Origin of the sequence: Nocardia speluncae NBRC 108251, assembly GCF_001613245.1 — a bacterium.
Lineage (GTDB): Bacteria > Actinomycetota > Actinomycetes > Mycobacteriales > Mycobacteriaceae > Nocardia > Nocardia speluncae.
On record NZ_BDBZ01000002.1, the window covers coordinates 634,388 to 692,058 of the forward strand.

Genomic DNA, 57,671 nt, shown 5'->3' on the forward strand with positions numbered 1-57,671 from the left:
ACACCAGGACTGCCTCGGGCATCACTTGCCGGATCGAACGCGCACCCTCGAGGTCGACCTCGATCAGCACCGGCAGCCCTTCGGAAAGGGCGGCCCGCACCGGCACGGCCGGGGTCCCCGATCGCTGTAACCCACCGTGGATATCCGCCCATTCGAGCAGATCGCCGGCGGCGATCATCGCATCGAACTCGGCCCGGCTGACGAACCGGTAATCGCGGCCGTCGACCTCGCCGGGACGCGGGTCCCGAGTGGTCGCCGACACGCTGAAAACCAGTTCCGGCAGCCGTTCGCGGACACAGCGCACCACGGTGGACTTGCCCACGGCCGAGGGGCCGACCAGTACAACCAGCCGACCCTTCGTCATGTTCTCGATCACCGAGGCTGTCAGGCGCCGAGGTCGAATTTGGCGAGCAGCGCTTTGCGCTGCCGATCGCCGAGACCACGCAACCGTCGGGTCGGAGCGATCTCGAGCTCGTTCATGATCTCCTCTGCCTTGACCTTGCCGACCTTGGGCAGGGCTTCCAACAGTGCGCGCACCTTCATCTTACCGATGATCTCATCGGTCTCGGCCTGGCCGAGGACCTCTTTCAAGTCGGTGCCGCCGCGCTTCAGGCGATCCTTGAGCTCCGCCCGAGCACGGCGAGCGGCAGCCGCCTTCTCCAGAGCAGCGGCGCGCTGCTCATCAGTCAGCTGGGGAAGGGCCACGGTTCCTCCGTCTCATCGTTCTGCATCAAAACCTGCCGAACTACCCGGCAGTCTCAGCGACCGTACCCACGACGCTCTCGGATTGCGAACCCACCCCCCAGGTCAGGGCATGAATCGGACCCCGTAACACGCCCTTGCCCCCGGTCCCGCATCCCCGCTTGCCCATACCCGTACGACCATCGCGCCTACCACGAAATACCTTTTCAGCAGGGCATTTTGGCGCCGCGCGCCGGGTTGCGGCGCGATAGCCACCGGACTTATCCACAGCCTGGCTACCTCCCAGCCGCCCTACCAGGAATTTTCTGGATTTTTTTGCGGCAGCTGCGCCGCCGGAGCATTCGCCCCCCTCCGCGCGGTACTTCAGCGCCCTCCGGCCACCCCTTGGGCACCTCGCGAAGGGCGCCGCCGGCGAACTATCGAGAGCCGCGCCGCCGGAGGCCGGTGACCGCAGTGCAGAACCCGTCAGTGAAAGATTACGGGAGCGAGCCGGCGCGAGGGAAGATGTGCCGAACGCACAGAGCCGGATGCGGGCGCATGTACCTGTCCCGGCGGAGCGCCGCAACTGTCCGGCCGCGAACGGACCGCATCCGTTCGTCCACAGCCGGCCGCCCCCTGCACTTCAATGCGTGCAGGCCGCCGGCGGCGGGGCAACGCCGACGACAGCACCTCGTAGACAGGTCCACACACGACGTCGACGGCCTGCTACCCCCGCACACTCGGGCCGATAGCCCTGAAGTGATTTCCGCCCGCAGAGCGCCGATCAACGCAGGAAGGCGAACTCCTCCTGGAAAGCCGCCAGCCGGTCACGCAGCGCCGGCACCGAAGGCCCTGCGCCGAGCACATCTCGCGAGACATTCGGAACCGCCGCCGGCCACACCGGTTCCGGGAGCAGTGCGCGAACCGCCGCCGCGGTGCCGCCCTGGGCGCCGACCCCGGGCAGGAGAACAGGCCCGTTCAATGCGCTGAGGTCGGGGATCTCGGTGAGCGTGGCGCCCACCACCACCCCGACCGAACCCGGTTCTGTCCCCCGGTTGGTTTCCGCGGCGGCGTCGACAACGGTCTGGGCGAGGGTGCGCCCGTCCACCACGGCCCGCTGCACCTCGGCCGCCTCCGGATTCGAGGTGGCGGCCAGGACGAAAACACCACGCCCGTTGGCACGGGCCAGGTCCAGCGCGGGTTGCAGGGCACCGAATCCGAGATAGGGCGAAACCGTCACCGCATCCGCGCCCAACCGCCCGTCACCGAGCCAGGTGCGGGCGTAGGCGGCCATGGTGGAGCCGATATCGCCGCGTTTGGCGTCGGCGAGAACCAGGGTGCCGGAGCCGCGCAGCACCTCGATGGTGCGTTCGAGCACCGCGATTCCCGCCGAGCCGTAGGCCTCGAAAAACGCGACCTGTGGTTTGACCACTGCCGCCATCCCGTCGAAGGCTTCCACGCAGATCTCGGCGAAGGTTTCCAGGCCGTTCGCATCGTCCGGCAGGCCCCAGGCGTCGAGCAGTGCGGGATGCGGGTCGATCCCGACGCAGATCGGCCCGTGCGTGCGCTTGGCCGCGGCCAGGCGCACGCCGAAGGTGGTTGTCATCGCCGCGTCCTCAGCCACGCAACGCCGAATGCAGTTCCTGCAGGGAGCGCACGCCGAGGCCGCCGGCAATACTGGCCTCGATACCCTGGACCGCCGCCGCGGCACCCTGCACGGTGGTGATGCAGGGGATACTCACACCCACTGCGGCGCTGCGGATCTCGTAGCCGTCCACGCGGGGCCCGGAATTGCCGTAGGGCGTATTGATCACCATATCGACTTCGCCGTCGCGGATCTGCTCCACGATGGACGCCGCGGGCACCTGGTCGTTATCGGCCGTGGGTACCGGATCGGAATGCTTGCGAACTTCTTCACAGGGGATACCGTTGCGGCGCAGCATTTCGGCGGTTCCCGCGGTCGCCAGAATCCGGAAGCCGAGGTCGTGGAGCCGTTTCACCGGGAACACCATGGCGCGTTTGTCGCGGTTGGCGACCGAGACGAAAACGGTCCCCTCGGTCGGCAGCGAACCGTAAGCGGCGGACTGGCTCTTGGCGAACGCGGTCCCGAAATCGGTGTCGATACCCATGACCTCGCCGGTGGATTTCATCTCCGGTGAGAGCAGCGAATCGACCTGGCTGCCGTCCGGGCCACGGAACCGATGGAACTGCAGCACCGCCTCTTTCACCGCGACCGGTGCGTCCAGCGGAACGTGCCCGCCGTCGCCGGCAGGCAGCATGCCCTCGGCCCGCAGTTCGGCGATGGTGGCACCCAGCATGATCCGGGCCGCCGCCTTGGCCAGCGGTACCGCGGTGGCCTTGGAGACGAACGGGACGGTGCGGCTGGCGCGCGGATTGGCCTCGAGCACATAGAGGACATCGTCCTTGAGCGCGTACTGCACGTTCAGCAGTCCTTTGACGCCGATCCCTTCGGCCAGCGCGATGGTGGAGCGGCGTACCGCTTCGATATCGCTGCGGCCCAGCGTGATCGGTGGGAGCGCGCAGGCGGAATCACCGGAATGGATACCGGCTTCTTCGATATGTTCCATGACCCCGCCGAGGAACACTTCCTCGCCGTCACAGAGCGCGTCGACGTCGATCTCGATGGCGTCTTCCAGGAAACGGTCCACCAGCACCGGATGTTGCGGGCTGAGTTCGGTGGCGCGGGAGATATAGCCTTCGAGCGAATCCTCGTCGTAGACGATCTCCATACCGCGGCCGCCGAGCACATAGGACGGCCGCACCAACACCGGATAGCCGATATCGGCGGCGATCTTGCGAGCATGCTCGAAGGTGGTGGCGGTGCCGTACTTGGGAGCGGGTAGCCCGGCCGCGACCAGGACGTCACCGAATTCCCCGCGGTCCTCGGCGAGGTCGATGGCGGCGGCGCTGGTGCCGACCACCGGCACCCCCGCGGTGGTGAGCTGCTCCGCCAGACCCAGCGGGGTCTGTCCGCCGAGCTGCACGATCACGCCCGCGACCGTGCCCGATTCGGATTCCGCGTGGTACACCTCGAGCACATCTTCGAACGTGAGCGGTTCGAAGTAGAGCCGGTCGGCGGTGTCGTAGTCGGTGGAGACGGTCTCCGGGTTGCAGTTGACCATCACCGTCTCGTATCCGGCGGCCGACAGCGTCTGCGCGGCGTGCACGCAGGAGTAATCGAATTCGATCCCCTGTCCGATCCGGTTCGGGCCGGAGCCGAGGATGATCACCTTCTCGCGATCCGGCTGCGGGGCGACCTCGGATTCGGCTTCCGGGTCGAGTTCGTAGGCCGAGTAGTGGTACGGCGTCTTGGCCTCGAATTCGGCGGCGCAGGTGTCCACGGTTTTGAACACCGGCCGTACCCCGAGCCGGTGCCGCAGCGCCCGTACCCCGCCCTCCCCGGCCAGTTCCGGCCGCAGGGCGGCGACCTGCCGGTCGGACAGGCCGTAGTACTTGGCCCGGCGCAGCAGTGACTCGTCGAGCACCGCGGTGTCGAGCAGTTCACGACGCAAATCCACCAGCCCGGCGATCTCGGCGACGAACCACGGGTCGATACCGGAGGCCGCGGCGACCGCTTCGACACCCGCACCGAACCGCAGGGCCCGCTCCACCTGGTAGATACGGCCTTCGGTGGGGGTCCGCAGATCCGTCAGGATCGCCTCGATCGCGGCATCGATATCCGCCTGGTCCGTGGACGCCGGCGCCCATTTCCCGTCTTCGGCGGTCCAGAAACCGGTCGCCTTGGTTTCCAGCGAGCGCAGCACTTTACCGAGGGCTTCGGTGAAGTTGCGACCCAGCGACATCGCCTCGCCCACCGATTTCATGGTGGTGGTGAGAGTCGGGTCGGCGCCCGGGAACTTCTCGAACGCGAATCGTGGCGCCTTCACCACGACGTAGTCGAGGGTCGGTTCGAAGCTGGCGGGGGTTTCCTTGGTGATGTCGTTGACGATCTCGTCCAGCGTGTAACCGATGGCGAGTTTCGCCGCGATCTTCGCGATCGGGAACCCGGTGGCCTTGGACGCCAGCGCCGAGGACCGCGAAACGCGTGGGTTCATCTCGATGACAATGAGCCGGCCGTCTGCGGGATCCACTGCGAACTGGATATTGCAGCCGCCGGTGTCGACCCCGACCTCGCGCAGGATGGCGATACCGAGATCGCGCATCTTCTGGTATTCACGGTCGGTGAGGGTCAGCGCAGGGGCCACCGTCATCGAATCGCCGGTGTGCACGCCCATCGGGTCCACGTTCTCGATAGAGCAGACGATCACGACATTGTCGCGGCCGTCGCGCATCAGCTCGAGCTCGTATTCTTTCCAGCCCAGGATGGATTCCTCGATGAGGACGTTCGCGGTGGGTGAGGCGGCCAGTCCGCCGCCCGCGATCCGGTCGAGGTCCTCGTCGTTGTAGGCCAACCCGGAGCCGAGCCCACCCATGGTGAACGACGGCCGCACGACCACCGGGAAACCCAGCTCGGCGACAGTTTCCCGGACGTCGTCCATGGTGTAGCAGACCCTGGAACGCGCGCTTTCACCGCCGACGCTCGCCACGATGTCCTTGAACTTCTGCCGGTCCTCACCACGCTGGATGGCATCGAAATCGGCGCCGATCAGCTCCACCCCGTACTTCTCCAGCACGCCGCGCTCGTGCAGCGCAACGGCGGTGTTCAGCGCGGTCTGCCCGCCCAGCGTGGCCAGCAGGGCATCGGGACGTTCCTTCTCGATGACCTTTTCGACGAATTCCGGCGTGATCGGCTCGACGTAGGTGGCATCGGCGAATTCCGGGTCGGTCATGATGGTCGCCGGGTTGGAGTTCACCAGCGAAACCCGCAAGCCCTCCGAACGCAGTACCCGGCAGGCCTGGGTGCCCGAGTAGTCGAACTCGCATGCCTGGCCGATGACGATCGGACCCGATCCGATGACCAGAATATGTTCGAGATCGGTACGGCGAGGCATCAGGCTCCCTTCATCAGACCGGCGAACCGGTCGAACAAGTACGCGGCGTCATGGGGACCGGCGGCCGCTTCCGGGTGGTATTGCACGGAGAAGGCGCGACCGTCCACCAGCCGCACCCCTTCCACCGTGCCGTCGTTGGCGCAGACATGGCTCACCTCGGCCTTGCCGAACGGAGTGTCGAACTGTTCGCCGCGTTCACCTTCCAGCGCGAACCCGTGGTTCTGCGCGGTGATCGAGACGCGGCCGGTCTCGTGCTCGACGACCGGGATATTGATCCCCCGGTGCCCGAACTTCATCTTGTAGGTACCGCGGCCGAGCGCACGGCCCAGGATCTGGTTACCGAAGCAGATACCGAACAGCGGTAGCCCTTTGTCCAGCAGCCCCTGGGTGAGGGCGACGGCGGTATCGGCGGTCGCCGGGTCGCCGGGGCCGTTGGACAGGAACGTGCCGTCCGGTTTCAGCTCCACAATTTTGTCCAGGCTCGTCGAGGACGGCACCACATGCACCCGCATCCCGCGCTGGGCGAACATGCGCGGGGTGTTGGATTTGATGCCGAGGTCCACCGCGACCACCGTGAACCGGGGCTCACCTTCGGGTTCGACGGTGTAGATCTCGTCGGTGCTGACCTCACCGGCCAGGTCGGCGCCGATCATCGACGGCTGCCCGGTGACCCGGGCCAGCAGTTCCGCGGGTTCGGCCAGCGCGGCACCGGAGAAGATCCCCGCCTTCATCGACCCGCGGCTGCGCAGATGCCGCACGACCGCGCGGGTGTCGATCCCGGCGATACCGACGACGCTCTGCTGTTCCAGCTGCTCGGGCAGGCTCCCGGTGGCGCGCCAGTTGGAGTGCCGGCGAGCAGGGTCGCGCACGGCGTAGCCCGCAACCCAGATCTGTTGCGATTCGTCGTCCTCGTCGTTCCAGCCGGTGTTCCCGATCTGCGGGGCCGTGGCCACCACGATCTGCCGGTGGTAGCTGGGGTCGGTGAGGGTTTCCTGGTAGCCGGTCATGGCGGTGCAGAACACCGCTTCACCGAGGGTCTGCCCGACCGCGCCGTAGGCGGTGCCACGGAAAATCCGCCCGTCCTCGAGGACCAGGGCCGCGGCTGCTGTCGTAGTCGTCATTCGTCATCTCCCGTCGTTGCCCGCGCCCAGGCCGGATACACCGATTTGTCGTCGCCCCGGAACCCGGTGTCGATTTCGGATCCGGTCGGCAGGGTCCAGCGGATCACCAGGACGCCGCCTTCGGTCATCACCTTGCCCGCGTGCCCGCGTTCGGTCCGGATGGCGGTGATGGATTGCTCCGGGATCCAGATCGTGGCGGCGCCCTCGCGTTCCAGCAGGATTCCGTGCTCATAGCGGGTCAGTACCGCGGTTGCGCGGTAGCCCAGATCACCGACCGCTATCCGGTCCTGCCAGCTCGGCGCCATGGTGCTTCCGAGATAGAGACCGGTGGTGGGTTCCAGCACCTGTGCCCCGGTTTCGGCAGGCACCGGCGGTAGTTCACCGATCCGGTCCTGCTGCCGGGCGGCCCGATTGCGCCAGCCCCGATACATCAGGTACACGGCCAGTATCCACAGTAGGACGCAGAGGATGACCCATAGTGCCCGTTCCATCAGCGGCCTCCTCCCGGTACACCCGGCGAGGCGGCGACACCATCGCGGGCGGTGATCCGGCCGCGCAGCAGTGTGCCGATGACCCGGCCGGGCAGGGTCATCGATTGATAGGGCGTATTGCTCGCGATACTGGCGAGGTGTTGGCCCTCGACCGTCCAGGTCGCGTCCGGATCCACCAGGACGAGATTGGCCGGTTCGCCCACCTCGATCGGCCGCCCCTGATCGTCGAGTCCGACGATTTCGGCGGGACGTTCGCTCATCACGCGCGCCACCCCGCGCCAGTCCAGCAGTCCGGGCCGCACCATGGTCTCCACCACGATCGACAGCGCGGTCTGCAACCCGAGCATCCCGGGCCGGGCCGCCGCGAATTCGCAGCATTTGTCCTGTTCGGCATGAGGCGCGTGATCGGTGGCGACACAATCGACGATCCCCGCGGCCAGCGCCTGCCGCAAGGACTCGGTATCCGACCCCTCGCGCAGCGGCGGGTTCACTTTGTTCACCGCGTCATAGGTTTCCAGCCGGGCGTCGGTGAGCAGCAGATGATGCGGCGTCACTTCGGCGGTGATCGCGATCCCCTGGTCCTTGGCCCATTTCACCAACTCGACCGTGCCCGCCGTCGACGCATGGCAGATATGGACCCGCGCTCCGGCGTCCCGGGCCAGTAGCGCATCCCGGGCCACGATGGATTCTTCGGCGGCCCGCGGCCAACCGGCCAGACCCAGCCGCGCCGCCGTCGGCCCCTCGTGGGCAACTGCACCCCGGGTCAGGCGCGGTTCCTCGGCGTGCTGAGCGATCAGCACATCCAGCGACCGCGCGTATTCGAGGGCCCGGCGCATGATCAGCGGGTCGTGGACACAGTGTCCGTCGTCGGAGAACATCCGGACCGCGCCGACGCCGGTGGCCATGGTGCCCATTTCGGCGAGCTGCTCACCCGCGAGCCCGACCGTGACCGCACCTACCGGATACACATCGACGAGCCCGGTCTCCTGGCCACGCCGCCACACATGGTCGGTGATCACCTGGGAATCGGCGACCGGCGAGGTGTTGGCCATGGCGAAAACCGCCGTGTACCCGCCGAGCGCCGCGGCGGCCGAGCCGGATTCGATGGTCTCGGTGTCTTCCCGGCCCGGTTCGCGCAGATGCGTATGCAAATCCACGAACCCGGGCAGCAGCACCCGGCCCTCGCCGGCGAATATTTCGGCGGCGTCCGCGCGCAGCCCGGTCCCGATCTCCCGGATCACCCCGCCGGCGATCAGCACATCGACCGGATCGCCTTCACCGTAGATCCGCACCCCGGTGATCAGAACGGTGCCGGACCCAGTACTGGCGGGCCCTCCGTGGTTACGCTGCGCTGCCTCCTCCGGGCCTGACGCACTCACGCTGTGCCCATCGGGCGTGAGCGCGGGCCCTCCGTGGTTACGCTGCACTGCCTCCTCCGGGCCTGACGCACTCACGCCGCGGCCTCCTGCACTCCGACCAGCAGGCGGAACAGCACCGCCATACGCATATGGACTCCATTCGTCACCTGTTGCAATACGGCGGCGCGCGGCGAATCCGCCACCGACGACGCGATCTCCATACCGCGCAGCATCGGCCCGGGATGCAGCAGCACGGCATGCTCGTCGAGCAGCGCGACCCGCCGTTCGGACAGTCCGTAGCGCACCGCGTACTCCCGCGCCGAGGGGAAGAACCCGCCGTTCATCCGTTCCGCCTGGACCCGCAGCATGAGCACCGCATCGGCGCCGGGCAATTCGGAATCCAGATCCACCGAGACCCGCACCGGCCAGTCCTCGACCCCCACCGGCAGCAGTGTGCGCGGCGCCACCAGCACCACTTCCGCCCCCAGAGTGGACAGCAGGAAAGCGTTGGACCGTGCCACCCGGCTGTGCAGGATATCGCCGACGATCACCACTCGCCGGCCGGCGATATCACCGAGCCGCTGCCGCAGGGTCAGCGCGTCGAGCAGGGCTTGCGTGGGATGTTCGTGCGTACCGTCACCGGCGTTGATCACCGCCGGCACCGCACTGCCCGACCGCCGTGACCAGTCCTCGAACCAGTGCGCGATCTGATGCGCCGCACCGGAGGCGGGATGCCGCACGATCAGCGCGTCCGCTCCGGCAGCGTGCAGGGTGAGCGCGGTATCGCGCAGCGATTCCCCCTTGGCGACCGAGGAACTGCTCGCACTGACATTGATCACGTCGGCGCTCATCCATTTCCCGGCGACCTCGAACGATACGCGGGTCCGGGTCGAGTTCTCGAAGAAGACCGTCATCACCGTGCGGCCGCGCAGGGTGGGCAGTTTGTGTACTTCCCGGCCCAGCAGTGCCTGTTCGAAACGTTCCGCCTCGTCGAGCAACGCGTCGGCGGCCGCGCGGTCCAGATCGGCCACCGTCAGCAGGTGTCTCACTGTCCCTCCCCCTGATGCAGGAAGACGCCGTCGCGGCCGTCGTGTTCACTCAGCAGTACCGAAACGTCCTCGGCGCGCGCGGTGGGCACGTTCTTACCGACGAAATCAGCGCGTATCGGCAGTTCCCGATGTCCCCGATCGACGAGGACGGCCAGTTGGACGGCCCGCGGCCGGCCCAGATCGCGGAGCGCGTCGAGCGCGGACCGCACGGTGCGCCCGGAGAAGAGCACATCGTCGACCAGAACCACCAGCGCGTCCTCGACCCCGCCCTCCGGCACCGACGTCCGCTCCAGCGGGCGGTGCGGTTTGGTGCGCAGGTCGTCGCGGTAGAGCGTGATATCGAGAGAACCGAGGGCCGGGCGCACACCGGAGAATTCCTCGATCTTGTCGGTGAGCCGCGCGGCGAGCGTCGTCCCACGGGTCGGGATACCGATAAGCACTACGCGCGGGGCCCCGGTCTCGCCGGAATCGAGGGCGGTACGTTCGATGATCTGATGCGCGATCCGCGCGATGGTCCGGCCGACATCGGAGGGGGACAACAGTTCCCGTCCCGCCGCCACCCATTCCGGCGTATGCCGCGCAACAGGTGACGCCGTCTCGGCAGCGCCGGACGTGGCGGCCCGTTCTTCGGGCACAGCCATACCGACCTCCTTCCCCGCCTCACCGGACGGTCCGTTAAAGGATGTCTTACGCCGAGCAGCCTATCAGCCCGTAGACGGCACTTTTCGCCAGGTGAGGGCGCTGAACCGGTTGTGAGCGCGACCACTCACCAGCACGGTGCCGACCGCTGTGAACACGGTCACTTGCCTCACGCGGCACTTATCCGCGGACTGCCACAACATGCCCGACGGCCGGATCGCCACCCATGACACCCGGACGCCCGTAGGGTTCGACGAGATCGTCCCAGGCGTGAAACGTCGTCTTCCAGCCGTGCGCGGCGAACCACGATTCGCCATCGGGACCCAGCCCGTTCACCGGCGGCTCCCCCGGGGCCTCCAGAACCAGTTCGCGCAATGCACGGTACTGCGGTGCGGCTGCGGCGATCTGGAACCGCCCCATCCCGAACCGGCTACCCGGCGCCGAGAGCCGCGTGACCGTTTCGGCCACCGCGTACGCCGCCGCGCGCGGCACATAGCCCAGTACCCCCTCGTCGACCCAGGCGGTCGGCAGATCGGCGCGGAAACCCCGTGCGAGCAGTACCCGCTCCCAGTCGCCGCACAGATCTGCGGCGACCACGCGGCGCGCACAGATCGGGTGCGCGCGATGGGCATCCAGGACCGATTCTTTGAAGTCGAAGAGCTCGGGTAGGTCCACTTCGAAGAACGTGGTCTCGGGCGGGAGGTCGAGGCGGAAGGCCCTGGTATCCAGGCCCGCACCGAGCAGGACGATCTGCGGGCAGTCCGACGCAGCGACCTCCCGGATGTGCTCGTCGACGGCTTTGACCGCGAGGGTGCGGCCCTCGTAGAACTGCTCGGCCAGTTTCTCCAGGCGCCCCCAGCGGTCGGCGTCGAACCCCGGCCGGGCAGCGGCGAGGAAAACCCCGGCCAGCGGGTCCGCGTAGAGCCGGTCGGGCCGCGCGGTCTCCCGGACCCGGATGAGCGCGACACCGAGGGCGGTCATCGCCACTCCGGCGGTCGGGACGGGTGCAGAAGTTCCGGTCATCGATGACCTCCTCCAACTACTTACTTGTCGCCCGGCTAGTAAAGCACGCTTTCCGCCCGGCCGCCGAGTCCCGCCCACTTCGATCGGCCGACCGATACGCTTCGACGCCGCGGGCCCACTAGGCTCCCTGCGGCAGACCATCGAGCACAAAGACAGTCGAACACGAGGAGACACCGTTGGCCGGCCGGCGCAGCGATACCCGTGACCGCATCCGCGCGGTGGCGATGGAACTGTTCTCCGAACAGGGCTACGAGAAGACCTCGTTGCGCCAGATCGCCGAACACCTCGGTGTCACCAAAGCGGCGCTGTACTACCACTTCCGGACGAAGGAAGATATCGTCGCCAGCCTCTCCGACGATGTCCGGCGCGGTATCGACGAGCTGATCGAATGGGCCGAGGCCAGCCCACCCGGCCCCGCCCGCTCCACGGAGATCCTCGACCGCTACGGAGCCCTGCTGCACAGCACCGGCCGCGACATGGTGCGGTTCATGCACGAAAACCAGCCCGCTTTCCGGGAATTGGGTTTCGGTGTCAGCCTGCGCTATCAGTTCCGGGTGATCGCCGATCTCATGACCGAGCCCGAGCGCGCACCCTTGGATGTTTTCCATGCCCGGCAGGCGCTGCTGGCAATCAGCTGGAGTACGGCGATGATGGGCGATCTGCCGCTGTCCGACGACGAATGTTTTTGCGCAGCAGTCGCTGTCGCCCAGGACATTCTGCGCAGAAAGTGATTCCGCGCCTACGGCAATCGGGCCACTGTCTACTGTTCCGGCTCAGCGTGGCGCCCGCCGCCCCATCGACCGTGTGAGCAGTAGCGCGAGAACAGCAACACCGGCCGCGACACCGAGGAATGCCTCCATGTATCCCGCCGCCGCGACGGACCAGCCGAACACGACGGCACCGAGTCCGAGACCACCGTCGTAGGCAATGTTCCAGATCGTGCTCGCGGTGCCGCTGCGCCCGCTACCGAGACGCTCGAGCGTGAGCACGAACGAATCGTTCTGGCACGCACCGAACCCCGCACCCAGTAGCGCCGCTCCCGCAACCAGCAGCCCCGATATCGTCGACAGCGAGACGGCGACGAGTCCTGATCCGGCGGCGCAGCACAGCACCGAGACCGGCAGCAATCTGCCCGCGCCGCTACGATCCGCGAACGCGCCGGCCGCCAGGCGGGCCGCAACCAGACCGACCGCGGCCGCGAACAACGCCCACGAGACAGTGCCGGTATCCGGGACCGCGACGGGCAGAAACGTTGTCGCGGCACCGAACGAACCGGCCGTCAGCAGGAACAGCGCGATCGGCACCCCGATATCGCGAATATCGTTGGTTGCCGCAAACCGGAATGTTCCACGGTGCCGGCCGGGAAGCAGCGAGGCCCAAGCCGCTGCGGCAACACACGCACCGGCCGCTCCCCAGAACACCACCGCAAATCCCCAGGTCTTCGCGATCCACACCCCGCCGGCGAGCGCACCGAGATTCGGTAGCGCGGCGGCTACACCGTAGTGCGAGACCGCCGACGCCAGCTTTCCCGTGGGTGCAAGATCGGCGACGAATGTCGCGCCGGCCGTCACCACCAGCGCAAAACCGATCCCTCGGACCACCGTGATCACGATGATCGGCGCGAGACTGTCGGAAATGATGTACAGCGGCGTCGGCCCTCCGAGCAACAGCGCGCCCACGATCACCATCGTCCGCAGTGTGAATATCTCGAATAGCCAGGGCACTGCCAGTTGCGTGGCCACAGTCGCCGCCATCATGACGCCCGTAGTCGAACCGACCGCCACACCAGCGGCACCACCCCCGGCCGACCACAGTGGTACGACCGACAGCAGCGCCGCGTAGTTGACGAAGGCCAGGAAGGTCACCACCAGCAGCGCAACGAAAGCGCGGGTGCCGCCATCGGGAGCACCCGCTGTGCCGGGGAACACTTGCCGGACGGTAGGCCGAGAAGGCCGATCACCGCTTTCCGATGCCGCCACCATCACATCGGCCTCCCCTCTTGCACTCGAGCGACCGTCCGAACAGATCGTCGTCGCACCTGCGATACCACTCCACCCTCGCTACAACGAGGTATTCTGTCCAACAATGAATCTCCATCCGAGTCATCACGAATTGTGATAGCTAGTGGAAACCCAGCTTCTGCGCAGTTTCATGGCCGTGGTGCGTTCGGGAAGCTTCACCGACGCGGCCCGCGAGCTCGGCTTCACCCAATCCACCGTGACCGGTCATATCCAGAAGCTCGAACGGCAACTCGGTCATCAGCTCCTCGATCGCTTCCCCGCCGGCGCCGTGCCGACCGATTTCGGGGCGCGCCTCATGGTGCACGCCGACGAGGTACTCAGCGCCGAAGACCGCCTCCGAGCCGTGACGCGCAGCAGCGGTTCCCGGCCCAGCGGTACCGTGCGCGTCCGCGCGCCCGAGTCCCTGTGCACCTACCGCCTGCCCGCCGTGATCCGGGCTATCCGGGCCAGGGAGCCCGATGTGCAGGTCTGGCTCACTCCGGGCGGCCTGGACGACGCCACTGCGGCGGTGCGTCAGGGGACGGCCGAACTGGCTCTCACGATGGAACCCAGGGGTCCGATCACCGAACTCACCTCGGAACGGATCGGCACCGAACGACTGACCCTGCTCGACCACGGTGCACGGGCCGGCACGCGCACCACCTGGGACGAACTGGCCGTCCGCGATGCCCTGCTCATCGAAGAGGGCTGTGGTTACAGTGACGATGTCGCCGCCCACCTCGTCGCCACCGGAGCGATACCGGGCCGCCGATCCCGGTTCGGGAGCATCGAGGCGATCAAACGCTGTGTGGCCGTCGGTCTCGGCTGGGCGGCGCTGCCCGCGATCAGCGTGGAATCCGAGATACAGGCCGGCGAACTGGCGGTTCTGGACGGCCCTGGTCTGCCCTCCTGCGAAATCCACCTGATCACCCACCCGCGCCGCCACCACAGCGAGGCACTGACCGTCGTCTGCGAAGAACTGCGACGCCACTGGGACGCGTAGACCATGGGCCGGGCGCGACGACGGGCGTCGACCGATCGGACCATCCAGTTGTGTCGCCGGTCGCCACCCAGGACGAAACACGGCCGGAGGCAGTGTGACCATCGGCTGCCGAGCACCGGTCAAGCCGATAACGCTGCGTATACCCGTCCACCTACCGGCCGACCGAATTCGAACATATGTTCGCATATCGGATACACTGGAGCCATGCCGGCACCATTCCAGGGATCGCTGCTCGACGGCTTCGGCGCGACCGGACTCGAACCGCTCACACATATCCGCCGGACATACCTGACCGACGGCGCATGGGTGGACCTGCGGCCCGGCTGGCTGCGTGGCGCCGACGAACTCTTCGACCGCCTCGCCACCGCGGTGCCGTGGCGAGCGGAACAACGGGCCATGTACGACCGTGTCGTCGATGTGCCGCGACTGTTGTGTTTCTACGGCGAGTCCGCACCCCTGCCCGACCCCGTTCTCGACGAGGCACGCGATGCGTTGAGCGAGCACTACCGGGCCGAACTCGGCGAACCGTTCCGGACCGCCGGACTGTGCTACTACCGCGACGGCCGCGACAGTGTGGCGTGGCACGGCGATACGCTGGGCCGCGGCGCCGTTCAGGACACCGTGGTCGCCATCCTGACGGTCGGGGCGCCGCGGCCGCTACTGCTACGACCCCGAACGGGCGGTCCCAGCCTGCGGTTCCAGCCCGGCCACGGCGACCTTTTCGTCATGGGCGGCTCCTGCCAGCGCACCTGGGAACATGCCGTCCCGAAATCACGACGGGTGACCGGACCGCGGATCAGCATCCAGTTCCGCCCGCGCGGCGTACGTTGATCCCACTATCCCCGCCTCGGCAGTACGGGAAGGCCACGGCGGCGGATGGCCGCGGCCCGGGACCAGATCCGGGACTGGAGCGAATCCACCGTCCGCGGCGGTGCCCCGGCAGCGCCACACACCTCCGTCCGGGCCTGCCGGGCCGACCCGACCATGCGGCGGTACTGCCGGAATATCTGCACCTCTCCGTCGACGCCGTCGTCGAGATACGTGTAGTCCATCTCCAGGCAGGTATCGTCTCCCAGCCGCGCGACGCCCACGGCCCAATCGCGCAGCCACTCGGCGGAACCCGCGAAGACGAGCAAGCGGCCGTACCGATCGATTCGGGATCGGCCGCGGGGCGGCGCCGAATACTCGCCGGCACCCGCGAACATCCTCTCCCGCCATGCCGCCACCTCGGCCATCGCGGGATCGAGCCCGAAGGTCTGCCAGCGCACCGTACCGTCCGGCCGATCGTGTAGCGGTAGCCGGCGACTCAATGCCGCGGCGGACTTACGCGTGAACACCGTACGGTCGGTGGGCACCAGGACGATCGGGGCGGCGGGGGCACCGTCGAACGGGTTGGGGTCGAGGTGCCGGCCATCGATCACCAGGAGCGTGCCGGGTCTCCGTTGATACGACAGCCCCCATAACAACCGGGCCAGCACCCGGGCGCCACGCCAGTCCGACAGGATATGCCAGGTGTCGTGAAAACGGTTGGTGGAGAACCGGAAATCGGTGCCGGAACGCAGCGTGATCACGGTGTGCACCCGCCCGTCGAGCACCATCACACGGCGATGCAGTTTCAGTTGGCCACCGGTGGCCGCGCCCCGGCGCGGCCGGCTGTTCCGCGTGGTCATACCACCTCCAGAGCACCTCGCGTATGCCGCTCAGAAAAGCACGAGCACTGGGGTGCGGCAACAGGTTTTCCCCGTCGTCCGGATCGTCAGGAAGCCTGCAACACCGAATCCACCAGCACCCGGACCGCCGCCAGCAGCCGGTCGGTTTTTCCGGAACGGGCCAGTTCGGGCACGGTCGCTCCGGCCAGCGAATCCAGCAGTAGCCGGCCGACGACCTCGGCGTCCACGTCCGGCCGAGCCTCTTCCAGCAGCGCCGTGAGGTGCTCATGCCAGAATCGGTGCAGCTCCGCAGTACGCGGATGCGGGGGCTCGGACCGCAAGATTGCCATGAGCTCCAGGTTGTCGATCACCAGCCCGGCCATGGCTTCGAGGAATGCGCGCAGCCGGTCGGCCGCCGGCGCTCCGGGGCCCAGCGGGGGTGGACCGTCGGCAACTCGTTCTCGAAGCGTGAACGCGCTCTCGGCCACCATCTCGTGCAAAAGCCCGGCCCGGTTACCGAAGCGATGGAAGATCGTACCCTTGCCCACTCCGGCCGCCGCCGCGACCCGGTCCATGGTGACCCCTTCGGCACCGTGTTCGGCGAGCAGCGCGGCGGTGGCATCGAGGATGGCACGCCGGTTGCGAGCAGCGTCCGCGCGTTCCTTCGCCGGGGGCATGGCACCACCTTCGTTGACAAGTTGACCGCCGGTCCATATCTTTGCAGAAATAAATGGACCAACAGTCAAGTTATGGAGTTTCCGATGCAGGCAATCGTAATGACAGGCACCGGCGGGCCGGAGGTCCTGGTACCGCGCGAGGCCCCGACACCACAGCCGGATACCGGTGAGGTACTCATCCGCGCAGCGGCGATCCCGGTTCTCTTTCCCGAGACCCTGCTCCGCTCCGGAGCATTCCCCATGGCCGCTCCCCCGCCGGTGGTGTTCGGCCACCAGGTCGCCGGGGAGATCGTCGAAGTCGGCGCCGGCGTTCCCCGCGACCTCGTAGGCCGGCGCGTCGTCGCCGCGACCACCGGGGCGGGGTCCTATGCCGAATTCGTCTGTGCGCCGGCCGGGAACACAACGCTCATTCCGGACGATGTGTCGGCAGACGACGCGGCGGCCACGATGATGAGCGGCTCGATCGCACTGGCCCTACTGCACACGGCGAATCTGACCGGAACAGAGACGGTCCTCGTAGAAGCCGGCGCCACCGGGGTGGGCAGCTATCTGGTTCAGCTGGCCCGGGAATTCGGCGCGGCACAGGTCATCGCCACCGCGGGCGGCTCCGCCAAGATCGAGCACGCTCGTACACTGGGCGCCGACCAGGTCATCGACCACCGGAGGGAACGGTGGACCGAAACGCTCACAGCGAGCGCGCCGGGCACCATCGATGTCGTCTTCGATTCCATCGGCGGCACCCCTGCGGCGGACCTTCTGGGCGCCCTGACGCCGGGATCGGGCCGGATGCTCAGTTACGGCTGGCTCTCCGGCGCCCCGGCACAGGTCTCGGCTGCCGACCTGATCCCGGCCGGGCTCACCCTCACTGCCTGCTCGGGGCCGGCATGGCAGCAGCGGGCCACCCGCGCCGAGGCCGATATTCTCGCGCGGATACCGGCACTGGCTCCCCCGGTCGAGACCATACTGCCGCTCGAAGCGGCCGGACGCGGACACGAACTGGTGGAGTCGCGGCGTCCGCTGGGCAAAGTCATCCTGCGGCCGGACGCGACCGCTTGATCACGTAATCAACTCGGTCCCGGGACAACGCCCCGGCCTGCAGCAGTCTCCGTGATCGAACAGGCCCGGTCAGCGCCGAAGGACGAAGAAATAGGGTTCGGACAGCCCGCGCATATCCATCACGCCGAGCAATGTCTCATCATCGACGCGCCGGAAATGGTCGATGATGGGCAGATGGTCGTACACCATGGCAGCGCTCACCACACCCCGGTACTCGATATCGCGGAGCCGCGCCGTCGGCTTCCGGGTTCGCAACAACGGAGCGAGGGCGCGCAATCTGTTCCGCACGGGCCGCAGCCAGTGCGCCGGAATCTTGCCGGCCAGCGATAACGGGACCCGGCGCGGATCCACCGCGAACACAGTGCCGCGCTCGTCGGTGAACAGCAAGGGATGCACACCATCGGGTGCGTCGAACTGTTTCCCGTACCACCCCGATTCGGACAGGGTTCCGTCCATCGGGTGGCCGGTAGGCAGTTCTTCGCCGCACCAACGGCCGGTGGTCACCTCGTCCACGGGAGCGGCAGGGAGGCTGTCGAAGATCTCCCAGGCCCGCTCGACGGTACAACCGCCCGCCGGCAGAGTAGCGGTGTGTTCGCTCATCGTCCGCGCTCCTCGATATCAGGGACGTTGCGAAAGATAGCCTATCGTTCTCTCACCACGGGCCGGCGGCCGGTCAGCCGGTGATCTCCCATTCGTACACGGTCAGATCGGCGGCACCGGTGGTGTGCAGTGGGTCGGTGAACACCAGCGCCTCGGCGGCCGCGCGCGATTCCGCGAGCACGATGTATGCGCCCCCGGTGCTGTCGGTGAACGGCCCGCTTTCCTGCAACATGTCCCGGGTACGCAGGTCGCCCAGGAACTGCCGGTGCGGTTCGCCGACAGCCGGGTCGTACGCGGAGGTCCGGATCGCCAAAACCAGATACTTGCGCACGTCAGTCGTCCGCTTTCGGTTCCGCCGCCCGGGTCGCGGAAGCGGCAGCACGGATCTGCGGCGCCACCAGCACCACCTGCCCCAGTACCCCATTGACGAACCCGGGAGAATCGTCGGTGGACAGCTCCTTGGCCAGCTCCACCGCCTCGTCCACGGCCACGATCGGCGGAACGTCGGTGGCGTACAGAAGTTCCCATACGGCCACACGCAGAATCGCGCGGTCCACCGCGGGCAGGCGAGACAGTGTCCAGTCCTGTAGATACGACTCGATCGTTCCGTCGACCCGGTCGAGGTCCTCGGCGATACCGTCGACCAGAGTCCGGGTGTACGCATGCACCGGCGCCACGGCCTGATCCCGGGCCGCGAGCTCGATCCGCTCGTCGGCCAGATCGGACGGATCGATATCGCGGGCCTCGGCCTCGAACAGCAGGTCCACCGCGCGGCGCCGGGCCTTGTGGCGGGCGCCGAGTTTCTTGTAGGCGGACTTCTTGTCCGCGGGCTGATCGGCCACGGTCAGGAGTTGACTCGGCCCAGGTAGCTGCCGTCGCGAGTGTCGATGCGGAGTTTGTCACCGGTGTTGATGAACAGCGGTACCTGAACCTCGGCGCCGGTCTCCACGGTGGCCGGTTTGGTACCGCCGGTGGAGCGGTCCCCCTGCAGGCCGATATCAGTGTGGGTGACCTCGAACTCCGCGGTAACCGGCAACTCCACGTACAGCGGCGCACCCTCGTGCATGGCGACCTGCACGGTCATGTTCTCCAGCAGGAAGCGAGCCTGTTCGCCGATGGTCTGTTCGGCTATCGGGAGCTGATCGAAGGTCTCACCGTCCATGAAGACGTAATCCGAACCGTCGTGGTAGAGGTAGGTCATATCCCGGCGGTCCACGGTGGCGGTTTCCACCTTCACGCCGGCGTTGAAGGTTTTGTCGACGATCTTGCCGGACAGCACGTTCTTCAGTTTGGTCCGCACGAATGCAGGACCTTTCCCCGGCTTGACGTGCTGAAATTCGACGATCTGCTGGAGATTACCGTCGATCTTCAGTACGAGGCCGTTCTTGAAGTCGCTGGTGTCCGCCACTGTGTTCGGGTCTCCTCGGTTCTCGGGCGACCGGCGTCATCCGACGACGGTCAGGTCTTTGCTGGTGTTGGTGAGCAGTTCGGGGCCCCCTTCGCGCACCACGAGCGTATCCTCGATCCGGACACCGCCGCGTCCGGGAAAGTACACACCTGGTTCGACGGTCACCGCCACGCCAGACAGCAGTGTACCCGTGCCCGTTTTCGCGATGCCGGGCGCTTCATGGATACGAAGCCCCACCCCGTGCCCCAAACCGTGGACGAACAACGAACCGTGCCCGGCGGCGGCGATCACCTCCCGGGCGGCGGCATCCACATCGGCGCACGGGATTCCGGGTCGTAACGCTTCCCGGCCGGCGCGCTGCGCGGCATACACCAGGTCGTAGACCTCGCGTTGCCAGTCCGCGGGCTCGCCGAGCACGAAGGTCCGGGTCATATCGGAGTGGTAGCCACCCACGACGGCACCGAAATCGATCTTCACGAAATCACCGGTGGCCAGCACGGCGTCTGTGGGCCGATGATGCGGAATCGCGGAATTCGATCCGGCGGCGACAATGGTCTCGAAGGCGATACCGGCGGCCCCCCGTTCGAACATGGCCCATTCGAGATCCCGGGCGATCTGGCGTTCGGTGCGCCCCGGCCGGAGCTTCCCGGTGTCCAGCAGCGCCGCCAGCGCATCGTCGCCGACCGTGCAGGCCGCACGCAACCGCTCCACCTCGTATTCGTCCTTGACCATGCGCAGCTGCTCGACCAGCCCGGGGGAGGCGACGAGATCGAGCCCGGTACCGAGCTCGATCAGGCCACGATGCTGGTCGACAGTGACGATATGGCTTTCGTAGCCGAGCCGGCCGAGTTGCCATTCCCCCGCCGACTCCACTACCCGCCGGACAACCGCGCGGGCAATCTCTGCCCGCAGGTCGGGAACCTGCTCGGCCACCTGGGTGTCGTAGCGACCGTCGGTGGCGATCACGGTGCGATCCTCCGCACCCGCCGCATCCCACGAATGCACCAGCAGCGCGGCGTTGGAACCGGTGAAACCGGTGAGGTAGCGGATGTTCACCAGATCGGTGACCAGCAGGCCGTCGATTTCGTTCTCGACCAGCAGGTTGCGCAGCAGCCCTCGCCGCGCGGCGTAATCGGGCCGCTTCTGGGGGCCGCGGCCGGAATCAACAGACATGGGACAAAAGTACCGCCGACCCGCATGCGCGACACAGGCCCGGCCGCAGCGAGCTCGGTGAACAGAATCCGAAATGCACGGTATCCACAGTGCGCGACGAACGCTCCGATTATCCACAGATCACCACGGTGCCGTCCGCCGGGCCGAGATCCGCGGAATCGTGAACAGTGTGACGGCACTCTTCTTCCTGCTGGCCGGCTGGTGCGCGCTCCTCGCGGGCTTCGATATCCGAAGCCGGCGCCTGCCGAATCCGCTCACCCTCACGGGGGCACTGGGCGTGCTGGCGTACGCGGCAGCGGCCGGGCAATTGGGCGCCGCGCTCCGGGGCGCTGCGCTGCTGGCAATTCCTTATCTGGTGCTGCACCTACTGCGGCCCGCGGCGCTGGGCGCCGGCGATGTGAAACTGGCGGTGGGACTCGGCGCCGCTGCCGCCCTCGGTGGAGCGCAGACGTGGATCTGGTCGGCCCTCGCGGCACCGCTGTTCACTGCCGCGATCGCAATCGGCCTGCTGCTCGGGCAGCCCGTCACCACACCGATATTTCGGAACGCCCGGACATCCGGGCGCCCGCTATTTCCGGCACGTGCTCGCTCCCCCGGCGGCCCGATCACCGCTGTACCGCACGGGCCGTCCATGTGCGCCGCGACGCTTCTGGGGCTGGCCCTGTGGTGATCACCCGGCAATCCGATGCGGCCGCCTTCGACAGGCCCCATCAGCACCGCCGACCGCCTGCCCCGGGCGCGGCGCCGACATGGGAAGATAGTCGGCGTGCTGCGCTGGATAACTGCTGGAGAATCCCACGGACCCGCCCTCGTCGCCCTTCTGGAAGGAATGGTCGCCGGAGTCGAGGTCACCTCGACGGAGATCTCCGCACAGCTGGCGCGCCGCCGGCTCGGCTACGGTCGCGGCGCCCGGATGAAGTTCGAGGCCGACAAGGTCACCGTGATCGGCGGTGTCCGGCACGGACGCACCATGGGCGGGCCGGTTGCCATCGAGATCGCCAATTCGGAATGGCCGAAATGGACCACGGTGATGTCGGCCGATCCGGTGGACGAGACGGAACTCGCCGATCTCGCCCGCAATGCCCCGCTCACCCGCCCCCGCCCCGGCCACGCCGACTATTCGGGAATGCTGAAATACGGTTTCGAGGACGCCCGCCCGGTGCTGGAACGGGCCAGCGCCCGGGAAACCGCGGCCAGGGTCGCGGCCGGGACGGTGGCACGGGCATTCCTGCGCCAGGCACTCGGGGTCGAGGTGATTTCGCATGTGGTCGCCATCGGCACCGCGGCGAACACCACCGGGGTGGTGCCCACGGCGGCCGATATGGCCGCGATCGACGAAAGCCCGGTACGGGCCTCCGATACCGCGGCGGAGGCGGCCATGATCGCCGAGATCGATGCCGCGAAGAAGGAAGGCGACACCCTCGGTGGTGTCGTCGAGGTGGTAGTCGACGGGCTGCCGATCGGCTTGGGTTCGTTCACCAGCGGGGAGAACCGGCTGGATTCGCGGCTCGCGGCCGCGCTCATGGGAATTCAGGCCATCAAGGGCGTCGAGGTCGGCGACGGGTTCGAGACGGCGCGCCGCCGGGGCAGCCAAGCCCACGACGAGATGCATCCGGGTACCGACGGTGTGCTGCGCTCGACCAACCGAGCGGGCGGCCTCGAGGGCGGGATGACCAACGGCGAGGCGCTACGGGTCCGGGCGGCGATGAAACCCATCTCCACCGTGCCGCGCGCGCTGTCCACCGTCGATATGGCCAGCGGCGCGGAAGCGTCGGCGATCCACCAGCGCTCCGACGTCTGCGCGGTTCCGGCGGCCGGGGTCGTGGCCGAATCCATGGTCGCGCTGGTGGTGGCCCAGGCGGTGCTGGAGAAGTTCGGCGGCGATTCGATCGCCGAAACGGTGAGCAACCTCGACGGCTACGTGAAGCGGATCAGCGCTCGCCCGCATCTGAACCCGGGCGAACACGTCGCCGACCCGGCGTAATGTCCGCACACACCGATCCGCACGGCCCGCGGGTGGTGCTGATCGGACCGCCGGGCGCGGGCAAAACGACGATCGGCCGCAAACTGGCCCGCGAATTGGACGTCGAGCTCTACGACACCGATGCCGGTATCGAAGAGACCGCCCGGCGCAGCATCGCCGAGATCTTCGCCGCCGACGGCGAACCCGGATTCCGGCGCCTCGAAGAAGAGGTGGTAGGCCGGGCACTGCGCACCGAACAGGGTGTCGTCTCGCTCGGCGGCGGCGCGGTGCTGTCCGAGAAAACCCGAGCCCTGCTGCGTGAATGCACGGTGGTATACCTGGAGATCAGCATCGCCGAGGGCCTGCGGCGCACCGGTGCCACGAACACCCGGCCCCTACTCGGCGGTACCGATCCGGGGACGAAATACCGGGAGCTCATGCGCTCCCGGCGACCGCTCTACCGCGAGGTCGCATCGGTGCGGGTACGCACCGACGGGCGCAGCCCGGGCCGGGTCGTCCGCGCGATCATGGGGAAACTCGGCCTCGAGCCGGTTCACCCGGAAACAATGGAAGCCGGGCTCCCCGCCGACGCGGCCCCGCAGCGTACGAGCCGGTCGCGGGCGCGGCGCCGGGCCCGGGCACGAGCCCGGCGGGCGGCCGCCGCACAGCAGAAACCCGCCGGGGCGTCTCCCGCGGGCATCCCTGCGGAGGATGCCGGAGCGAACGACGCGGGGCGGGCGAAGCCGGCCGAAGGAAAAGGCTCGGACACGACCGGCGCACCGGCGCACCGGACCGAATCCACGGATACCGGTCTGCGCACACCCGGCCGCTCCCGGCGGGCGCGGGCCAGGCGCGCGCGAGCCCGCAGGCAACAACATGAACAGGCCGAGCAGACCCAAGCCGAGCAGAAAAAGACAGGAACGGAGCAGTCCAGGTGACAGAACCGACGCGTATCGAGGTCCGCACCGCCCAGCCCTATCCGGTGATCATCGGCCGCGGTTTGCTCGGTGATCTCGTCGACGCCGTGACCGGCTTCGGTGGTGTGCGCACTGTCGCCCTCTTTCATCAGCCGTCCCTGGTCGAAACCGCCGAGGTGGTGCGCGCGACGCTGGCCGAGGCCGGGCTCGATGCGCATCGGATCGAGATCCCCGACGCAGAGGCGGGCAAAGAACTCGCCGTCGCCGGGTTCTGCTGGGAGGTGCTGGGCCGGATCGGCCTGACCCGCACCGATGTGGTGATCGGCCTCGGTGGCGGCGCGGCCACCGATCTCGCCGGTTTCGTCGCGGCGACCTGGATGCGCGGGGTGAAGATCGTGCATGTACCCACCACCCTGCTGGCGATGGTGGACGCGGCGGTCGGCGGTAAGACCGGTATCAATACCGAGGCCGGGAAGAATCTGGTGGGCTGCTTCCACGAACCGTCGGCTGTCATGGTCGACCTGGCGACCCTGGAAACGGTGCCGCGCAACGAGATCATTGCCGGGATGGCCGAGATCATCAAGGCCGGTTTCATCGCCGATCCGGTGATCCTGGACCTGATCGAACGCGATCCTCAGGCCGCGCTCGACCCGGCCGGCGAGGTGCTGCCGGAACTGATCAGGCGCGCCGTCGCGGTCAAGGCGGATGTCGTGGCCGCCGACCTCAAGGAATCGGCGCTGCGGGAAATCCTCAACTACGGACACACTCTCGGCCATGCCATCGAGCGCCGGGAGCGCTACCGCTGGCGCCACGGTGCGGCGGTCGCGGTGGGCCTGGTCTTCGCCGCCGAACTGGGCCGGTTGGCCGGGCGCCTCGACGATGCCACCGCCGACCGGCATCGCAGCATCTTGGAAAGCGTGGGCCTGCCCACCACCTACGATCCCGATGCCCTGCCACAACTCTTGGAGAGTATGCAGACCGATAAGAAGACCCGCTCGGGCGTCCTTCGGTTCGTCGTGCTGGATGGACTGGCAAAACCGGGCCGGCTTGAGGGCCCGGACCCCGCGCTGCTGGCCGCGGCATATTCAGCGGTGGCCGGGGCCGCCTCCAGTGGTGGCAGCGCAATCCTGCTCTGAGACAGCGCGGCACGCGGCCGGAATACCGCGCCCGTCCGAATCCCGCCGCGGCCGAAATGGGCTCGGGAACTGCACATCGACGCACCCGTCGGCGGCGAGCGCCGTGGCAAACCGGCCCGCGCCCCTGTGAGTACCTGCTGCGGTGGTTTTTGTGCGGCCCGCGGTGGCGGGGGTATACGAGCCGTACGCCGAAATACGTATCCGGTTCAAGCGCGCATGCCGATGCCCGGTCGCTGTGGTCGGACCTACCGTCGCCGATATGCCACATTTTCCCTATTCGACGGCCGGTCCCGCCTTGTTCGCGGGTCTGGCCGTGCTCGCCTTCGGCGGTATCGCAGTGGAGACGTCGATCGTCTACCCGAATGTCTTCCACGACGTGCCCGACTCGCTCGCCGAGGCAAGCGAATTCTTCGACGTGGTCGGCCCCGGAGATGTTCTGCCGCCGCTCGGTGCATTCACTGTTCTCGCGGGGCTGGTCGCCGTCGCCACGGCTTGGCGGATCACCGCGGCGCGGCGATGGCTGGTCGCCGGCCTGCTCACCCTGCTGGGCGGCGAGTTCTTGTTCTCCGTCCTGTATTTCTGGCCACGCAACGAGATCATGTTCGACGAAGGCACCGCCGTCCACAGCGTGGAGTTCCTACGCCGGACCGCCACCGAGTTCGAAACCGCGCACTGGGTCCGGCTGGCTGTCAGCGCCGTCACCGCGCTCCTGGCGGTGACCGGTTTCCTGCGCGCCTACCGGCAACAGGTGCGGCGGGAGGTGGCGGCATGATTCGGTGGCCCGACATAGCTATGCGCCCGTGGACTGTCATCGCTCTCGCCGCCTTGGGCGTGCCGCGGATCGTGGCGCACGACCTCGGTCTCGCGGGGCCGGTGACGAACGCCGTCCTGGTCTTCGTTCCGCTTGCCGGGTGGATCGGCTGGGTGCTGTGGCGGCGCATCGCACCGTTGCCGGCCCTGTTACTGGTCGGTGCCGTCTACGGGGTCTTGCTGGTGATTACGCATCAGCTGCTGTGGACGACGGCCTTCGACGAACCACCGGAACTCGGCGGAAACCTCGCCGGGCGCTTCTCGCCCGCCGTGCAGGATCTCATCCTGCGGCTGGCATCCGTGGGCAGCGGACTTCTCACCGGTGTACTCCTCGGAGCGGTGGCCGGTGTCGTGGCGTGGGTGCTCGCCCGGCTTTCCGGTGTCCCCGACCGCACCGAACCGTGAGCCGGGCAATGTATTGCGTCGACCGGTCACGTGCCCTGGGCCCGCACTCCGTGCCGGTCCGTGGACGATTCCGGCGGCCAGGCGCGGGTGGCCGCGAAGATTTCCCGGCCGCGTACCCAGCCAGGGTGCCGGGGGCATCGGCGAGCGCGTACACCACGGCCACCGAGAATCGATACCTGTCGACCGGCCCGCATTCCGGAATCGTCAACTGTTCCGGTCCACCGCACTCCCGCTGCACCGGCCGCCCACACGGCGGACGGCCGGTGGTTGGCGATACCGGCGCGCAGATACCGAGGCCGGCGGATTCTGTGGGGTGACGCGTTCGAGGATGGTAGGAGAGATGGATGGTGAGCGACCGCAGCTGCCCGGAGCTAGCCGTGCGGCAAACCGGCGGGATGCAGAACGCCCGTCGGACAGCGTTGCCGTCTCTCTCGTCGGCCGCCGGCGACGATATCTCCGCGCGGCTGGTCGATATCGTTTTGGCCGCGGCCGTGCTCGTCGCAGTGGGTGCGGCGATCACCGCCGATGTCGGCGGCCCCGGGGTCGTGCCGTTGCCTGCGTATCTGTTCGGGGCGCTGTTCAGCGCGCTGATCCTTGCGCGGCGCCGTCGGCCGGTGGCAGTCCTGGTGATCTCTGCGGTCGCGCTGGTGGGTTACTACATGCTCGGGTATCCGCCGATCGGGCTGGCTCTGCCACTCGCCGCCGCGTTGTTCTCCGCCGCCGAGTGCGGGCGGTTGTACTGGGCGGCAGGCACCGCGACGGCGCTGCTGGCGGTCTCGACCACGGTTCGCCTCGCCCACGGTGACGATCCCGGTTTCGTCCTCGGTCTCGAGCTGCCGGCCTCGGCCGCCTTGATGGCGGCGGTCGTCGCGCTCGGCGACAGTGTGCGGTCACGACGTGGATGGCGTGCCGAGCTCGCCAAGCAGACTGCGGCCGCCGACGCCGAACGCGAGCAGCAAGCGCAGCGGCGGATCGCGCAGGAGCGGGTACGAATCGCCCGTGACCTGCACGATCTGCTCGCGCACACGGTATCGGTGATCAGCCTGCATACCGACGTCGCCCGGGAATCGCTTCGTGACGATCCCGCCACGGCCGAAACCTCGTTGGCTGCCGCCCGCGCCGCATGCCGGTCGGCGGGCCGGGAACTGCGCGCGACGTTGGACGCCCTGCGCGAACCGGGTAATGACCCGGATCGCCCGCTGTCTTCCGTATCTGCGCGCCTGACCGAACTCGTCGCTGCCACCCGGTCTACCGGGCTCGCCGTGGAGCTTCACGGCGCGGAATCGGCCGATCAGTTACCAGCGGTTGTCGGTGACGCGGTTTTCCGGCTGGTCCAGGAATCTCTCAGCAATGTGCTCCGGCATGCCGCGGCCGGGCGCGCCGGCGTCGAATTGGAACGGGACCGCCACGGCATCCTGGTGCGGGTGGGCGACGACGGACGGGGCAGTACCGGCGACCCCGGTGCGGGCTGGGGCATTATCGGAATGCGCGAACGGATCGCCCTGCTGGGCGGCACTCTGCGCGCGGAACCGGCACGTGGAGGTGGATTCGTGGTCGAAGCACAGCTTCCCCTGCGGGATTCGGCATGATCCGGGTCGCGGTGGTCGACGATCAGCATCTGATCAGAGAAGGCCTGCGCGCGCTGTTGGCGCGCACCGCAGATATCGAGGTGGCGGGGCTGGCAGGTACGGGCGCGGAGGGGGTCGCCCTTGTCACCCGTACCCGGCCGGAGGTAGTACTCATGGATATCCGGATGCCCGGCGGTGACGGTCTCGACGCGACCCGGCGGATCGTCGCCGACCCGGCATTGCGCCACGTCCAGGTTATTGTCCTCACGACTTTCGATACGGACGACAACATCCTCGAAGCGATGCGAGCCGGCGCGGCAGGATTCCTGTTGAAGGATATCGATCCCGATGAGTTGCGGGCGGCCGTGCGGACGGTCGCCACCGGGGAGGCACTGCTTTCGCCGGCCGTCACCCGCCGGGTGATGCGGGCTGCGGCGCAGGCCGCAGGGCCGAGTCTGCGGGCGGTAGCGCTGCTGGAGCGTCTGACCCCACGCGAGCGTGAGGTCCTGCTCGCGGTGGGGACGGGCCGATCCAATACCGAGATCGGCGCCGTCCTGCATATGAGCCCGGCCACGGCTCGGACCCATATCGGCCGGCTACTGGACAAGCTGGAGGCGCGCGGCCGCGCCGAGCTGGTGGCGATCGCCTACGAGACCGGGCTCATAGTGCCCGGTGGCCGGTCGATCTCAGGCGGCTGAGCCGGCCGGCCGCAATCCTGCGGTATCGGTCGTCCGGCCCTGTTCCCGGCGCGCCATCCGCCGGCCTACGGCCACGCCGACGAGCCCCGGGACGAAGATCAGCAAGAGGATGAACGCAGAGGCGGCGGTCGCCTCGAAAAGCAGGCCGGCATCGCCGAGGTCGACCCGTGGAACAAAATCCAGCAGCCAGGACACTAGGCCGCAGCCGATACCGCCGACCACGGCGGCCTGCAACCACAGAATCGTCAGGTCCGCGCCGCGTTCCGGATTGGGGTTGGCTCGCCGATCCGCCCGGCCGTCCATCAGGCCCCACGCGACCGCGGCACCGATCAACACCACCAGGCAGAGCAGCCGCAGCCACACTCCGAAGGTCGGGACGAACCCTATCCCGAATCCGAGGAGTACCCGCAGCACGACGGCCAGCCCACCGAGCGCCAGTGCCCGCAACAACCACGCAGTCATGCCGATCACCATAACCCGCTTTACCGCAAAGCTAGAACCGGTTACAGAATTTCGGTGACGAACGGCGACTCACCGGCGATCAGCCCAGGTCGGACACTGCCGCCGCCATCTCCGCCCGCGGAGCGGGTTTCCCGGTGAACTGCTCGACCTGCCCGTAGGCCTGTTCGAGCAACATCTGCAGACCGCCGATCACGGTATGACCGGCCGCCGCCACAGCTTCCGCGAGAGGTGTCGGCCACGGGTCGTACAGGGCATCGAGTACCACGGGAGCCGCCGCCACCGACCCGGAGATCGCGGCAGCCGCCTGATACGGGACAGTGCTGACCACCGCCCCGGCCGCGGCGCAGCGCCGGGCCAGCTCGGGTGCATCGAAGCCGATCACCTCTGTATCCGCCCCGAGTTGCGCGGCGAGTTCGCGCGCACCCGCTGCCCGGCCCGCATCGCGCGCCACGATGGTCATCCGTCCGGCGCCGAGTCCGGTGAGCGCCAGCAGCGCCGGTCGAGCGGTCCCGCCGGCGCCGAGTACGACCGCTTCGGACAACCCGGTCACACCACCGCCCCGCAGCGCACCCAGCACACCGTCCACGTCGGTACAGTCCGCCCGCCAGCCGGACTCGGTCCGGACCAGGGTGTTGGCCGAGCCGACGAGCACCGCGCGTTCGGTGCGTTCGTTCGCGTACGCCAGCGCGGCTTCCTTGCCCGGCATGGTCACCGAAAGACCGACCCATTCGGGGCCGAGTCCGTCCACCAGCCGCGGCAGCTCGGCGGCGGTGCATTCGATCCGGTCGTAGGACCAGTCGAGGCCTAGTGCCCGATAGGCGGCCAGATGCAGCTGTGGAGAGCGGGAATGGGTAATGGGGCTGCCGAGCACGGCCGCCCGCCGCACACCGGCACCCGATTCAGCGCCCACTGTCGAGAATCCCGCTTTCCAGCGCCAATTCGATGTTCTGCAAGTGCTCGCCGTAGCTCTCGGTGAACAGTGTGGTGCCTTCTTTGTCCACCGTGACGAAGTACAGCCAGTCACCCGGCTCGGGTTTCTCCATCGCCTCCAGCGCCCCGATCGAGGGGGCGGCGATGGGGGTGGCGGGCAACCCGGCCATGGCATAGGTGTTCCACGGTGTGGTCTGCGCGCGATCGGCGTCGGTCGTGGCGACCTCGGTCTTGTCGAGCGCATAGTTGACTGTGGAATCGAACTGCAACGGCTGCCCGATCTCGAGCCGGTTGACGATCACTCGGGCCACTTTGCTCATATCCTGGGGCAGCGCTTCGCGTTCCACCAGTGAGGCCCCGATGAGCGTTTCGTAAGGGCTCAACCCGTTGGCGACCCCGGATTCGAGCACCCCGGTGGCCTCGTAGCTCGCGGCGCTTTCGCTGACCAGTTTTCGTAGGATCTCCTGAGCTGAGCTGTTGGGATCGAAATCCCAGCTACCCGCGGCGATCAACCCCTCGAGCTGACGCCGCCGGTCCGGTACCTGCCGGACCGCGTCCATCGCCCATTCCGGCACCCCGAGCACGGCCAGATCGCTACCGGCGCCGGCCTCTTCGAGTTGCTCGTAGGTAACGCACCGGCGTTCGGCGTCGGCGCCGAGACAACTGGCGGCGGCGATCTTGGTGTAGATGCCTTCCTTGCGGGCGCCGGTGTTCACATCGAGCTGATCGTGTAACTGCCGCCCCTCGGAAATCACCAGATTACCCACCCGGGCTTCCGGGGAAACAAGCGCCGCAACGGCGTCGCGCCCCGGACTCTGCTCGGGAATGGCGTAGTAGCCGGGCTGAATCGAACTCATACCCTCGTTCTGTACTGCCGCCTCGTAGAAGGCAGCCGAACTGGCGACCACACCGGCTTCTTCCATGGTGGTGGCTATCTCGGTGGCGGTATCACCGGCCGCGACGTGGACGATCACCGGTGCGCCACCCGGACCGGCGAAATCCTCCGCCGGGGTGTAGCGGTTGACAAGTTTGTACACACCGGCACCGAGGATCAGAACGAGGACCACCGCGCCGGCGGCCCAGAGCAGCTTGCGGCGTCGACCGCCCTGTTGTTCCCGGGCCCGGCGGGCCGCCGCCCGGCCACCACGGCGAGGTGCCGGGCGGGCGCGGGTGCGCGCCCGGGACCGGGGACGCGGTTCGGGCTCCGCGTCGTCGTAATCGTCCTCGTCGTCGATGTATTCGTCCTCGTCGACGTAGCGGGGAATGACCGCGGTGTCGTCGTCCTCGTAGGGGTCCCAGCCGGCATCCGGTTCATCGTCCCACTCGGGATCGTCGGCTACCGGCGTGGCGGCCGACCGGCGGGACCGCTCCCAGGCCTTGTCGTCGCGGCGGTATCGCCGCTCCGCCTCACGCTGCCGGAATCGCGCCTCCGCCTGCGCCCACCGATCCGTCATTCATCGTCTCCGAACAACGCGGTCCGTTCCGCGTCCTCGGCCGACCTCATCATCGAACTCCGTTCGTCCAACCAGCTCTGCAGGATCGAAACAGCAGCCGCCTGGTCGATCACCTGCCGCTGTCCACGTGCTCGGACACCGCTGTCCCGCAGAGCGCGTGCAGCAGACACCGTAGTCAAACGTTCGTCAGAAAGGCGGATCGGCACTTCGGGCAGCGAGTCGCGCAACCTTCCGGCGAACTCGACGGCCAGCCGTGCCGCGGTCCCGCTTTCGCCGCGCAGCGTGCGCGGCAGCCCGACGATGATCTCCACCGCCTCGTATTCTGCCGCGATCGCGGCGATCCGCGCGATATCCGCGCCGGGGGCGGGCTTTCCCGTCGCATCGCGGGTGGCAGGACCTCCGGATGTGCGTCCGGACCGACGGCCCGGTGAGCCCGCCCGTGGCACGGTCTCCACCGGGGTGGCCAGAACACCGTCGGGGTCACTGGCCGCGACCCCGATCCGGACACTGCCCACGTCGATGGCCAGCCGCCGGCCGCGGCCGGGGTCGGAATCAGGGTGCGGCCGGTCGACCGGGGTGTCCGCACCGGAACCAGCCGCCATCAGCCGGCGTGTGCGCCGATATGGTTCCGGACCGCCGCCAGGCCCGCCTCGATACCCGACGGGTCCGAACCCGCACCCTGAGCCATTTCCGGCTTACCTCCACCGCGGCCGGAGATACTCGGACCGAAGACACCGACCAGCGCACCGGCGGCGAAACCCAGTTCCTGGGCCGCCTTGTTCACGGTCACGACGAACGGCACTTTATCCTCGTTATTTCCGAGCAACACCACGATGGCGGGCGTGGAGCCCAACCGGCCGCGGATATCGGTGGCCAGGGTGCGCAGATCACCGGCCGCCACACCTTCCGGCGCGGCCGCGGCCACGAGCAGGACTTCACCGATCCGATGCGCCGCATCGGCATACGAGCCGGCCGAGGAAAGCACCGCGGCGACCTTGGTCCGTTCGAGTTCCTTCTCGGCGGCCTTGAGCCGGTCCACGAGCTGCTCCACCCGTCCCGGAACTTCGCCGGAGGGCACCTTCAGCATGGATGCGACGCCGGCCAGCAGGGCCCGCTCCTTCGCCAGATGCCGGTAGGAGTCCAGTCCGACGAACGCTTCCACACGACGCACACCCGAACCGACCGACGATTCGCCGAGCAGGGTGATCGGGCCGATCTGCGAGGAATGCCCCACGTGGGTGCCACCGCACAGCTCCATGGAGAACGGTCCACCCATCTCCACTACTCGCACGCGGTCACCGTAGTTCTCTCCGAATAGGGCCAGCGCCCCCATTTCGCGAGCCTTGGGCAGATCGGTGACGAAGGTGTTCACCGGGTAGTCGGCGCCGACACCGTCGTTGGACACCGCTTCGATATCGGCCTTCTGCCGTTCGGAGAGTTGCCCCTGCCAATTGAAATCGAATCGCAGATACCCGGGTTTGTTCATCGAACCGGCCTGTACCGCGTTGGGGCCGAGGATCTGCCGTAGCGCGGCATGCACCATATGGGTGCCGGAATGCCCCTGAGTGGCGCCGCGCCGCCAGGCGGGATCCACCTGGGCGAGCACCACATCACCTTCGGTGATCTGCCCCTGATCCACTGTGCACCGGTGCACCCAGAGCTTTTTCGCGATCTTCTGCACATCGTTGACCGTGAGTTTGGTGCCGGCCGCGGTGATCGTGCCGCGATCGGCGATCTGACCGCCCGATTCAGCGTAGAGAGGGCTGCGGTCCAGGATCACCTCGATATCGGTGCCGGCGACCGCGGTCGGGACCCGGACGCCGTCGCCGATGAGCGCGAGCACCTGCGCCTCGGAGGTCAGCTCGTCGAAACCGGTGAATTCGGTATCACCCCGGTCGACCAGTTCCTTGTAGACCGACAGGTCGGCGTGGGCGTGCTTACGGGCGTGCGCATCTTCCTTGGCTCGCTGCCGCTGTTCGGCCATCAGCGACCGGAACCCCGCCTCGTCGACGGACAACCCGGCTTCGGACGCCATCTCGAGTGTGAGGTCGATCGGGAAACCGTAGGTGTCGTGCAGGGTGAAGGCGTCGGCTCCGGAGATTCTGCCGGTCTTGCCGGCCGGGGTGGCCGCCATGACTTCCTCGACGGTTTCGTCGAACAGTCGCGACCCGGTGGCCAGCGTCTTACGGAAGGCCGTCTCCTCCCCGACCGCGACCGTTTCGATCCGCGCGAAATCCGTGGCCAGTTCGGGGTACGACGGCGCCATCTGCTCGCTCACGACCCGCACGAACTGGCTCATCACCGGTTGCTCGGCGCCCAGCAGCCTGGCCGAACGCACGATCCGGCGCAGCAGCCGCCGCAGCACGTAACCGCGGCCGTCGTTGCCCGGGTTGACGCCGTCGGCGATCAGCATGGCGGAGGTGCGCGCATGGTCGGCGATCACCCGGAAGCGCACATCGTCGACGTGTTCGACACCGTAGGACCGGCCGGTGAGTTCTTCGGCCTTGACGATGATGGGGCGCAGCAGATCGGTTTCGTACACGTTGTCGACGCCTTGGAGCAGCAGCGCGATGCGCTCGATACCCATTCCGGTGTCGATGTTCTTCTTGGGCAGCACGCCCACCGGCGGATGCCCGAGCTTGGGGCTCAGTTCACCGCGGATGTCCTGCATGAAGACGAGATTCCAGATCTCCAGGTAGCGGTCCTCGTCGGCAACCGGTCCGCCGTCGCGCCCGTATTCGGGACCGCGGTCGTAGTAGATCTCGGAGCAGGGCCCGCCGGGACCGGGCACGCCCATATCCCAGTAATTGTCCTTGCCGTCGCGGAATTGGATCCGCTCATCGGGGATGCCGGCCACCTTGCGCCACAACTCGGCGGCCTCCGGATCGGCCTCGTAGGCGGTGACCCAGATACGCCCGGGATCGAACCCGTAGCCGCCGTCTTCCTGCGATTTGGTGATCAGTTCCCAGGCGAAGCGGATCGCGTCTTCCTTGAAGTAATCGCCGAAGGAGAAATTACCGGCCATCTGGAAGAAGGTGTTGTGCCGTGTGGTGACGCCCACTTCCTCGATGTCACCGGTGCGCACGCATTTCTGCACACTGGTCGCACGCGAATACGGCGGCGTCTGCTGACCGAGGAAATACGGTTTGAACTGCACCATGCCCGCGTTCACGAACAGCAGGTTCGGGTCGTCGAGAATCAGCGATGCACTGGGCACCTCCGTATGCCCGGCACGAACGAAATGGTCCAGGAATCGCCGTCTGATCTCGTGGGTCTGCACAGATATCCAGCCTACCGGGGCGGTGCACGTGAATTATCACCGAGCCGGGTTAGGCGTACCACCCTCGGTTGCGGCGGGCTGAGCCCTGCTGCGTCCGTTCGGGGTCCGCAGACCGCGGACTATCCGGCGCAGGGCACTCACCCGGGGGCCCACGGTCCGCTCGTTGCCGTGGCCGGTCGGGTGGTAGTAATCCACCCCGACCAGTTCGTCCGGCGGGTACTGCTGGGCGAGCACGCCGTCCGGGTCGTCGTGCGGGTACCGGTAGCCCTGCGCGTTACCGAGCGCCGCGGCGCCGGAGTAGTGGCCGTCGCGCAGATGCGGCGGCACCGCGCCCGCCTTGCCGGCCGCGACATCGGCCATGGCCGCGCCGATCGCCGCCACCACGGCGCCCGATTTCGGGGCCGTGGTGAGATGGATCGTGGCCTGGGCCAGTGCCAGCCGGGCCTCCGGCAAACCGACGAGTTGCACCACCTGCGCCGCGGCCGTAGCGGTCTGCAATGCGCTGGGGTCCGCCATCCCGATGTCTTCGCTGGCGTGGATCATCAGGCGCCGGGCGATGAAGCGCGGATCCTCCCCCGCGGTCAGCATCCGGGCGAGGTAGTGCAGGGCGGCATCCACATCGGAGCCACGAATGGATTTGATGAACGCGCTGATCACGTCGTAGTGCTGGTCACCGGCCCGGTCGTAGCGGACGGCGGCCTTGTCCACGCTGGCAGCGACCAGCTCGAGGTCGATCACGCCGTCGAGCGAAGATCCCGCGGAGGCCTCCAGTGCGGTGAGCGCGCGACGGGCATCACCCCCGGCGATCCGGACGATATGGTCGATCGCCTCGTCGGTGACGGTGAACTGCTCGCCCAGCCCGCGGGGGTCGGCGAGGGCGCGGGTGAGCACGGTGCAGATATCGCCGGCCGTCAGCGAATGCAGCTGGAGCACCAGCGACCGGGACAGCAGCGGCGCGACCACGGAGAACGACGGGTTCTCCGTGGTCGCACCCACCAGCAGCACGATCCGATTCTCGACCGCGGCCAGCAGCGCGTCCTGCTGAGTTTTGGAGAACCGGTGCACCTCGTCGATGAACAGCACGGTCTGTTCACCCGCGGTCAGCCGCCGCCGGGCCACCTCGATCACCGCGCGCACCTCCTTGACGCCCGCCGACAATGCGGACAGCGCCTCGAACCGGCGCCCGGTGGCGTGGGAGATCAGTGAAGCCAGGGTGGTCTTCCCGGTTCCCGGCGGCCCGTAGAGCAGAACCGACGCCGCCCCCGAGCCTTCGACGAGACGACGCAGCGGTGAGCCCGGACCGAGGAGATGCTGTTGCCCGACCACCTCGTCCAGGGAGGCGGGCCGCATCCGAACCGCCAGTGGTGCGCGGGTGTCGCCGATCCGCGCGGCCTGATCCAGCGCGGCGAAATCCGGTGCGCCCGGCCCCGCACCGGGCATATCGAACAGACCGTCACTCATGCCGTATCCCTTTGGGGCTCGACCGAGGCCCTCCGTGGGGACGTTTCGCTACCGCCTCCCGGCCTGACGCACTCATGCCTGCGACCGTACCGCCCGCCGCCGACACCTGGCCCGGGGTGGACTCCGGGTATCAGCTCAGATGTTCGTCGAGGAGCGCGCAGACGCCCTCGGCGAAATCGCCGACCGCGTCGTTACCGAGGCACCGCGCGTCCTCGGCCAGGCCGGCCCACCGGTTGAGCAGGGCATCCGATCGCGGCACCGACAGCCCGTGTTCGCGGGCCGCCGCGATCCGGGTGTGATCCGCGGGCAGGAACCAGTACGTACTGAGCCACACCCAGATCAGCCGCGCCTCGAGAATCTTCTCGGCAAGGAGGTCGTCATCGGCGAGGGCCGGCCATACGCCGACGACCTCGGCCCGCCACGCCTCCACCATCTGGGTGCCCAGTTCGCGAGACAGCTCGATATCGCACAGGCAGCCGGGGAAGGACACCAGCGCGTAGGCGATATCGAGGGTGGCGTCGCGGAAGCCGCCCCATTCGTAGTCGAGGATGCGGGCACCCTCGTCGTTGATGATCACGTTGTCCGGACACAGGTCCGAGGGGCTGAACGCCCGGAACCGGCCGCCGCCGAACAGGCGGGCCGCGTGGGCGACCTGGTCGGCCACCTCGTCGGGTACCTCGATACCGAGTTCGCGCCGCAGCAGGGCAGGCACCTCGGTGACAGCGGCCTCGGACTGCTGGGCGATACCGTCCACCCGGTGCAGTACATCGACCCGGCGAAGCAGGGCGACGAAATCGAGTTCACGGCCGACCGTGGCAGCATGCATCCGGCCGAGCGCCTGCGCGAACGCCATCATCGCGTTCTGAGCGGCCGGTTCGGCACCGGAGCGCAGCACATCGGTGAGTTTGGTGTTCTCGCCCAGATCGCTGAGCACGAGCAACCGGTCGGGCAGGCTGTGCGCGATCAGGTAGGCGCCCGGACGCTCGCCCCGGCTCAGCGCGGTGGTGAACTGGTAGGACACCGCTTCCCGGAGGAAGGCCGAATCGACGCTGGCGACACCCGGCATGATCGTCACGTTCTTGGGGTCCGCGACGGAACCGCGCACCTGCTTGACGATCAAGGTGCGAGGTAGGGAGAAAGCGTTCTCGGCGACCCGGACCCGTAGGACGGTCGTCCGTCCGCTGCCACTGAGTTCAGCGGGGTCGCTCAGCTTCACCGGAGCACCCATTCGCTTTGTGAGCAACTGCTGCGCTGCGGATACGACTTCGGTGGCTCGTTCGGCCAGTAGTGCAGTCATCGCATCTCAAGTTACTCGCATTCGGTCACTTCTAGCGAGCGGTTACACAACCTTTCCGTGTCGTCCGGCGTGTCAGGCATGTTCCCCGGCGCATCTGCCGCCTGCTTGACAGCGCTGCGCAGGTCGGGTTTTCTCGATCTGAACTGCTGTGCGCCACACCGGAAACCCGTCCCGCCGAAAGGTATGCCAGCGTGACCGACACACCGAGTTCCGTCCCCGACTCCCCCGGCGCCCCGGACCCGGCAGGCAGGCAACCTTCCCCCGGCGAACCCCGGCCCGTGGCCGAAGGCACCCCGGCCGCGGACAGCCCGCGTACCGCGGATTTCCCCGGGGGCGTCGTCCACGCCCCGGGGCACAGCGGCGAACCCGGGATGAAGAAATCCGTCACAACCGCGGGCCCCGGCACCGACCCCGCCGCGCGCACCGTCACCGATGAACCCGCCCAACCCGCGCAGCTCGCTGCCACGGAACAGCCCGCACCGCAGCATCCGGTATCGGACAGCACCGTTCCCGACCCGGCCGCCGGCCAACCGGTCTACGGCCCGCCCGGTACGGGCCCCGGGCCGGAATCCCCGGTCTACGGCTACCAGGCGCTCGGCTCCGGGATCCCTGGACGGCTCGATGTCGGGCACGCGCTCAGCTATGGATTCGAGAAGTTCCGCCTCAATCCGGGCCCCTGGATCGCGGCGACCTCACTCGGTTTCATCATCTATCTGCTGTTCTATCTGGTGGCACGGATCACCGAACCGCGGTCGATGACGGCGTTGCTGGTGCTTTTCGCCGTCGTCATCGCCGGCCTCTGGATACTCCAGGCCGCGCTCGTACGCGGCGCGCTGTACGAAACCGACGGTTACCGTCCGGGTTTCGGTTCCTACTTCTATATCGGCAATCTCGGTAACGCATTCCTGACCGCGCTGCTGGCCTTTCTGGCCACCACTCTCGCCTCCGCGGTGTGCCTGATTCCCGGGGTGCTTGTCGGTATCGGCTGCATGTTCTCGCTGCATTTCGCCGTCGACCAGGGGCAGACGCCGGTCGAGGCGATCAAATCCAGTTTCTTGCTGGCCCTGCGGGATCCGTGGCGGGTGTTCCTGTTGGCGCTGACGGTTGTCGTGGTCGCCTGCCTCGGTGTGCTCGCCTGTGGGTTCGGCCTCCTGGTGGCCGGGCCGGTCGCGGCGATCGCGGTCACCTACGCGTATCGCACGCTCACCGGTGGTCCGGTCGCACCCGTCTGACGTATCCGGCGCTCCGTCTCCGCAGGCCACCGCCGTCGTACTCGGGCCCGGGACCCGCCCGGCCGCTGGACACCAACGGCCGGGCACAGGGTCCAGTGTCTAGCCGGCGCCCGCCTCGGTAACCGCAGCACCGGCCGCACCGTTGGTCTCGGCCTTGCCTTTGTTCTGCGGCCGGGCATCCAGCCCAGCTTCTTTGCGCTGTTGCGCGGTGATGGGCGCAGGAGCGTCGGTGAGCGGATCCACACCGCCGCCGGTCTTGGGGAAGGCGATGACCTCGCGGATCGAGTCGAGCCCGGCGAGCAGGGCGACGATCCGGTCCCACCCGAAGGCGATACCGCCGTGTGGCGGGGCACCGAAGGCGAACGCGTCCAGCAGGAAGCCGAACTTCTCCTGCGCCTCGGCCTCGCTGATCCCCATCACCTGGAAAACGCGCTCCTGCACATCCTTGCGGTGGATGCGGATGCTACCGCCGCCGATCTCGTTACCGTTACAGACGATGTCGTAGGCGTAGGCGAGGGCGGAGCCGGGATCGGTGTCGAAGGTGTCGATCGACTCCGGTTTCGGCGAGGTGAAGGCATGGTGCACCGCCGTCCACGAGGAATGCCCCAGCGCCACATCGCCGCTGGCGGTGGCATCGGCGGCCGGTTCGAACAGCGGCGCATCCACGATCCAGACGAACGACCACGCGTTCTCGTCGATCAGCCCGACCCGCTGCGCGATCTCCGACCGCGCCGCGCCGAGCAGGGCACGCTGCGCTTTGGCCGGTCCGGCCGCGAAGAACACGCAATCCCCCGGCTGGGCACCCACATGCGCGGCCAGCCCTTCCCGCTCGGCCTCGCTGAGGTTTTTGGCGACCGGCCCGCCGAGCGTGCCGTCCTCACCGATAAGCACATACGCCAGGCCTTTCGCGCCGCGTTGTTTGGCCCATTCCTGCCAGGCGTCGAGCTGGCGCCGCGGCTGGCTCGCCCCACCGGGCATGACCACGGCACCGACATAGGGCGCCTGGAACACCCGGAACGGTGTTTCGGCGAAGTATTCGGCGCATTCGGTGATCTCCACCCCGAACCGCAGATCCGGTTTATCGCTGCCGAACCGGCGCATCGCCTCGGCATAGGTCATATGCGGGATCGGGGTCGGGATCCGGTAGCCGATGAGTTCCCACAGGGCCACCAGGACGTCCTCGGCCAGCAGGATCACATCCTCCTGGCGCACGAAGCTCATCTCGAGGTCGAGCTGGGTGAACTCGGGCTGGCGGTCGGCCCGGAAGTCCTCGTCGCGGTAGCACCGCGCGATCTGGAAGTAGCGTTCGATACCGCCCACCATGAGCAGCTGTTTGAACAGCTGCGGGCTCTGCGGTAGCGCATAGAAGCTTCCGGGCTGCAACCGCGCCGGGACCAGGAAATCGCGGGCCCCTTCAGGGGTGGAACGGGTCAGCGTCGGGGTTTCCACCTCGACGAATTCGTGGCGTGCCAGCGCCGAGCGCGCGGCGGCGTTCACCTTCGACCGCAAGCGGATGGCATGGGCCGGGCCCTCGCGGCGCAGGTCCAGGTAGCGGTACCTCAGGCGGGCCTCCTCGCCGGGCTGCTCGTCGAGCTGGAACGGCAGCGGGGCACTTTCGTTGAGCACCTCGAGTTCCTTGACGTTCACCTCGACCGCGCCGGTCGGCAGGTCCGGGTTCTCGTTTCCCTCGGGACGCTGTTCGACCACGCCGACGATCCGAATGCAGTACTCGGCCCGCAGCCGATGCGCCTGCTCGGCAGCCGGGCCTTCCCGGAACACCGCCTGCGCCACACCGGAGGCGTCGCGCAGGTCGATGAAGATCACGCCACCGTGGTCACGCCGCCGGGCCACCCAACCGGAGAGGGTCACGGTCTGACCGGCCTGCTCGCCTCGCAACGAACCGGCCAAGTGGGTGCGCAGCACGGGATTCCTTTCGACGTTCGGAGCACACCGGGACGGCCACCGGATGCGGTTGCCATCGTAGTGTGCGCCGGCGGGCGGACCGAAACGGATATATTGCCAACGCCAGCAAAGTCGCAGCAAATACGTTCTCAGACGGGATGCCCGCATGACCTTCAACGAACGCGTGCAGATCGATCCCGGCCGTGCCTCCTCCGGTGGCGGCCCCCGCCGCGGTGGCAGGCTGGCCCTGGGGGGCGGTGCCGGCGGGCTGATCGTACTGGTCCTCGCCCTGCTGATGGGCGGCGATCCCGGGTCGACACTCGGCCAGTTCACCGGCACCCAGGACACGGCGCAGCGCGAGGTCACGGCCGGCACTCCCGAGCACTGCCGGACCGGCGCCGACGCGAACACCTATGTGGACTGCCGAGTGGTACTCACCGCGCAGAGTCTCGACGCCGTCTGGGCCGAGCAACTGCCGGAACAGACCGGCGTCGCCTACGAACCACCCGCGTTACGCCTGTTCACCGGTTCGGTATCCACCGGCTGCGGATATGCGACCAGCGCGGTCGGCCCGTTCTACTGCCCGGCCGACCGGACCGCATATTTCGACGTGGGCTTCTTCCAGGAACTCGTGGACCGCTTCGGCGCCGCGGGCGGACCGCTGGCACAGGAGTACGTCGTCGCGCACGAGTTCGGCCACCACATCCAGACCCTGCTCGGCGATATCGGCCGAGCCCAGAAGGATCCGCAGGGCCCGGAATCGGGGGCGGTACGCAGCGAGTTGCAGGCCGACTGTTACGCCGGTATCTGGGCGCATTACGCCGACCGCACACCCGCACCGGGCTCGGACACACCGCTGCTGCAACCGCTCGACGACGCCGATATCCGCGATGCCCTGTCGGCGGCGGCCGCGGTCGGCGACGACCGGATCCAGGAGTCGGCGCAGGGCCGGGTGAACCCGGAGGTGTGGACGCACGGCGCGGGCGAGCAACGACAGAAATGGTTCCTCGCCGGATACCGCACCGGTGAGGTGCAGTCCTGCGATACCTATTCGGCGACGAATCTGGACGATCCCGAGGGGCTGCGATGAACGGGAGGGTCAGAACTGGCTGTCGTAGCCGGCGTCCTCGTCGGGATCGACCGCTCCGATGACCTCCGGTGCCGATTCCCCCAGCGGACCCGTGAGGTCGTCGTTGCCGGTCGCACTGCGATACGACTCGACTGTCCGGCCATGTTCTTCTTCGTTGTTGCGCTGACCGGCCGCACCCGCCGCACCGCCACCCATGAAACCACTGGACGCCGGATTGGTGGCCGCGGGAGCCATTCCGGTGGGTAGTGCGCCCGGCCGGAGCACATTGCTGATCGGCGGCGTGGTCGCGCCGGGAACGCCCGGCACCGACGGCGCCCCGGGGAGGCCTGGAGTACCGCCCGGCGCGCCACCGGTCGACAACCCCGGGCTGCCGCTCGGCATACCGGGGCTGCCCGGGCTACCGGTGCTCAGCCCGGCCGCGGTGGTCGCCGCCGGCTCACCGGTGGCCGAGCCCAGCACGGATTCCAGGCCCGACGGATCCGAGGCGAGGCTCTGCGCCTGCTGCAAGATCGGTTCACCGACGCTCTGCGCCACACTCTGGGCGGCCTGAGCCGCCTGTTGCCCGTCCACGCCGAGCATCTGCTGCACCACACCGCTCAGTTCCGCGGTTTTACCTGCGAGGTTCCCGCGCGTGATGTTGGTGACCGTCACGGCCTGGCCGAGGTGTTCGGTGGCCGAGGCGATGAGCGCGGTCTGCGCGGGCGGGGTCATCACCACCGGCGCGAGGGCCGTGGCCTGGGTGAGGAAGGATGCGGCGACGGTGGTGAGCTGCGCATTGCCCTGCTGCACCACTGCGGCCGCGGCCTGCGTCATGGCCGAGATGTCGAATCCGTGCTGGCTTGTCTGCACACCGGAATTGTTGGCTTCCTGCCCGGCTGTCTGGGCCGTCTGGGCGGCCCCGCTCTCCCACGACTGCCCCATGGCGGAAAGGCTGCTCTTACCCACGCCCATCGCCACCTCGATGACCTGGGATGCCTGGCTGAGGATGGCGGTGGGGTCCAGTGCGCCGAGGACACCGGTCCCGAAACTGCTCAATAGATCGCGGATGGGCGCGAAAAGCATGTCGATTCCCGGCAGCGCCGGCAAGGCGGCGCCGTTGAGCAGGGCACCCACCGGATCGGACGGTAACGCGGGTGCGGCCGCGGCGGGAACGCCCGCGGCCGCACCCGCAGGCGCGCCCACACCCGCGGCCGCCGCGGCTTGGCCGAGGAGGCCCTGGGCCGTGTCGATCACCGGGGCTGCTGCCTGGTTCACGACGCCCAGCACATGTCCGGCCTGCGCGGATACGTCGTCGACGGCGCCGGACAGGATGTCCTGGGCCTCCGGGGCGCCACCGTTGAGCCCCGAAAGCCCCGGGACGCCGCCCGGCATCCCGGCCGTTGCGGGCCCGTCCTCGGAAACACGCTGGGAGAGCACGAATTCCGGCGACTCGACCGGCACTTCACCTTCCGGAAGCTGAGCCAGCGGAACATCCTGGATCGCCGCACCGGGGTCCGGAGTGGTCGCCGGCGCCGCGGTTACCGGGATATCGGAGGGAACGGCATGCTGCAACTCGGGAGCGATGAGGCCCGCGGTACCCGCGCCGGTGTCGAGCGGTTTCACAGCGCGCCCCCCGCCGTACCGAGCACGCCGGCGGTGCCGTCATCGGTGAGGTCGTAGTTGAGCGCGGAGGAGAACGCCGCCTGGGACAGGTGCTGGTACTTTGCCGCGAGATCGTTGATATCGCGGGCTTGCAGCACCTGCGCGGCCGCGAACATGGCCAGATAGTCGGCGCCGATCAAACCGAAGGCCGGCGCCAGCGCGGCAGCATCCCGCACCGCGTCGAAATTGGCAACACCGGCGATCTCGGTGCCGATCCCGGCGTTCGTGGTACCGAACACCCGCAGCGCTTCGGTTTCCACCGAGGTATTACTCATCGGGCTCCCCCCTGACTGATCGTGAACATCATCGCCACCGTGTGAGACTTCTCGTGTGCCACAACGACACGCGCCCCTGCGGTGTCGAATGGTTGCCGCCCGAATATAGCCCACCCCGCCGGTCCCGGACGAGCTTGCGCCCCGGCCGCAAAACTAGAACAGGTTGCAAATTAGAACGAGTTCTATACTCTCGTCCCCATGAAGGTCGCAGTGACCGGCGCAGCCGGCTACCTGGGTACGAATCTCCTCTCGCTGCTCGCGGAGCGCGGCGACGAGATCACCGCCATCGACCGGGTGGCCCCCCGGCACTCCGCCGCGGCGGACGTCACCTGGGTGAGCGCCGATGTCCTGGACCCGGCTTCCATGCGCGCCGCCCTCGACGACGCCGAAGTCGTGTACCACCTGGTAGCGGTGATCACCCTGGCCGACAAGAACGACCTCGCCTGGCGAGTGAACACCGAGGGCGTCCGCGTGGTGGCCGAGGCCGCCCACGCAGTCGGGGCCCGCCGGTTCGTGCATGCGAGTTCGATCCACGCCTTCGACCAGTACAGCTGCGGTGGCTCGATCGACGAGACAACCCTGCGCTCCACCGAGACCGGCCTCCCCGTCTACGACCGGTCCAAATGGGCCGGTGAGATCGAGCTCCGCAAGGTGATCGAATCCGGCCTGGACGCGGTGATCTGCAACCCCACCGGCGTATTCGGGCCGGCCGACCACGGGACGCCGCTTTCCCGGATCAATCGCTACCTGCGCGATGCCGCCCGCGGCCGTATTCCCGCAATGATCAACGGCGGTTTCGACCTGGTCGACGTCCGGGACGTGGCACGGGGCCTGATCCTGGCCGGCGAGAGCGGCCGCACCGGGGAGAACTACCTGCTCGGCGGCGAGATGATCTCTATGCTCGACCTCTGCCGGATGGCCGCCCGGCACGGCGGCAAGAAGGGGCCACGCTTCTCCATCTCGCCCAAGCTCGTCTCGGGCCTCATTCCGGTGATGGAGCCGATCGGTAAACGCCTGGGAACCGATGTCGTCTCCAAGGCCGCACTCGGCGCGCTGGTTTCGGCGCCACTGGTCGACCACGGTAAAGCCACCCGTGAACTGGGATATCAGCCCCGGCCGATCGACGACACCGTACGCGATCTGGTGGCCTTCTTCGCAGACCCGCACGCCCCGCTACCCGATTTCACCCCGACTGCTTGACACTAGTTAGAACGCGTGTTCGACTGGTCGCGTGCGGTGGCAGAACCAGAACCTGGACGCCGACGACGGCGCACTGCCCGGCCTCGGCCGGGCCGGGTTCGCCCGCACCGTACAGACTCCGGACTTCGACGGCATCACCTTTCACGAAGTGCTCTGCAAGAGCGCACTGAACAAGGTTCCCGACGAATCGAACCTGCCGTTCCGGTGGACGATCAACCCCATGCGTGGGTGTTCACACGCCTGCCGTTACTGCTTCGCCCGCGGATCGCATGAATACCTCGAACTCGATGCCGGAACGGATTTCGACACCCAGATCGTGGTGAAGACCAATATCGCGGCGGTACTGCGCCGCGAACTCACCCGCCGCTCCTGGCATCGGGAGCAGGTCGCGCTGGGGACGAACACCGATCCCTACCAGCGGGCCGAGGGCCGCTACCGGCTGATGCCCGGAATCATCAGGGCCCTCACCGATTCCGGTACGCCGTTCTCGATCCTCACCAAGGGCGGCCTGCTGCACCGGGATCTGCCGCTACTGAACCTGGCCGCACGCGAGGTCGGAGTGCATATCGGGATCTCGCTGGCCCTGCTGGATCCGGAGTTGCATCGCGGCCTGGAACCCGGCACCCCTGCCCCGCGGGCGCGCCTGGATCTGGTCCGCGCCTGCGGTGATGCCGGTTTCGCGGTCACTGTGATGGTGGCGCCGGTGGTTCCGTACCTCACCGACGGCCGTGCCCAGCTCGACGAACTGTTCGGCGAACTCGCCGCCGCCGGTGCGGAATCAGCGGTGGTCATTCCCCTGCATCTGCGCGGTAGTACACGTGGCTGGTTCCTGGACTGGCTCGCCGAAAACCATCCGGCACTCCTGCGCCGATACCGGCAGCTCTACCGGCGCGGCGCGACTGTCGCACCCGAATACGCGTCGTGGCTGCGGGAACGGGTCGAGCCGCTGCTACGCGAGCACGGTCTACGCCCGGAAGAACCACCGCCCCCAGAGGTCCGTCCGGCACCGGAACCCGCCGGTACGCCGCAACTCGAGCTGTTCGCCTGACCCCCCGGGGGTCGGCAGTCCGGTGACGGCTTCCAGGACACGGGGGCGGTCGCGTGGCGAATCGTGTGCGGTGGAGTCATCGGCACAAATAGATTCTTGCCTGGACACTGGTCCGGTCATCCGTCTCGGCATGGTGACCTCACAACAGACTCCTGAACAAGCCCGCTAGCTGCACCCTCGCGCCGACGACCGGACGGCCGACGGCTCCGGACGGCCCGGCAAACCCGCGCCCGCGGCGCACCGGGCGCGCATTTTCCCGGCGCGGTGCCCCCCGGCAAGGGTAGGTTGGCGGCTGGTAGCTCATTTCGACGAGGAAGTGAAGCACGCGTATGGTTTCGCACCCCGACAACACCGCCCCGGCCGCTGCCACGCCGACCGAAAACACCTCCGGCGCAGCGATACTGGATCGCGTCGTCATCCGGTTCGCGGGCGATTCCGGTGACGGTATGCAGCTCACCGGTGACCGGTTCACCCATGAGGCGGCGGCGTTCGGCAACGACCTGGCGACCCAGCCCAACTTCCCGGCCGAGATCCGTGCTCCGCAGGGCACCCTGCCGGGTGTGTCGTCGTTCCAGATCCAGATCGCCGACCACGATATTCTCACCGCCGGAGATCAGCCGGATGTGCTGGTCGCGATGAACCCGGCGGCACTGAAGGCCAATCTGGCCGAGTTACCGCGCGGCGGCACCCTCATCGTCAACACCGATGAATTCAGCAAACGCAATCTCACGAAGGTCGGCTATTCCGCCGACCCGCTGACCGGCGAAGATCTCGCGGACTACATCGTGCACCGGGTCGCCATGACTTCGCTGACCCTGGCCGCCACCGAATCCGCCGGCGTGGGTAAGAAAGACGGTCAGCGGGCGAAGAACATGTTCGCCCTCGGCTTGCTGTCCTGGATGTACGGGCGGCCCATCGGCGGCACCGAGAAGTTCTTGCGGGAAAAGTTCGCCGACAGGCCGGAAATCGCCGAGGCCAATATCCTTGCCTTCCGGGCCGGCTGGAATTACGGCGAAACCACCGAGGCGTTCGCCACCACCTACCGGGTCGCCCCGGCTGCCCTGCCCGCGGGTACCTACCGGCAGATCACCGGGAACACCGCCCTCGCCTACGGCCTGATCACCGCCGGGTCGCTGGCGGGGACCCCGCTGTTCCTGGGCACGTACCCGATCACACCGGCATCCGACATCCTGCACGAGCTGAGCAAACACAAGAACTTCGGTGTCACCACCTTCCAGGCCGAAGACGAGATCGCCGGTATCGGTGCCGCCCTGGGCGCCGCGATCGGAGGTGCGCTGGGAGTCACCAGTACGTCGGGGCCGGGTCTGGCGCTCAAGAGCGAGACCATCGGGCTGGCGGTGATGACCGAACTGCCGCTCGTGATCGTCGATGTCCAGCGCGGCGGGCCGTCCACCGGTTTGCCGACCAAGACCGAACAGGCCGATCTGCTGCAGGCCCTCTACGGCCGCAACGGCGAATCCCCGGTCGCGGTGCTGGCGCCACGCTCGCCGGCCGACTGCTTCGCCACGGCGGTGGAAGCGGCCCGGATAGCCCTCACCTATCGGACGCCCGTTCTCCTGCTGTCCGATGGGGCGATAGCCAACGGATCCGAGCCGTGGGCCATCCCCGCCGTGAACGAACTCGAACCGATCGACCCGGCATTCGAGCCCGCGGGCGACGGTGATTTCCAGCCCTATGCCCGCGATCCGGAAACCCTTGCCCGCCCATTGGCCGTACCGGGGACCGCAGGTCGGGCTCACCGGATCGGGGGCCTGGAGAAGGCCGACGGCAGCGGTGACATCTCCTACGATCCGGCCAACCACGAGCTGATGGTACGGCTGCGCCAGGCCAAGATCGACGGTATCGCGGTACCGCCCGTCGAGGTCGACGACCCGGACAGCGCGGCGCGGGTTCTGCTCATCGGCTGGGGCAGCTCGTACGGGCCGATCGGCGAGGCCTGCCGCCGCGTCCGCCGGCGGGGGGCGCGAGTCGCCCAGTTGCATCTGCGCCATCTCAATCCGCTACCGCCCGACCTCGGCGATACGCTGCGCCGCTACGACACCGTGGTAGCACCCGAGATGAACGGCGGACAGCTGGCCTGGCAGCTGCGGGCAAAGTACCTCGTAGACGTGCAACCATGGACAAAGGTGGCGGGTACCGCCTTTTCCGCCCAGGAACTGGTCGGTGTGATCGATGCGGCACTGGACGGCACACTGGCCGAACTGGAGCAGAGCAAGGCGTTCACCGCGCGAGCGCGAGCGACCTATCGGAGGAACGGGGGCGCATCATGACCATCACCGACACCTCGTCGACCGGGGCAGACCTCGGCATCACGCCGGTCTCGGGATCGACCGGCGTACCAGCCGCGGACGGCCCGCAGAAGGCCAAGGACTACACCTCCGATCAGGAAGTGCGCTGGTGTCCCGGCTGCGGTGACTACGTCATCCTCGCTACGGTGCGTGGGTTCCTGGCCGAACTCGGTCTGCGGCGGGAGAACCTCATGTTCGTCTCCGGGATCGGCTGCTCCAGCCGTTTCCCCTATTACCTCGACGCCTACGGGATCCACTCGATCCACGGCCGTGCCCCCGCCATCGCCACCGGACTGGCGGTGACCCGCCCCGATCTGTCGGTCTGGGTGGTCACCGGGGACGGTGATGCCCTCTCCATCGGCGGAAATCACCTCATCCACGCCCTGCGCCGCAATGTGAACATGACCATCCTGTTGTTCAACAACCGGATCTACGGGCTCACCAAGGGGCAGTACTCCCCCACGTCCGAAGCGGGCAAGGTCACCAAATCGACGCCCATGGGCTCGGTCGATCACCCGTTCAATACGCTGTCGGTCGCGCTCGGCGCGGAGGCGACCTTCGCCGCCCGGGCCCTGGATTCCGATCGTGCGGGGCTCACCGAGGTACTGCGTGCCGCCGCCGAACACCGCGGTACCTCGTTCGTGGAGATCCTGCAGGACTGCCCGATCTTCAACGACGGTTCCTTCGATGTGCTGCGGCGCGGCGACAGCGAATCCCGCCTGATCCCGCTACGGCACGGCGAACCCCTGCGCTTCGGCGCCGACGGCGAATACGCGGTGGTGCAGCGTGGTTTCGGACTGGCCGTTGCGCCTGCGGCGGAGGTCGCGGAGAGCGAGATCGTCGTCCACGACGCCCACTGCGACGACCCCGAATACGCCTACGCTCTGTCACGCCTTTCCGACCAAGATCTCGATCACGTGGTCACCGGCACATTCCGGTCCGTCCAGCGACCGACCTACGACGACGGCGTCCGCGCGCAGACCACGGCGGCGCAGGAGAAGAACCCGGTCGGCCCCGACGGCCTGCAGCGCCTGCTCACCGGACCTGAAACCTGGACGGTCCGGCCGGCGCAGTAGCTCACTGCCCGAACTGTACGCGCCGGACCGGCACTCAGCGATTCGCGGAGTCCCGGATTCGCCGACGCAGAACGCGCCTCGGCACCGTCCGCACGACCCCGGGTGGTCAAGGCCGCGGCAGCAATGCCTTTTCCGCCGGCAATCCGGCCGACGGAGTCTGCACGCGGCCGTCCAGAGCGCAGGCGTCCGGGTTGTGGGCGGATAGATGCCCGCCGGTGGCGACGACCGCCCGGCCGGTGATCCGAGCGATGACTTCGGGCTCATCCCTGCACCACGTTCTGGGGGATGTGGGTAGCGACCCATTTCAGTACAGGCCGGTGATCTCCTGGTCGGTGAGCACGATCTGAGCGACGTAGTCCTTGTTGCGGGCCGCGGCGACCGCCCGGTACAGGGGACGCTCCGGGAGCGGAGCATCGCGGGCTTCGGCGCGTAGCTGATGCACCAGCAGTTCGACGACCGCGATACCGGCCGCGAGTTCGCTGCGGGACAGGGTGTCGGCCAGTCGGCGCAGGCCCAGGATGTGCAGTTCACGACCGCTGCCCGCGTCGGTGTACATGGCCAGTGGTACCAGTTGGCGGTCCGGTCCGGCCGTGAGCCGTAGGACCACACGGCTGAGGCGGCCGGGATGGACCAGCAATTCGACACCGGTCACAGCGGGAACCCGTAGCTGCCGGGTACGCCACAGGGTGCGGGCGTACAGCGTGTTCCCCGCCAGCCACAGGCGACGGCGCCGGACTGCCAGGACGTACGCGACGGCAGGCACGGCCACCACGAGCGCCGCCACCACCCCGGCAACCGGTTCCAGGAACAATCCGGCCACCGAACCGACAACCAGGGCAAGACATACCGCGACCAGCGCCAGTCGGCGAAGGACGGGCGCATACATCTCGGGTGCTACCAGGTCCAACCCGATTCGCTGGTCGGCGGCGGGTGGAGGCGAATCGGTCACGGCGGCGCTTTTCGGTCCGGGGGGCAGGGTCGCCCGCAGAGTACTACGGGCGGCCGGACAGCGTGGTGACGATCTCCGCCAACGGGATCTGCCGCTGGTCGCCCGTGCGCATATCCTTCAGCCCGATGGTCTGTTCGGTCAGATCACGGTCACCGAGGATCAGGGTGTAGCGGGCGCCCGAGCGGTCGGCGGCCTTCATCGCCCCCTTGACCCCGCGCTCACCGTAGACCAGGTCGACGCTGATACCGGCGGCCCGGAGTTCACCGGCCAGTACCACCATCCGCTGTTTCGCGGCATCCCCGAGCGGAACCCCGAATACCTCGCAACGTGCCGGATCGCCCACGCCGACCCCTTCGGCGGCCAGTGCCAGAACCGTACGGTCCACCCCGAGCCCGAAGCCGATACCGGACAGCGCCTGCCCGCCCAGCTCTGCCATCAGACCGTCGTAGCGGCCGCCGCCACCGATCCCGGATTGCGCGCCCAAGCCGTCGTGCACGAACTCGAAGGTCGTCTTCGTGTAATAGTCCAGGCCACGCACCATCCGCGGGTTCAACACGTACCGCACGCCGAGCCCGTCCAGGTGGCCGAGAACCCGGTCGAAATGATTCTTCGCCGATTCGGAAAGATGATCCAGCATCAGCGGGGCATCGTCGGTCATCTCACGTATCTCGGGCCGCTTGTCGTCGAGTACGCGCAGCGGGTTGATCTCGGCGCGGCGCCGGGTCTCGGCGTCGAGGTCGAGACCGAACAGGAATTCCTGCAACCGTTCGCGGTACTGCGGACGGCAGGTGTCGTCACCGAGCGAAGTGATCTCGAGCCGGAACCCGGTGAGACCCAGACTTCGGAAACCGGCGTCGGCGACCGCGATGACTTCGGCATCCAGCGCGGGATCGTCGACGCCGATAGCTTCCACCCCGACCTGCTGCAACTGCCGGTAGCGGCCCTTCTGCGGGCGTTCATAGCGGAAGAACGGGCCCGCGTAACTCAGTTTCACCGGCAGCTGACCACGATCCAGGCCGTGTTCGATCACCGCACGCATCACCCCGGCCGTGCCTTCCGGCCGCAAGGTCACGCTGCGTTCGCTACGGTCGGAGAAGGTGAACATCTCCTTGCTCACCACATCGGTGGACTCACCGACCCCGCGCGCAAACAGTTCGGTGTCCTCGAAGATCGGCAGCTCGATATGCCCGTACCCGGCGAGTCGGGCGGCGTTGAGCAGGCCGTCGCGTACCGCGACGAACTCGGCCGAACCGGGCGGGACATAATCCGGCACCCCCTTCGGGGCGGAGAAGCTGCTGGTCTTGGTCACGGTGAATCAGTTTCCCCCACCCGGCCCGGTCGAGTCCAACCGGTTACCGCCCGCCGGGCCACAGCGCGGAGAGTCCCGGGCAACATCCGGGGACAAACAGACGGAGATGGCAGACTCTATTCCCGGAACCAACAGACCAGAAGCGACCGGCCGGGCCCGGGCCCGGCCGCCGCACGGGAGGAACGTGGTAGTGCCGAGCAACGAACAGCGCCGAGCGGCGGCGAAACGCAAGCTGGAACGACAGCTCGCCAGCCGGGCCGAACGCGCGCGCAAGCGTAAGCAACTCACCATCGCCGGATCCGCGCTCGGTGTCGTCGTGGTGATCGCCGCGGTGACCGGTGTGTATTTCCTGACCCGCGGCGAGGACAACGCTGATACCGCCGCCTCGCAGACGCCCGACGCCTCGCTGTCCAGTACGCCGGGCGCCGCGCCGCCGCCGCCCGCGGCCGCGAAGCCGGCCAGTGTGAATTGCGTCTACAACGACACACCTGAACCGGCGGCCGAGCCGGTGGAGAAACCGCGTGCGGAGGGTATCCGGACCGGTGACGACAATGCGACGCTGAGCCTCAGCGTGGACAGCAACCACGGCCCGCTCGGACTGACGTTGAACAATGCCGAATCGCCGTGCACCGTGAACAGTTTTGCCAGCCTGGCGGGCCAGGGCTATTTCGACGGTACGGACTGCCACCGCCTCACCCAGGGCGAGGGCTTGAAGGTATTGCAGTGCGGTGATCCGACCGGAACGGGTACCGGCGGCCCGGGCTACCAGTTCGACAACGAGTACCCCACCGACCAGTACCCGCCGGAGGATCCGGCCCTGTCGGAGCCGATCGGCTACAAGCGTGGCGTACTGGCCATGGCGAATGCCGGGCCCGGCACCAACGGTAGCCAGTTCTTCATCGTCTACGGCGATTCGATGCTGCCGCCGAACTACACGATCTTCGGTACCGTCGACGAGGCCGGCCTGGCCACGCTGGACACTATCGCCGGGATCGGGCAGGACGAATCCAATGGTCCGGGCGACGGCAAACCGAACCAGCCGGTGACACTGAAGTCGGTGCGGATCGACTGAGATCGACGGGCGGGTTCGCCCCCTCAGCGATCCCGTAGATATATGCTGGTCGGCGTTACGTAGTACAGACTGTGCCCCTGTCTCTCGGGTAATCTCGGAAGTGGGAGTGCGCGTGACCATGTCGCGCTCATCGGTCGCCGTCCGGGCCGGTGCGCTGCCGGCGGGATCTTCCGGCAAATGTTTCCGGAGACCGGATCCCGGCGGAACGTTCGCGGATCGGGTGGCGAATCCCGATCCGCCCGGCGCGGCTCCGCTGCCGCCGGGCACCATGTACACCCATAGTGACCACCGCAGTATCGGGAGCAGCCATGTCCGAGGATATCGACGATATCGGCCGGGAAACCGCGGCCATGATGAAGACAATGTTGCAGATCGCGACCCTCGTCGCGCTGAAAACCCGGGAACGTGGTCAGCGTGAGGCCGAGGCCCGCGTGAAACTCACCGAAGCACGGGTGAAGGAGGCCCGGGAACTGCAGACCCGGGAGGCACGCGATGCCAAGTCCAAGGATCCACGCAACCTCGCATTGGCCCAGACCATTTCACGGGCAACGGCCGAGTTGAAACCGGGCTCCTCCGTCCCGCAACGTGAAACGAGCGGTTATCGCGGGGTGCAGCTGGAGAAGGACCGCGTCACGCTGGAACGGTTCACAGAGAGATCCGAACAGGTGACCGAGGCCGCAACAGCGGTGAGCTACGACTCGGTGGAGCGCCGGGCGGCATTGGCGGCACATCTGTCCAGGATCGGGATCGCCCCAGAACTCGCGGCGGCCCGGATGCTGGTCGAAGTGGGCCAGGCGGGACCGGCCAGCGAAGCGGCCCGCAACCGCCCGGACCGGACGCCCGCGGTTCAGCGGGCCCGGGAGCAGGAGCTCAGCAAGAGCCGCGGGCTGGAGCGGAGCCGGTAACCCGACTCCGGCGGTACGCGCAGGGAGTTCACTCCCGCACCGGATCGGCACACCGAGAAAACGCCCGTCGGCGACGGGCGTTTTCTCGTGCAGTAGCGCAGTAAGCAGCACGAACCTGTCAGCGTCGTGGATCCTCGATCTCTATCCCACCGGCAGGCTCGGATTCTGCGGCGGGGTGCTCACCGTTGTCTGCCGGTTCGCTGAACAACCCCTGCGGCGGTGACGCCAGCGGGAGGGGGTCGAGTCTGTCCTTGTGCCCGTTGCGCACGCTGCAGTATTTGAACGGCCCGCGCGGGTCGAGCAGAACTGCCATGTGCTGGTCGGCATGGTCGAGGAACCACACGCTCATGCCGGTGGCCGGGTCCTGCCGCAGATGCTCCCAGGCTCGCCATACAGCGTCGAGCCGGACCACTGCCTCGGTGTGTTGCCACCATTGCGGGCACCAGACGGTATCGCTGAGATCGCTGACCTGGCGCCGATAGACAACGCTGAGATAGTTCTCGACGAACTCCACCACGTTCTCGTAGACGAGCTGTCCTTGCTGTGGGGGGGTCTCGGTCACAGCGGGCGAACCTCCTGCCTGTCTCCCGGGCCGTTATCGGGTCCCGGGGGTGTTTCTCCCGGTCCGCTATCCGGTTCCGGGGGTGTTCCTTTGATGAGCGACGGAGATCCGATGAGATCGGGGATACGAGTTTTCTGCTGCGGATCGTGCTGCTCTATGGATTTCTTCACCAGCGGCGCATACTCGCCCTCCCACCATGGCACAGTCCGCACCAGGACGGGCGGAGCCCCGGACGAGAACACGATGGCGCGACCGCGCGGCAGCGTGGCCAGGGCCTGCACCGTGAACGTTTTCGACGATCCCAGCGACCGCGAGTAACTCTTGCTCCCCTTGGATTCCGAGACCGACCCCGAGATGGACGAATGCTCGCCGATGGCCTCGGAACGCTCCCGCAGGAAATTCGCGTCGTCTACGCCACTGCCGAACACCTTGATATTGGCGGCCGACCAGAGCGCGTTCATCCCATCGTCGCCCCAGCACCGGGCGCCCTGCGCCCAGGACTGCAGGACGGTCATCACCACGATGCCGCGCGACCCGAAATGGCTGTACTGCTTGGGCAGATCTTTCCAGCGCACGACATTCGCGGCCTCGTCCAGCACGGCCAGCAGTGGAATCGGCAGCCGCCCGAAGGCCGACCGGGACGCCTTGCGCATGGCGACGTCGATAACGGCCTCGGTGAGCGCGCTGACCAGCGGGGCGGCGGAACCACGGCCTTCGAGGGACAGGCTGTAGAGCGTGCCGTTGTTCTCGATGAACTCCAGCTCGTCGAACTGGCCCCGGTCTCTTTCATTGGGATCCGTGCGCGGGGTCACCCATTTGTGCACATTCCGCAATTTCAAACAGCGCACCATTTTCTTTGCGGTGCTGAAGATTCCGCTGCGGGTACGGGGATCGGCGTTGTACTGCGCGCCCAGGCCGGACGCCGAGAAACGGTGCCCGGCTTTGTCCAGTAGTTCGACGGCCTCCGCATCGCTCGGGTTCGTCACCCATTCCCAGATCTGCGTGATGGGTCGCCGGCCGACCGCCGCGGCCAGGAACAGGCCGGCCAGCAGATCTTCGGCCTCCGGGTCGAAGAAGTTGTCCTTACCGGAATCGGCACCGCTGTCCGCGTCCGCGAAATGCCCGGCCAGCCGCGCCGCCCGCATCTCGCAGCCGTCGCTGTGCGCGTCCACCCAGGCGAGTGGGTTCCAGTACCAGGTGGGTTCCTCGGCCGCGACACCCTGCGGATCGAATACGAAGGTCCGGCTGCCTTTGGCTTCGCGGACATCCCGGGTGGCATCCACGACGTCACGTTTGTTGGAGGTGGCCAGGACCGGACCGATAGCACTGAGAATCGCCGGGATGACCCGTGAACTGGACTTCCCCTGCCGCGGACCCCAGATATCGAGGTGCAGATCCTCGTAGGAGCCGTACAGCATGGAGCCGTCGGCGACAGCGACCCCGATCGGCACCCCCGGCGAATCGTCGGAGCCGAGCCGCACACCGAGCTGTCCGGCCTTGTCCCGGACACCGGCCTCGGTGAGGGCGGCGATGGCGCCGCCGTTACCCATGACATCGGCCTTGTCGTCCACTGCCAGCCGGCCGATAGTGCGTTTGGCCGCGGAACGCCGGCGCCACAGCACGAACCCGACCAGCGCGGCGACGACCAGCAGCAGGATCACCGTGGCTCCGGTGGGCCAGCGCAGTTCCCCCTTGACCATCCCCGCGACAATGGCGATCGGGTTGACCGGCATATCCTGCTTCTGCAGCGAAAGCATATTGCCCAGATGCAGCGCCACCCAGACCGTTGCCAGGACCGCACCGCCCACATATATCGCGATGAGGCTCAGGTCCGGGCCGGGGACGGCCGGATCCTTCACCGGTTTCTTCTTCGCCATACCTGCCTCCTCAGTGGTCCCCGCCCGTGGTCACCGGTAACCGTCGAGCCGCCAGCCCGTGGGCGTTTGCACCACGGTCGCGATCACGGTGGCCGGCGCCAGGGGTTCCTCGCGGCCGTCCGGGTAGACGACGGTCTGCTCGATTCCGATCTTGTACTGCCGCACCGCGGGATCCGGCCCGGCGGGCGGCCGGTCCCCGGATGCGAAGGCAAACGATTCGACCCGCGCGCTCGCCGCCGCCCATTCACCCCAGCGCAGCGAAACGCCGGGTACAGCCGCGGTATCCGTGGGCGCGTCCAGTACCCGGACCAAGCTGGGGCCCAGGAATCTCCGCGCCCGCTCCAAGGAATCTCCCGGTACTTCGGTGGCCGGCTCCCACCGGTAGATCTCCCGCAACGCGGCAACGGCCACCCCGTCGGGTGTGGTGGGATCCGGTGCGGGGACGGCCTCGAGCCGCCGCGGAGTGGGAACGGCCGGCCCGCCTGCCGGACCCGCGCCGTCGCCACCCCCACAGCCGCTCAGCATCATCATGCTCAGCATCAGCGCCACCACCAGTCCCGCACCGGCACTCGTCTTCCGGTTCCAGGTTAACCGCCACGACGCCGAACGAGTCGCCGATCCACGCGTGTTCACAGCACCCTCCTCGCTCGGGCATCGCCGGGTACAGGCGCCTCGGCCACCCCGCCCGCGGCATCCGCCGTCACCGCGGGGGCCGCGTGGATCATCTGACCGTTACCGGCGTAGATCCCGACCCGCGCGGGGCCGCGTTCGGCGAACTCGCTGAAGATCAGGTCTCCCGGCTGTATTCCGCTGATCGAAACCTCGGTTCCGGCCTCCCACTGCTGTTCCGCGGTACGGGGGAGCGAAACCTCGCCACCGGAGGCGGCGAATACTGCGGCCGAGGTGAGCCCCGGGCCGTCGAGTCCGCCGCTGCTGGGGCCCTGTGGCCCACCACCGCCCCAGACGTACGGGGTGCCCAGCCATTCGTGGGCGGCTCGGACGACCTCGCTGCCTGCGGTGGCGTCGGCATCGGGAGCGAAGCGGCCGGAAGCGCCGGGATCGCGGTACTCCGCCTCCATGGCCAGGATGTTCGCGACGTACGGCTGGGTTTCCGAATAGTGCGCGGCAAACTGATTGGGCATACCGCCGGAGGCCAGTACCGCACCTTCGCCCGCGTTGTAGGCGGCCAGCGTCAGCGCGACCACATCGCCGTGCACACGCCCCTCTGCGATCCATCCGTTGATCTTGTGCGCAATCGCGCACATATAACGTCCCTGGCCCATGATGGCGTCACCGTCGTCCCATACACTGGCCGCCCCGTTGCCGTCGGCATCGATGACATAGGGCTGCCCGTCGTCGGGGTTCGTACTGGCGGCGGTACCCGGCAGGAACTGTGCGAGACCCTGCGCTCCCGCCGGCGAGGTGAGTCCGCGGCGGAAACCGGACTCCTGCCGACCCTGTGCGGCCAGCAGCGACGGTGTGACCTCCCGGCACAGAGAACCCGCTCGGCGGTACCAGATCTCGAGTTCCGGCGGCACCTTCCCACCGGCCAGCGCCCCACCCGGCGTACCGAAACCGCGTACGCACTCCGGGTCCGTCGAATAAGCTCGCGCACCGCCGAGGTCGGGAGTCGGCGCGCCGTCGAGCCAGGGCACCGGATCGATCTGCCGGCCACCGGTGAATCGGCCGCCGGGCACGACCTCGAAATGCAGGTGCGGACCGCTGGATTCACCGGCCGAGCCGACCGCCCCGATATGCTGCCCGGCCCGCACCTGCTCCCCCACTCGCACCAGCACGCCGTGGTCCCACATATGTCCGTAGACCGCCGAGAACGCCCGGCCGTTACGCGGATCGGTGGAATCGACCACGATCCAGTTCCCGAAGCCGGACGCTGGACCAGCGGCCACCACCACCCCGTCGGTGACCGAGAAGATGGGGGCCC

General features: G+C 67.9%; 53 protein-coding genes and 1 pseudogene (2 of these 54 running past the window's edge). 20 read left to right on the forward strand and 34 right to left on the reverse strand.

Annotation, left to right across the window (positions count from 1 at the left end; translation table 11 throughout):
- The 10 genes from gmk to NS6_RS05740 all read right to left on the reverse strand — a co-directional run.
- Nucleotides 1-364, reverse strand: the 5' portion of a protein-coding gene (gene gmk / locus NS6_RS05695; protein ID WP_068038086.1) for a guanylate kinase. 209 nt of this gene lie to the left of the window's left edge; 364 of the gene's 573 nt are visible here — the first part of the coding sequence; the start codon lies at nucleotides 362-364; the stop codon falls past the left edge of the window.
- 20 nt (nucleotides 365-384) lie between these two features.
- A complete protein-coding gene (mihF, locus tag NS6_RS05700) occupies nucleotides 385-705 on the reverse strand; it encodes an integration host factor, actinobacterial type (protein WP_033241619.1) in 321 nt (106 codons plus the stop codon).
- Between the two features lie 760 nt (nucleotides 706-1,465).
- Entirely contained in the window at nucleotides 1,466-2,287 is an 822-nt protein-coding gene (gene pyrF / locus NS6_RS05705) for an orotidine-5'-phosphate decarboxylase (RefSeq protein WP_068038089.1), read from the reverse strand.
- 10 nt (nucleotides 2,288-2,297) lie between these two features.
- Nucleotides 2,298-5,654 (reverse strand): carbamoyl-phosphate synthase large subunit, encoded by a 3,357-nt coding sequence (gene carB, locus NS6_RS05710; RefSeq protein WP_068037230.1) that lies wholly within the window; start codon nucleotides 5,652-5,654, stop codon nucleotides 2,298-2,300.
- A complete protein-coding gene (carA, locus tag NS6_RS05715) occupies nucleotides 5,654-6,775 on the reverse strand; it encodes a glutamine-hydrolyzing carbamoyl-phosphate synthase small subunit (protein WP_068037233.1) in 1,122 nt (373 codons plus the stop codon). Before carA ends, carB begins: the two co-directional genes overlap by 1 nt.
- The gene (locus NS6_RS05720) at nucleotides 6,772-7,266 is read right to left on the reverse strand and encodes a PH-like domain-containing protein (protein WP_068037236.1); all 495 of its coding nucleotides are present in this window, start codon (nucleotides 7,264-7,266) and stop codon (nucleotides 6,772-6,774) included. The genes carA and NS6_RS05720 overlap by 4 nt, the downstream gene beginning before the upstream one ends.
- Nucleotides 7,266-8,570: a dihydroorotase gene (locus tag NS6_RS05725; protein ID WP_068038093.1), complete on the reverse strand. Its 1,305-nt coding sequence runs from the start codon at nucleotides 8,568-8,570 to the stop codon at nucleotides 7,266-7,268. The genes NS6_RS05720 and NS6_RS05725 overlap by 1 nt, the downstream gene beginning before the upstream one ends.
- A 146-nt stretch (nucleotides 8,571-8,716) precedes the next feature.
- A complete protein-coding gene (locus NS6_RS05730; RefSeq protein ID WP_068037239.1) occupies nucleotides 8,717-9,673 on the reverse strand; it encodes an aspartate carbamoyltransferase catalytic subunit in 957 nt (318 codons plus the stop codon).
- Nucleotides 9,670-10,314, reverse strand: coding sequence for a bifunctional pyr operon transcriptional regulator/uracil phosphoribosyltransferase PyrR (gene pyrR, locus NS6_RS05735; RefSeq protein WP_068037241.1), 645 nt, complete (start codon nucleotides 10,312-10,314; stop codon nucleotides 9,670-9,672). The genes NS6_RS05730 and pyrR overlap by 4 nt, the downstream gene beginning before the upstream one ends.
- Nucleotides 10,315-10,492: 178 nt before the next feature.
- Nucleotides 10,493-11,335, reverse strand: a complete 843-nt coding sequence (locus NS6_RS05740) for an SAM-dependent methyltransferase (protein ID WP_068037246.1) — start codon at nucleotides 11,333-11,335, stop codon at nucleotides 10,493-10,495.
- Between the two features lie 176 nt (nucleotides 11,336-11,511).
- On the opposite strand from NS6_RS05740, the gene NS6_RS05745 reads away from it, so the two are divergent.
- Entirely contained in the window at nucleotides 11,512-12,066 is a 555-nt protein-coding gene (locus tag NS6_RS05745) for a TetR/AcrR family transcriptional regulator (RefSeq protein ID WP_084470637.1), read from the forward strand.
- Between the two features lie 42 nt (nucleotides 12,067-12,108).
- On the opposite strand, the gene NS6_RS05750 is transcribed toward NS6_RS05745, so the two are convergent.
- Nucleotides 12,109-13,263: an MFS transporter gene (locus NS6_RS05750; RefSeq protein ID WP_084470638.1), complete on the reverse strand. Its 1,155-nt coding sequence runs from the start codon at nucleotides 13,261-13,263 to the stop codon at nucleotides 12,109-12,111.
- 196 nt (nucleotides 13,264-13,459) lie between these two features.
- Here NS6_RS05750 and NS6_RS05755 point away from each other — a divergent pair, with 196 nt between their 5' ends.
- Entirely contained in the window at nucleotides 13,460-14,338 is an 879-nt protein-coding gene (locus NS6_RS05755; protein WP_068037252.1) for a LysR family transcriptional regulator, read from the forward strand.
- Nucleotides 14,339-14,542: 204 nt separating this feature from the next.
- Complete coding sequence (locus tag NS6_RS05760; RefSeq protein ID WP_068037255.1) at nucleotides 14,543-15,169, forward strand: alpha-ketoglutarate-dependent dioxygenase AlkB; 627 nt, start codon at nucleotides 14,543-14,545, stop codon at nucleotides 15,167-15,169.
- A 5-nt stretch (nucleotides 15,170-15,174) separates the two neighbouring features.
- Here NS6_RS05760 and NS6_RS05765 read toward each other — a convergent pair whose 3' ends face one another.
- Both NS6_RS05765 and NS6_RS05770 read right to left on the reverse strand, forming a co-directional pair.
- Nucleotides 15,175-16,008, reverse strand: coding sequence for a hypothetical protein (locus NS6_RS05765; RefSeq protein WP_068037258.1), 834 nt, complete (start codon nucleotides 16,006-16,008; stop codon nucleotides 15,175-15,177).
- Nucleotides 16,009-16,094: 86 nt separating this feature from the next.
- Entirely contained in the window at nucleotides 16,095-16,664 is a 570-nt protein-coding gene (locus NS6_RS05770) for a TetR/AcrR family transcriptional regulator (RefSeq protein WP_068037262.1), read from the reverse strand.
- Nucleotides 16,665-16,748: 84 nt separating this feature from the next.
- Here NS6_RS05770 and NS6_RS05775 point away from each other — a divergent pair, with 84 nt between their 5' ends.
- A complete protein-coding gene (locus NS6_RS05775; protein ID WP_068038099.1) occupies nucleotides 16,749-17,720 on the forward strand; it encodes a quinone oxidoreductase family protein in 972 nt (323 codons plus the stop codon).
- 69 nt (nucleotides 17,721-17,789) lie between these two features.
- On the opposite strand, the gene NS6_RS05780 is transcribed toward NS6_RS05775, so the two are convergent.
- The 5 genes from NS6_RS05780 to NS6_RS05800 all read right to left on the reverse strand — a co-directional run bounded on the left by NS6_RS05780 (nucleotide 17,790) and on the right by NS6_RS05800 (nucleotide 20,901).
- Nucleotides 17,790-18,320, reverse strand: coding sequence for a DUF4334 domain-containing protein (locus NS6_RS05780; RefSeq protein ID WP_068037265.1), 531 nt, complete (start codon nucleotides 18,318-18,320; stop codon nucleotides 17,790-17,792).
- Between the two features lie 73 nt (nucleotides 18,321-18,393).
- Nucleotides 18,394-18,651 carry a YciI family protein gene (locus NS6_RS05785; protein ID WP_068037268.1) on the reverse strand — a complete coding sequence of 86 codons (258 nt, stop codon included), beginning with the start codon at nucleotides 18,649-18,651 and terminating at the stop codon, nucleotides 18,394-18,396.
- A gap of 1 nt (nucleotide 18,652) precedes the next feature.
- On the reverse strand, nucleotides 18,653-19,162 hold the full coding sequence (nusB, locus tag NS6_RS05790; protein WP_068037271.1) for a transcription antitermination factor NusB: 510 nt from the start codon (nucleotides 19,160-19,162) through the stop codon (nucleotides 18,653-18,655).
- Between the two features lie 2 nt (nucleotides 19,163-19,164).
- Nucleotides 19,165-19,728 (reverse strand): elongation factor P, encoded by a 564-nt coding sequence (gene efp / locus NS6_RS05795; RefSeq protein WP_068037274.1) that lies wholly within the window; start codon nucleotides 19,726-19,728, stop codon nucleotides 19,165-19,167.
- 36 nt (nucleotides 19,729-19,764) lie between these two features.
- A complete protein-coding gene (locus NS6_RS05800; RefSeq protein ID WP_068037277.1) occupies nucleotides 19,765-20,901 on the reverse strand; it encodes a M24 family metallopeptidase in 1,137 nt (378 codons plus the stop codon).
- A 169-nt stretch (nucleotides 20,902-21,070) separates the two neighbouring features.
- Between NS6_RS05800 and NS6_RS05805 the strand changes: the two genes are divergently transcribed.
- From NS6_RS05805 to NS6_RS05840, 8 genes and pseudogenes are all read left to right on the forward strand, one after another.
- Nucleotides 21,071-21,571, forward strand: coding sequence for a prepilin peptidase (locus NS6_RS05805; protein ID WP_068038102.1), 501 nt, complete (start codon nucleotides 21,071-21,073; stop codon nucleotides 21,569-21,571).
- A gap of 96 nt (nucleotides 21,572-21,667) precedes the next feature.
- A complete protein-coding gene (aroC, locus tag NS6_RS05810) occupies nucleotides 21,668-22,885 on the forward strand; it encodes a chorismate synthase (RefSeq protein WP_068037280.1) in 1,218 nt (405 codons plus the stop codon).
- A pseudogene (locus NS6_RS35655) lies at nucleotides 22,885-23,403 on the forward strand (shikimate kinase); the annotation flags it as partial. The gene aroC and the pseudogene NS6_RS35655, both read left to right, overlap by 1 nt.
- Before the next feature lie 395 nt (nucleotides 23,404-23,798).
- Entirely contained in the window at nucleotides 23,799-24,917 is a 1,119-nt protein-coding gene (gene aroB, locus NS6_RS05820) for a 3-dehydroquinate synthase (RefSeq protein WP_068037287.1), read from the forward strand.
- A 259-nt stretch (nucleotides 24,918-25,176) separates the two neighbouring features.
- Entirely contained in the window at nucleotides 25,177-25,689 is a 513-nt protein-coding gene (locus tag NS6_RS05825) for an anthrone oxygenase family protein (protein ID WP_068038106.1), read from the forward strand.
- Nucleotides 25,686-26,132, forward strand: coding sequence for a hypothetical protein (locus NS6_RS05830; RefSeq protein ID WP_210746613.1), 447 nt, complete (start codon nucleotides 25,686-25,688; stop codon nucleotides 26,130-26,132). Before NS6_RS05825 ends, NS6_RS05830 begins: the two co-directional genes overlap by 4 nt.
- A 344-nt stretch (nucleotides 26,133-26,476) precedes the next feature.
- On the forward strand, nucleotides 26,477-27,721 hold the full coding sequence (locus NS6_RS05835; RefSeq protein WP_157112627.1) for a sensor histidine kinase: 1,245 nt from the start codon (nucleotides 26,477-26,479) through the stop codon (nucleotides 27,719-27,721).
- On the forward strand, nucleotides 27,718-28,398 hold the full coding sequence (locus NS6_RS05840) for a response regulator transcription factor (protein WP_068037293.1): 681 nt from the start codon (nucleotides 27,718-27,720) through the stop codon (nucleotides 28,396-28,398). Before NS6_RS05835 ends, NS6_RS05840 begins: the two co-directional genes overlap by 4 nt.
- On the opposite strand, the gene NS6_RS05845 is transcribed toward NS6_RS05840, so the two are convergent.
- From NS6_RS05845 to NS6_RS05875, 7 genes are all read right to left on the reverse strand, one after another.
- Nucleotides 28,387-28,860 (reverse strand): B-4DMT family transporter, encoded by a 474-nt coding sequence (locus tag NS6_RS05845; RefSeq protein ID WP_245669138.1) that lies wholly within the window; start codon nucleotides 28,858-28,860, stop codon nucleotides 28,387-28,389. The two genes, NS6_RS05840 and NS6_RS05845, sit on opposite strands and share 12 nt — an antisense overlap.
- 79 nt (nucleotides 28,861-28,939) lie before the next feature.
- Entirely contained in the window at nucleotides 28,940-29,770 is an 831-nt protein-coding gene (locus NS6_RS05850) for a shikimate dehydrogenase (RefSeq protein WP_068037296.1), read from the reverse strand.
- Complete coding sequence (gene mltG, locus NS6_RS35660) at nucleotides 29,760-31,244, reverse strand: endolytic transglycosylase MltG (RefSeq protein ID WP_068037298.1); 1,485 nt, start codon at nucleotides 31,242-31,244, stop codon at nucleotides 29,760-29,762. Before mltG ends, NS6_RS05850 begins: the two co-directional genes overlap by 11 nt.
- Complete coding sequence (gene ruvX / locus NS6_RS05860; RefSeq protein ID WP_068037301.1) at nucleotides 31,241-31,846, reverse strand: Holliday junction resolvase RuvX; 606 nt, start codon at nucleotides 31,844-31,846, stop codon at nucleotides 31,241-31,243. The genes mltG and ruvX overlap by 4 nt, the downstream gene beginning before the upstream one ends.
- Complete coding sequence (gene alaS / locus NS6_RS05865) at nucleotides 31,846-34,524, reverse strand: alanine--tRNA ligase (protein WP_068037305.1); 2,679 nt, start codon at nucleotides 34,522-34,524, stop codon at nucleotides 31,846-31,848. The genes ruvX and alaS overlap by 1 nt, the downstream gene beginning before the upstream one ends.
- Before the next feature lie 36 nt (nucleotides 34,525-34,560).
- Nucleotides 34,561-35,985: a replication-associated recombination protein A gene (locus NS6_RS05870; RefSeq protein ID WP_084470643.1), complete on the reverse strand. Its 1,425-nt coding sequence runs from the start codon at nucleotides 35,983-35,985 to the stop codon at nucleotides 34,561-34,563.
- Between the two features lie 130 nt (nucleotides 35,986-36,115).
- Nucleotides 36,116-37,282 carry a phosphotransferase family protein gene (locus tag NS6_RS05875; protein ID WP_068037310.1) on the reverse strand — a complete coding sequence of 389 codons (1,167 nt, stop codon included), beginning with the start codon at nucleotides 37,280-37,282 and terminating at the stop codon, nucleotides 36,116-36,118.
- 191 nt (nucleotides 37,283-37,473) lie between these two features.
- On the opposite strand from NS6_RS05875, the gene NS6_RS05880 reads away from it, so the two are divergent.
- Nucleotides 37,474-38,514, forward strand: coding sequence for a DUF2189 domain-containing protein (locus tag NS6_RS05880; RefSeq protein ID WP_068037313.1), 1,041 nt, complete (start codon nucleotides 37,474-37,476; stop codon nucleotides 38,512-38,514).
- Nucleotides 38,515-38,613: 99 nt separating this feature from the next.
- On the opposite strand, the gene aspS is transcribed toward NS6_RS05880, so the two are convergent.
- On the reverse strand, nucleotides 38,614-40,437 hold the full coding sequence (gene aspS, locus NS6_RS05885; RefSeq protein ID WP_068037316.1) for an aspartate--tRNA ligase: 1,824 nt from the start codon (nucleotides 40,435-40,437) through the stop codon (nucleotides 38,614-38,616).
- Between the two features lie 145 nt (nucleotides 40,438-40,582).
- Between aspS and ypfJ the strand changes: the two genes are divergently transcribed.
- Complete coding sequence (gene ypfJ / locus NS6_RS05890) at nucleotides 40,583-41,506, forward strand: KPN_02809 family neutral zinc metallopeptidase (protein ID WP_068037319.1); 924 nt, start codon at nucleotides 40,583-40,585, stop codon at nucleotides 41,504-41,506.
- Between the two features lie 9 nt (nucleotides 41,507-41,515).
- Here the strand turns inward: ypfJ and NS6_RS05895 are convergent, their stop codons facing one another.
- A complete protein-coding gene (locus NS6_RS05895; protein ID WP_068037322.1) occupies nucleotides 41,516-43,108 on the reverse strand; it encodes a hypothetical protein in 1,593 nt (530 codons plus the stop codon).
- The gene (locus NS6_RS05900; protein ID WP_068037326.1) at nucleotides 43,105-43,422 is read right to left on the reverse strand and encodes a type VII secretion target; all 318 of its coding nucleotides are present in this window, start codon (nucleotides 43,420-43,422) and stop codon (nucleotides 43,105-43,107) included. Before NS6_RS05900 ends, NS6_RS05895 begins: the two co-directional genes overlap by 4 nt.
- A 198-nt stretch (nucleotides 43,423-43,620) precedes the next feature.
- On the opposite strand from NS6_RS05900, the gene NS6_RS05905 reads away from it, so the two are divergent.
- The 4 genes from NS6_RS05905 to NS6_RS05920 all read left to right on the forward strand — a co-directional run bounded on the left by NS6_RS05905 (nucleotide 43,621) and on the right by NS6_RS05920 (nucleotide 49,055).
- Nucleotides 43,621-44,622 (forward strand): NAD-dependent epimerase/dehydratase family protein, encoded by a 1,002-nt coding sequence (locus NS6_RS05905; protein ID WP_068037330.1) that lies wholly within the window; start codon nucleotides 43,621-43,623, stop codon nucleotides 44,620-44,622.
- Nucleotides 44,623-44,653: 31 nt separating this feature from the next.
- The gene (locus NS6_RS05910) at nucleotides 44,654-45,670 is read left to right on the forward strand and encodes an Rv2578c family radical SAM protein (RefSeq protein ID WP_068037333.1); all 1,017 of its coding nucleotides are present in this window, start codon (nucleotides 44,654-44,656) and stop codon (nucleotides 45,668-45,670) included.
- 329 nt (nucleotides 45,671-45,999) lie between these two features.
- Nucleotides 46,000-47,961: a 2-oxoacid:acceptor oxidoreductase subunit alpha gene (locus NS6_RS05915; protein WP_068037336.1), complete on the forward strand. Its 1,962-nt coding sequence runs from the start codon at nucleotides 46,000-46,002 to the stop codon at nucleotides 47,959-47,961.
- Nucleotides 47,958-49,055, forward strand: coding sequence for a 2-oxoacid:ferredoxin oxidoreductase subunit beta (locus NS6_RS05920; RefSeq protein WP_068037339.1), 1,098 nt, complete (start codon nucleotides 47,958-47,960; stop codon nucleotides 49,053-49,055). The genes NS6_RS05915 and NS6_RS05920 overlap by 4 nt, the downstream gene beginning before the upstream one ends.
- A 304-nt stretch (nucleotides 49,056-49,359) precedes the next feature.
- Here NS6_RS05920 and NS6_RS05925 read toward each other — a convergent pair whose 3' ends face one another.
- Together NS6_RS05925 and hisS are read right to left on the reverse strand one after the other, a co-directional pair.
- Nucleotides 49,360-50,004 carry a hypothetical protein gene (locus NS6_RS05925; protein WP_084470644.1) on the reverse strand — a complete coding sequence of 215 codons (645 nt, stop codon included), beginning with the start codon at nucleotides 50,002-50,004 and terminating at the stop codon, nucleotides 49,360-49,362.
- A 43-nt stretch (nucleotides 50,005-50,047) separates the two neighbouring features.
- Nucleotides 50,048-51,313 carry a histidine--tRNA ligase gene (gene hisS / locus NS6_RS05930; protein ID WP_068037342.1) on the reverse strand — a complete coding sequence of 422 codons (1,266 nt, stop codon included), beginning with the start codon at nucleotides 51,311-51,313 and terminating at the stop codon, nucleotides 50,048-50,050.
- A 190-nt stretch (nucleotides 51,314-51,503) separates the two neighbouring features.
- Here hisS and NS6_RS05935 point away from each other — a divergent pair, with 190 nt between their 5' ends.
- Nucleotides 51,504-52,385 carry a peptidylprolyl isomerase gene (locus tag NS6_RS05935; protein ID WP_068038116.1) on the forward strand — a complete coding sequence of 294 codons (882 nt, stop codon included), beginning with the start codon at nucleotides 51,504-51,506 and terminating at the stop codon, nucleotides 52,383-52,385.
- Between the two features lie 308 nt (nucleotides 52,386-52,693).
- Entirely contained in the window at nucleotides 52,694-53,290 is a 597-nt protein-coding gene (locus tag NS6_RS05945; protein WP_068037348.1) for a hypothetical protein, read from the forward strand.
- A 118-nt stretch (nucleotides 53,291-53,408) separates the two neighbouring features.
- Here the strand turns inward: NS6_RS05945 and NS6_RS05950 are convergent, their stop codons facing one another.
- The 4 genes in view from NS6_RS05950 to NS6_RS05965 are tightly spaced (at most 30 nt apart) and all read right to left on the reverse strand, a layout consistent with a single transcriptional unit that may run on beyond the window.
- A complete protein-coding gene (locus NS6_RS05950; RefSeq protein ID WP_084470645.1) occupies nucleotides 53,409-53,852 on the reverse strand; it encodes a DUF4913 domain-containing protein in 444 nt (147 codons plus the stop codon).
- Nucleotides 53,849-55,729 carry a type IV secretory system conjugative DNA transfer family protein gene (locus NS6_RS05955; protein WP_068037350.1) on the reverse strand — a complete coding sequence of 627 codons (1,881 nt, stop codon included), beginning with the start codon at nucleotides 55,727-55,729 and terminating at the stop codon, nucleotides 53,849-53,851. Before NS6_RS05955 ends, NS6_RS05950 begins: the two co-directional genes overlap by 4 nt.
- 30 nt (nucleotides 55,730-55,759) lie before the next feature.
- On the reverse strand, nucleotides 55,760-56,362 hold the full coding sequence (locus tag NS6_RS05960) for a hypothetical protein (protein WP_245669139.1): 603 nt from the start codon (nucleotides 56,360-56,362) through the stop codon (nucleotides 55,760-55,762).
- Nucleotides 56,359-57,671, reverse strand: the 3' portion of a protein-coding gene (locus NS6_RS05965; protein ID WP_068037356.1) for a peptidoglycan DD-metalloendopeptidase family protein. Its footprint extends 337 nt past the window's final position; the window shows 1,313 of its 1,650 coding nt (coding positions 338-1,650); the start codon falls outside the window, past its right edge — the gene reads right to left on this strand; it ends in the stop codon at nucleotides 56,359-56,361. Before NS6_RS05965 ends, NS6_RS05960 begins: the two co-directional genes overlap by 4 nt.

Excerpts from the sequence above, each read along its gene's own strand:
- pyrF (WP_068038089.1), bottom strand. The coding sequence starts at position 2,287 with ATGACAACCACCTTCGGCGTGCGCCTGGCCGCGGCCAAGCGCACGCAC.
- carB (WP_068037230.1), bottom strand. The coding sequence starts at position 5,654 with ATGCCTCGCCGTACCGATCTCGAACATATTCTGGTCATCGGATCGGGT.
- carA (WP_068037233.1), bottom strand. The coding sequence starts at position 6,775 with ATGACGACTACGACAGCAGCCGCGGCCCTGGTCCTCGAGGACGGGCGG.
- NS6_RS05720 (WP_068037236.1), bottom strand. The coding sequence starts at position 7,266 with ATGGAACGGGCACTATGGGTCATCCTCTGCGTCCTACTGTGGATACTG.
- pyrR (WP_068037241.1), bottom strand. The coding sequence starts at position 10,314 with ATGGCTGTGCCCGAAGAACGGGCCGCCACGTCCGGCGCTGCCGAGACG.
- NS6_RS05740 (WP_068037246.1), bottom strand. The coding sequence starts at position 11,335 with ATGACCGGAACTTCTGCACCCGTCCCGACCGCCGGAGTGGCGATGACC.
- NS6_RS05760 (WP_068037255.1), top strand. The coding sequence starts at position 14,543 with ATGCCGGCACCATTCCAGGGATCGCTGCTCGACGGCTTCGGCGCGACC.
- NS6_RS05765 (WP_068037258.1), bottom strand. The coding sequence starts at position 16,008 with ATGACCACGCGGAACAGCCGGCCGCGCCGGGGCGCGGCCACCGGTGGC.
- NS6_RS05770 (WP_068037262.1), bottom strand. The coding sequence starts at position 16,664 with ATGCCCCCGGCGAAGGAACGCGCGGACGCTGCTCGCAACCGGCGTGCC.
- NS6_RS05775 (WP_068038099.1), top strand. The coding sequence starts at position 16,749 with ATGCAGGCAATCGTAATGACAGGCACCGGCGGGCCGGAGGTCCTGGTA.
- NS6_RS05780 (WP_068037265.1), bottom strand. The coding sequence starts at position 18,320 with ATGAGCGAACACACCGCTACTCTGCCGGCGGGCGGTTGTACCGTCGAG.
- NS6_RS05800 (WP_068037277.1), bottom strand. The coding sequence starts at position 20,901 with ATGTCTGTTGATTCCGGCCGCGGCCCCCAGAAGCGGCCCGATTACGCC.
- NS6_RS05825 (WP_068038106.1), top strand. The coding sequence starts at position 25,177 with ATGCCACATTTTCCCTATTCGACGGCCGGTCCCGCCTTGTTCGCGGGT.
- NS6_RS05830 (WP_210746613.1), top strand. The coding sequence starts at position 25,686 with ATGATTCGGTGGCCCGACATAGCTATGCGCCCGTGGACTGTCATCGCT.
- NS6_RS05835 (WP_157112627.1), top strand. The coding sequence starts at position 26,477 with ATGGTGAGCGACCGCAGCTGCCCGGAGCTAGCCGTGCGGCAAACCGGC.
- NS6_RS05840 (WP_068037293.1), top strand. The coding sequence starts at position 27,718 with ATGATCCGGGTCGCGGTGGTCGACGATCAGCATCTGATCAGAGAAGGC.
- NS6_RS05845 (WP_245669138.1), bottom strand. The coding sequence starts at position 28,860 with ATGACTGCGTGGTTGTTGCGGGCACTGGCGCTCGGTGGGCTGGCCGTC.
- mltG (WP_068037298.1), bottom strand. The coding sequence starts at position 31,244 with ATGACGGATCGGTGGGCGCAGGCGGAGGCGCGATTCCGGCAGCGTGAG.
- ruvX (WP_068037301.1), bottom strand. The coding sequence starts at position 31,846 with ATGGCGGCTGGTTCCGGTGCGGACACCCCGGTCGACCGGCCGCACCCT.
- NS6_RS05870 (WP_084470643.1), bottom strand. The coding sequence starts at position 35,985 with ATGAGTGACGGTCTGTTCGATATGCCCGGTGCGGGGCCGGGCGCACCG.
- NS6_RS05875 (WP_068037310.1), bottom strand. The coding sequence starts at position 37,282 with ATGACTGCACTACTGGCCGAACGAGCCACCGAAGTCGTATCCGCAGCG.
- ypfJ (WP_068037319.1), top strand. The coding sequence starts at position 40,583 with ATGACCTTCAACGAACGCGTGCAGATCGATCCCGGCCGTGCCTCCTCC.
- NS6_RS05900 (WP_068037326.1), bottom strand. The coding sequence starts at position 43,422 with ATGAGTAATACCTCGGTGGAAACCGAAGCGCTGCGGGTGTTCGGTACC.
- NS6_RS05905 (WP_068037330.1), top strand. The coding sequence starts at position 43,621 with ATGAAGGTCGCAGTGACCGGCGCAGCCGGCTACCTGGGTACGAATCTC.
- NS6_RS05915 (WP_068037336.1), top strand. The coding sequence starts at position 46,000 with ATGGTTTCGCACCCCGACAACACCGCCCCGGCCGCTGCCACGCCGACC.
- NS6_RS05920 (WP_068037339.1), top strand. The coding sequence starts at position 47,958 with ATGACCATCACCGACACCTCGTCGACCGGGGCAGACCTCGGCATCACG.
- NS6_RS05945 (WP_068037348.1), top strand. The coding sequence starts at position 52,694 with ATGTCCGAGGATATCGACGATATCGGCCGGGAAACCGCGGCCATGATG.
- NS6_RS05955 (WP_068037350.1), bottom strand. The coding sequence starts at position 55,729 with ATGGCGAAGAAGAAACCGGTGAAGGATCCGGCCGTCCCCGGCCCGGAC.